Source organism: Kutzneria sp. 744 (genome assembly GCF_000568255.1).
Lineage (GTDB): Bacteria > Actinomycetota > Actinomycetes > Mycobacteriales > Pseudonocardiaceae > Kutzneria.
The window spans coordinates 9,207,372-9,263,572 of record NZ_KK037166.1 but is presented as its reverse complement, the minus strand read 5'-3'; the positions used below and the strand labels follow the sequence as shown (position 1 = coordinate 9,263,572).

Here is a 56,201-nt window from a genome sequence, read left to right as displayed (position 1 = left end):
GTCGAACGGAACACGGCCCGCCGTCGTATTGTGAATCAGGCGAACCTGCTCAACACCATTCTCATCCGATTCAACGATAACATCATCGATTCCCAGGTCGGCGAGCCTCAACAGAGCCAACGCTCGCTGCCGATCCGAACCACCGAGTTCATCGTCTGAAAACAAGCTCGGCTGCAAGCCTTCCTGAAACCAGTACTCAGTCAAGAGCGCCGGGCGACGTCGAACACGAACCCGGCGCCCGTCCATGTACAGCATGGGATTCCCTCGCAGCTTGCGCGAGTACCGAGTCCTCGGACTCAGAACTGAAATTTCAATGATCTTACGAGCGAAATCGGAGACAACACGCGCATCGAATCGCCGCGCCGCCGATAGGGCCAGCGTACGCTCGGTCAGCAGCTCACGAGTACCCGACAGACCTCCCAGTCCACGCTGAAACTTGAGCTCACTTCCCTCTCGCTCAAAAACACGGCGACGCTTCTTCTCCGGATAGTGAAAAAGGCCTTCGTACTGAACAGATTTCCGGTCAAGAATCAGGCTGTACTCGAACCTCACACCCTCGACCATGTACTCAATTGCAAACTCGCTCGCCTCGCCGGGCCAGGCACCGAAGGCAAACGGCTCAACCGGGATCACATCTTCCCACGTTTGCAGTGAATACTGCACCGCCTGCTGCAGCCACGCAACGGCGGCGATGAGGTTCGACTTGCCGGACGCGTTCGGCCCGTAGATGGCCGCCACCGGCAGCAGGCTCTCGCCGAGCATCGACTGCTCGCGGGCCGCGGGCCGATCCTGGTCGACGGCGACCATCGTCAGCTCCACCGGAGCCGCGATTGAGCGGAAGTTCGACACCTCAAACCGGATCAGCACGAGGCAGATGCTACCCCCTGGGGCGTCAACAGGCCTTGAATTCCGTCAAGAGTCGACGAAAATGACGTTCTGTCGACAGTCAGGGTGCAAGCAGCCCGAGCACGTCCTCGACCGGCAGGTCGGTGCGGTCCTTAGCGGGTTCCCAGCGGCGCATGGTGTCGGCGGAGCCGAGGGCCAGGCCGTCGGGGAGGCCTGCGGCGCGGAGGGAGGCGGCGACTTCGAGCATCTCGGGGGCCCAGCGCCAGCCGCGGGCGGCGACGGAGGGGTAGGAGTCGGTCTGGAGCAGGGGGCGGGCCTGGAGGCGGGCGGCCTCGGCCAGCAGCTCGGCGCCGACGCCGTGGGCGGCGGCCAGGGCGTGGGAGACGGCGGCGAGGGCCCAGGTGGTCTTCTGGTACGAGGCGTAGGCGATCTTCAGGGCGGAGGCGACGCCGACCTCGCCGTCCAGCACGACGACGTCCAGGGCGGTGCCGGCGAACAGCTCGGGCACGCCGCCGGAGGAGCCGGAGAGGTACAGGCGGGTGGAGCCCGAAGCGGAGGGCGGGCCGCCGATGATGCCGCCGTCGACGAAACGGGCCGACGGCAGCAGCTGGGCGATGCGCTGCGAACGCTCGGGGGCGATGGCGTTGGCCTCGACGTAGACGCCGGTGAAGCCGGCGGCGGACAGTGCGACGTCCTCGGCGAAGGCGGGTGGGCAGATGGAGAGGACGACGTCGGACTCCGCCAGGGCGGCGTCGACTGAAGGCCGCTCGATGAGCCCGGCGTCGACGGCGCGGCGACGGGTGGCGTCGGAGCGGCCGGCGCCGACCCAGAGCACGGTGGCCCCGGCGGACACGGCCTGCCGGCCGACGGCGGCGCCCATCGCGCCGGGGTGGAGCAAGGTGACGACGGTCATCCGCCAGTTCTACCGCCCCCGCAGCTCCAGGGCGATGTCGATGAGCTGGTCCTCCTGGCCGCCGACCAGGCGCCGCTCGCCGGCCCGGACCAGGATCTCGGGGCCGGAGACGCCGTAGCGCTCGGCCTGGCGGTAGGCGTGGCGCAGGAAGCTGGAGTAGACGCCGGCGTAGCCCATGAGCAGGGCCATGCGGTCGAGCAGGCATTCCTGGTCCATGACGGGGGCGACGACGTCCTCGGCGGCGTCGAGCATCTTGAAGAAGTCGATGCCGGTGTCGATGCCGAGCTTGTCGCAGACGCCGACGAAGGCCTCGACGGGGGTGTTGCCGGCGCCGGCGCCGAAGCGGCGGGCGCTGCCGTCGATCTGACGGGCGCCGGCGCGGTAGGCGATGACGGAGTTGGCGACGCCGAGGCCGAGGTTCTCGTGGCCGTGGAAGCCGACCTGGGCGTCGGAGCCGAGCTCGGCGACCAGGGCCGAGACCCGGTCGCCGACCTGGTCCATGATCAGGGCGCCGGCGGAGTCGACGACGTACACGCACTGGCAGCCGGCGTCGGCCATGATCCTGGCCTGCCGCGCCAACACTTCCGGCGGCTGGGAGTGGGACATCATCAGGAACCCCACGGTCTCCAGCCCACGGTCGCGGGCCAGGCCGAAGTGCTGCACGGAGATGTCGGCCTCGGTGCAGTGGGTGGCGATGCGGCAGATCTGGGCGCCGTTGTCGGCGGACACCAGGATGTCGTCCTTGACGCCCACGCCGGGCAGCATCAGGAAGGCGATGCGAGCGCGTTTGGCCGTGGCGACGGCGGTCTTGATCAGCTCCTGCTCGGGGGTGTGGCTGAAGCCGTAGATGAACGAGGAGCCGCCGAGCCCGTCGCCATGGGTGACCTCGATGACGGGCACGCCGGCATCGTCCAGCGCCCCAACGACGTTGCGCACATCGTCGACGGTGAACTGGTGCCGCTTGGCGTGTGAGCCGTCCCGCAGCGAGGTGTCGGTGACACGGACGTCCATCGCTCAGCCCTTCGCCAGTTGCTCGCCGACGCGCGTCGCGGCGGCGGTCATGATGTCCAGATTCCCGGAGTACGGCGGGAGAAAGTCGCCGGCCCCCTCGACCTCGATGAACACGCACACGCGCGCCATGCCGCCGGTGGCCGGCGAGGGCGGGTCGAACTGGGGCTCGTCCAGCAGCCGGTAGCCGGGCACGTAGCCGGCGACCTCGGCCACCATGTCCCGAATGGACACTGCCACCAGCTCGGTGTCGGCATCCTCGGGAATGGCGCAGAAGATGGTGTCCCGCATGACCATCGGCGGATCGGCCGGATTGAGCACGATGATCGCCTTGCCCTTCTGGGCGCCGCCGATCACCTCGATGCCGTGGCTGGTGGTCCGGGTGAACTCGTCGATGTTGGCCCGGGTGCCGGGACCGGCCGACCGTGAGGACACGGTGGCGACGATTTCCGCGTAGCTGACCGGAACCGCCCGCGACACGGCCTTGACAATGGGTATTGTCGCCTGCCCGCCGCAGGTGATCAGGTTGACGTTGGGGGCGTCGAGGTGCTCACCGAGATTGACCGGTGGCACGACGTAAGGCCCGATCGCCGCCGGCGTGAGGTCGATCGCCTTGATACCGGCCTCTTCGTAGCGCGGGGCGTTGGCCCGGTGCACGGCGGCGGAGGTGGCCTCGAACACGAGATCCGGCCGCACGTCCTGAGCCAACAACCAGTCCACACCGTCGACGGAGGTCTGCAAGCCGTGTTCCCGCGCCTGGGACAGGCCTTCGCTCGACGGGTCGATGCCGACCATCCACAGTGGATCGATCAGATCGGACCGGAGCAGCTTGTGCATCAGGTCGGTGCCGATGTTGCCGGAGCCGACGATCGCGGCCGTCGCCGTCATGACAAGCCCTCCCCAGAGGTGATCGATGCGAAGTTCAGGGAAACCCGGCCGAGGCCGGTGAAGTCGGCCTGGAACCGGTCACCGGGACGGACGTCGATGGCACGGGTGCACGAGCCGGGCAGCACGATGTTGCCGGCCCGCAGCCGGACGCCGAAGTCGGCGACCTTGCGGGCCAGCCAGGCGACGGCGGTGACAGGATTGCCGAGCACGGCGTCGGATCGGCCCTCGGCGACCACTTCTCCGTTGCGCCGCAACGTGGCCTCGATCTTGCGGATGTCCAGGGCCCCCGGCGGCACCCGGGCCGCGCCGAGCACGAAGCCGGCGGAGGAGGCGTTGTCGGCGATGGTGTCGGCCAGCCCGATCTTCCAGTCGGCGATCCGGCTGTCGATCAGCTCGATCGCCGGGGCCAGCGCGGAAGTCGCCCGCAGCACGTCGTCCTCGGTGCAGCCCTCGCCCGGAAGGTCGTCGCCCAGCACAAAACCGACCTCGACCTCGACCCGCGGCTGGCAGTACCGCAGCGGCACGGACTGCCCCTCGTCCAGCGCCATGTCGTCGAGCAGATGCCCGTAGTCGGGCTCGTCGACGCCCATCATCTGCTGCATGACCAGCGACGACAGGCCGACCTTGTGCCCGAGCACAGGCCGCTCGCGGCGGCGGATGTTGAGCAGCTGGATCTCGTACGCGTCGACCACGTCGATGTCCGGCCACAGGGCGGTCAGCGGCGGGATCGGGGCCCGGTCCCGCTCCGCGGCGGACAGCCGGGCGGCCGCTTCGGCACGCTGGTCAGCGCTGAGCACCGGACCTCCTCACCGCGGCGACGTGCCGGCCGGCCCGTCGGCCCGAGTAGACGCAGTCGGCCAGGGACAGGCCGCTGACGTACGAGTTGGAGCAGATGCCGACGGCGGTGCGGCCGGCGGCGTACAGACCGGAAATGGCGGTGCCGTCGGAGGAAAGCACCTCGCCGGTGTGCTCGTCGACGACGAGGCCGCCGAGCGTGAGCATCGGGCAGGGGTAGCCGACACTGCGCTTGATCGAGACGTCGATGAGCGAGAACGGGGCCTGGCCGTCGAAATCCTTGATGGTGACGCCGGTTCGGCGGGACAGCTCGTCAAGCGAAGGCGCGGTCGTTCGGGCCCGGCCGAACAGGTAGCGGGTCTGCAACCGCTGGAACCACGTGGTCTGCGAGGGGATCTGGCGCTTGGCCTCGTCGAGCGTGGGCCCGTCGACCAGCAGCCAGCCCTTGCCCCCGTGCTGGGTGATCATCGCGTGCCCGACGGCGGCGCCGTAGCGGTGGAGGTCGCAGATCTCGTCCCCCTGCGCGTTGATCAGCTTGCCCTCCATCAACGCGCTCGGCGGCGTCACGAACCGCCAGGCCGACACGTGATCGAGCTTCGCCGTGGCGGCCCCGAGATCGGCGCCCAGGCGGATGCCGCTGCCGTCGTCGCCCAGGGTGCCGAGCGGGAGCCCACGCCGGTATGCGGGCGCGTGTTCCTTCATCATCACGGGATTGGCGACGAACCCGCCGGCGCAGAGGATCACGCCGTCGCGGGCATCGATGGTGGTCTCGACGCCGTGCCGGCTCTCGATGCGGCGGATGGACCGGTGCAGACGGCGACGCAGCGACGGCACGTACAGGCCGGGCTTGGCGGCGAGCTTGCCCAGGAACCGGTGCAGGCGGGCCGGAAACCCGGTCAGCTGCCGGCACATCACGCCGGTGACACGGCCGTTCGGGTCGGTGATCAGCCGTTGGGCGGTGGTGCGCCGCATGATCCGCACACCCCGGTCGATCGCCGCCTGCTCAAGCCGTTGGAACAGCAGCTTTCCCGAGGTGCCGTGGCCGGCGGTGCGATGTCCGCGCGGGGCCGGGTTGTCGTACAGCGTCTCGCTGCCGGAGTAGTAGAGGTAGTGCCGGTCCGTCGGGTACGACGTCTTGTACGGGCAGACGCTCGACGCGAACGGCACGCCTCGCTCCTCCAGCCACGCCAGCATGTCCGGGCTGCCGTCGCAGAAGGCCCGCAGCGTCTGCGGCGTGACGGCGTCGCCGACCTCGTGCCGGAGGTAGTCGTACATGGCGTCGGCGGTGTCGGCGATGCCGGCCTCGGCCTGCTGGGCGGTGCCGCCGCCGGCGTAGACCACGCCGCCGGACAGCGCGGTCGCCCCGCCGCCGTCGAACCGGTCGAGCACGAGCACATCCGCCCCGGCCTCGGCGGCCTCGATCGCGGCGCACGCGCCGGCCGCCCCGAACCCGATCACCACGACCCCCGCGAGCACCCGACCTCCCGAGTAGAACGTGTTTCAGTTTCTACGCCTCCAACCATAGCGTTCCAGGCGTTTGTTGTCTATAACCTGTTCTACATGCCAGAGTTCGACACCGTTGTCGTCGGCAGCGGGGCCGCCGGCATGACGGCCGCGCTGACCGCCGCCCGCCGCGGCCTGAGCACGGTCGTGCTGGAGAAGGCCGACCGGTTCGGCGGCTCGACCGCCCGCTCCGGCGGCGGCATCTGGATCCCCAACAACGAGGTCCTCGCCCGGGCCGGCGTCCACGACAGCGACGAGGACGCCCGCGCCTACCTGGCGTCGATCGTCGGCGCCGACGTGTCGGCCGAGCGGCAGCGGGCCTATCTCGACCATGGACCACGGATGTTGTCGTTCGTGCTGGCCAACAGCCCGCTGCGGCTGCGCTGGGTCGCCGGCTACAGCGACTACTACCCCGAGCGGCCCGGCGGACGGCCACGAGGCCGGTCGGTGGAGCCGCGCCCGTTCGACGCCAACCTGCTCGGCGACGACCGTCGGCTGCTGGCCAAGCCGTACGTGCCGAGTCCGCTGCCGATCACCGCCGCCGACTACAAGTGGCTCACGCTGATCGCCCGCAACGTGCGCGGACCGGCGCGGGCGGCCCGGGTCGGCGTCCGCGGGATCATCGGCCGACTGCGCGGACAGCGGTTGTTGACGATGGGGCAAGCGCTTGCGGCCGGGCTGCGGGTCGGCCTGAGTCGGGCCGGCGTGGAGGTCCACCTCGACACGCCGCTGGTTTCCCTGCTGACGGAGGGCGATCGTGTCGTCGGCGTGGTCACGCCCACCGGCGAGTACCGAGCCCGGTACGGCGTGCTGATCGCCTCCGGCGGGTTCGAGCGCAACGAGGCGATGCGGTCGAAGTGGCAGGACATCGGCATCGACTGGACGGTCGGCGCGCCCAGCAACGAGGGCGACGGCATCCTGGCCGGCCAGGAGCTCGGGGCCGACGTCGCCCTGATGGACGACGCATGGTGGGGTCCGTCGATCCCGCTCAGCGGCGGCCCGTACTTCTGCCTGTCGGAGCGGACCCTGCCCGGCTGCATCCTGGTCAACGGCGAGGGAAGGCGCTTCGTCAACGAGGCCGCACCGTACGTCGACGCCGTGCATGCCATGCGGGACACGGGAAGCGTGCCGGCCTGGCTGATCGCCGACCAGCGCTACCGTGACCGCTACATCTTCGCCGGCGTGCCGCCGCGACGGCCGTTGCCCGGCCGCTGGCATAAGTGCGGGGCCGTGCACAAGGCACAGACGTTGGCGGAGCTGGCTTCGGCCATCGGCGCGCCGGCTGAGGCCTTGCAGGACACGGTCTCCACGTTCAACGGCTACGCCAGAACCGGCAAGGACCAGGACTTCGGGCGGGGTGACAGCGCCTACGACCACTACTACGGGGATCCTCGCGTGCGCCCCAATCCCAGCCTCGCCGAGCTGGTCAAGCCGCCGTTCTACGCGGTGCGGATCGTGCCCGGCGACCTCGGCACCAAGGGCGGCCTGTGCACCGATGTCGACGGCCGCGTGCTGCGCCCGGACGGCACGGCCATCCCCGGCCTGTACGCCGCCGGCAACGCCAGCGCGTCGGTGATGGGCCACACCTACGCCGGCCCCGGGGCGACCATCGGCCCCGCGATGACCTTCGGTTACCTTGCGGCGCTGGCGATGTCCGCGGTGAAGGAGCAGCCCGGTGTCCATTGATCCCGAGATCGCCGTCGGCGCCTCCCTCGGCGTACGCGAGTTCGAGTGGGCGGCGTCGGACGTGATCCTTTACCACCTGGCCTTGGGCGCCACCGAGCTGAAGTACGCCTTCGAGCCCCAGCTCACCGTGCTGCCGACGTTCGGGATCGTCGCGCCGACGTTCCACGTGACCGAGCCGCCGGCGGTGGTGTTCCCCGGCATCGACATCGACCTGGCCGACACCCTGCACGGCTCGCAGCAGATCACCGTGCACGCCCCGCTGCCCACCAGCGGCAAAGCCCGGGCCACCGGCCGGATCGCCGACGTGTACGACAAGGGCTCCGCCGCCGTGATCGTCACCGAGTACGAGGTCGCCGATCTCGACGGCACTCCGCTCTACACCATGCGCTCGGAGATCTTCGCCCGCGGCCACGGCGGCTTCGGCGGCAACCGCGGCCCGTCGGCCAGGTCCACCCTTCCCGACGGCCCGCCCGATGCCGTCCTGGTCACGCAAACGCTTCCGCAGCAGGCATTGTGGTACCAGCTGTGCGGCGACCGGAACCCGCTGCACGTCGATCCGGAGTTCGCCGCCCGGGCCGGCTTCCCGCGCCCGATCCTGCACGGCCTGTGCACCTACGGCATGGTGTACAAGTCCATTGTGGACCATCTCGGCTCGGCTGTGCCGGAGTTCCAGGCCCGCTTCGCCGGTGTGGTCCTCCCCGGCGACACACTCAGTACAAGGCTGTGGAACGACAGGTTCGAGACCTCCGTGGCGGACCGTCCCGTGCTCACGGGGGGCTACAACATCGCTTAGCGTGCGCCTGTCTCGTGCATTCCGAACACGAAATCCGCGGTGTCCGACCGATCGGGACGTGTTGTCGCCCGTTCCGAACGATTCCCTCGGCGGCCTCCGCATCGCACTCCGCCGGCTGGTACCCGTGAAAGCGGACCAAGCCGTTGGAGGAGCAGATGCGTGGGCAGGACGTCGTGGCGGAGCAAGCCACCTGGGATCTGTTGACCGGTCCTACCTTCTGGGACTTCTGGCTGGGGCTGGCGGTCGGGTTGTGCCACGTGTCGTCGGTGCCGCATCTGGCCGCCGCCTTCGGCTCCACGGGCGAGTTCGGGTCGGATCCCAATCGCCGCAGCAAGCAGGCGCTGCGGATGCTGCTCACCGTCGCCCGCCTGGGCACCGAGCACCCGACGACGCGAGCCGCGCTGAGCCGGATGAACCAGGGTCACCGCCATGTCCGGCTCTCCCGGGACGACGTCGGCTACGGGCTGGCGGTGGTGGCCGAGTTCCCCATGTGGTGGGCCGAGAACTTCGGCCGCCGCCCGTGGTCGGACCGGGAGGTCGCGGCCACTGTTGTCTTCTACACCCGGCTGGGCCATCACATGGGCCTGCGCGGTCTTCCCGGCGATCGGGCCGGGCTGCAACGCCTGATCGTGGATTACGAGCGCGAGCACCAGGCCTTCTCGACGGTCGGCGCGCGACTCGTCGGCGCTCAGCTGGCCGACGTGATCGGCGGCAACGGCGTGCTGCGGGCGCTGGGCCGCGCCGGCCTGGCCGCCGCCCTCGACGACAGCACCCGTGTCGCCGTCGGCCTGCCGTCGCTGGGCCCGACAACATCTGTTGTCGGACGTGGCGCACTCCGCCTGCTCAGCCGGGTCATGTCTCGCCGCAGGCCGAACCTGCCGGCCCTCGACGTCCCGCGCGAGGTCGCTATCGCAGTGCCGTGAGCAGCACGGACAGGTCGTCCCCGTGCCTGGCCTTGGCGTGGCCGGGACGTGGGTCCAGCGGCTGCCGGAACACCTCGACCGGCACCGACTCCAGGCCGAGGCGTAGCGCGACGCGCGACCATGGCCGTGGGGAGGTGGACCGGCATCACCGGTCCCGCGTCAGGACAAGGCCGCTGGTGGGGACGCCGGTGCCGGCGGTGACAACGACGTTCTCCACGCCGCGGACCTGGTTCACGGAGCTGCCCCGGATCTGGCGGACCGCCTCGGCGATGCCGTTCATGCCGTGAATGTACGCCTCGCCGAGCTGGCCGCCGTGGGGATTGAGGGGCAGGGTGCCGGTGAGCCCGATCCGGCCGTCGGCGATGAACTCCTTGGCCTCGCCGCGACCGCAGAAACCCAGCTCCTCCAACTGGATCAGCACGTACGGCGTGAAGTGGTCGTACAGCACGGCGACGTCGATCTCGTCGGGCCCGAAGCCGGCCTGGCGCCATAGCTGCCGCCCGACCAGGCCCATCTCCGGCAGCCGGGCGATATCGTCCCGGTAGTAGCTGCTCATCACGTACTGGTCGGAGGAACTTCCTTGCGCCGAGGCGGAAACGACGGCGGCGGGTTGGGCAAGGTCGCGTGCTCGCGCCACGGACGTGACGACGATGGCGACGGCCCCGTCGCTCTCCTGGCAGCAGTCGAGCAGGTGCAGCGGCTCGGTGATCCACCGCGAGGACTGGTGATCGGCCAAGGTGATCGGCCGGCCGTGGAACCACGCATTAGGGTTGGTGGCGGCGTGTTCGCGCATCGTCACGGCGACGCGGCCGAAATCCTCGCTGGTGGCGCCGAATTCGTGCATGTAGCGCCGGGCGACCATCGCCACGGTCGAGGCGGGAGTGCCCAGGCCCATGGGGTAGGACCAGCTGTTGTCCACTCCGGACGATGTCGGCATGGTGGCCGCGGCGGTGGCGAACTGGCCGAACCGGTGGCCGGAGCGCTCGTTGAAGGCCCGGTAGCACACCACGACCTCGGCGGTTCCGGTCGCGACGGCCATCGCCGCCTGCTGCACGGTCGCGCAGGCCGCGCCGCCGCCGTAGTTGATGCGGCTGAAAAACGTCAGCTCGGGGACGCCGAGTTCCCGCGCCACGGCGATCTCGGCGTTGCTGTCCATGGTGAAGGACACCAGCCCGTCCACATCGGACGGCTTGAGCCCGGCATCGGCCAGCGCCGCCGTCACGGCCTCCACGGCCAGCCGGAGCTCGCTGCGGCCGGAGTCCTTGGAGAACTCCGTCGCCCCGATGCCGGCGATCGCGGCGGTCATGGCAGCACCACCTTGACCGTGCCGGTGACGTGGTCGCCGAGGCTGTTGCGGCCGACGACCCGCACGGTCGCCTCGGATCCCTCCCGCGCGGTGATCTCCCCGCTCAGGGTCAGCGTTTCCCCGGCGTAACAAGGAACTCCGAGCTTGATCGACACGTTGCGGACGAAGGCGTCCGGGCCCGCCCAGTCGGTGACGAACCGCTGCACCAGGCCGGTGGTGGTGAGGATGTTGAGGAAGATGTCCTTCGATCCCCGCTGCACGGCCTTGTCCCGGTCGTGGTGCACGTCCTGGAAGTCCCGCGTCGCCAACGCCGTGCTGATCACGAACGTCGGCGTGACGTCGATGGCGAGTTCCGGCAGTGTTGGCCATCCTCCTGGCGGGGTCATCGAACCTCCCACGCCGGCAGGGCGAACTCGCCCGAGGGCACGAACCGCACCCGCACCGGCAGCCCGACCTTGACCTGCTCCGGGTCGACGTCCAGCAGCTCGCCGAGCATACGAACGCCCTCCTCCAACTCGACCAGGGCGATCACGAACGGCGTCTGCTTGCCGGGCACCTGCGGATGGTGGTGCACGACGTAGCTGTACACCTCGCCCAGCCCGCTGGAGACGATGTGCGTGGGGTCAAGTGCGTTGCAGCGCGGGCACATCGGGCCCGGCGGATGCCTCAGAGCACCACAGGCCGCGCATTTCTGGATCCTCAGCTCGCCCAGTTTGGTGCCGTCCCAGAAGAACGCCGTGTCGCGGCTGACCATCGGCGGCACGGAGGCCTGCGTCGCCGGCTTCGGCTTGAACTTCAGGACCCGGAACATCATCTCGCCCACCGGCTCGTCGCCGGACCACCAGGTGCTACGCGTCGTGACGAACCAGCCCTCGCCCAGCGCCGTCTGCTTCGGGCCGACGACCTCTTCCAGCCGGCTCGTCACCGCCAGTCGCTCCCCCGGCTTCAGGTGCCGGTGGTAGGTCTGCTCGCTGTTGGTGGCCACCACGGAGGTGTAGCCGGTGGCGTCGAGGATCTCCACCATCCCGCCCAGCGGGTCGTCCTCGCTGCGCTCCGGGTGCAGGCCGCCCATGGTCCACACCTGGATCATCGCCGGCGGCGCGACTGCCGGGTAGGCGGGGTTGCGGTCCCCCAGCGCCTCGGTCCAGTTGTTGATCATCGGCTCGTTGACGGGATCCCGGGCCGGCCGTGGTGTGCACTCGCCGGCCGCGCGGAGTCTGTCGGCCACGGCGGTGATGCGGTCGGCGGCGGATGTCTCTGCGCTTGACCCACTCGTGGCGCTCATCGTGGCACCCTCGGCAGGCCCAGTCCGGCGGTGGCGATCAGTTCCCGCTGCACCTCGTCCACGCCGCCTCCGAAGGTCAGCACCAGGTTGCGTTTGGCCTGCACGTCCAGCCAGCGCACCAGTTCCGCGGTGTCCCGGTCGGCCGGGTCGCCGTGCCGGCCGACGATCTCCTCCAGCTCGGCGGTGATCGTCTGGGTGCGGCCGGAGGCGAAGACCTTGGTCGCCGAGGCGTCGGCCACGCGGTCCAGGCCGGTGGATGCCGAGCCGGCGACCTGCCAGTTCAGCAGCTCATTGACCCGAACGGTGGCTCTGACCCGGGCCAGCGTGGTGGCAACGTCCACATGGGACAGCAGGTCGTGCTTGGCCGCCCACTCGTGCACGCGGTCGTGCAGCGCGGCCATCCGGCCGGCCGGGCCCAGCATGACGCGCTCGTGGTTGAGCTGGGTGGTGATCAGGCGCCAGCCGGCGTTCTCGGTGCCGACGAGCCGGGTCAAAGGAACGCGGACATCGTTGTAGTAGCTGGCGTTCACGTGGTGCGCGCCGTCGCAGGTGATGATCGGCGTCCACGAGTAGCCGGGATCGGTGGTGTCGACGATCAGGATGGAGATGCCCTTGTGCTTGGGGGCGTCCGGATCGGTGCGGCAGGCCAGCCAGATGAAGTCGGCGTCGTGGGCGCCGGTGGTGAAGATCTTCTGCCCGTTGACGACGTAGTGGTCGCCGTCGCGAACCGCCTTGGTCCGCAGCGAGGCCAGATCGGTGCCGGCGGCGGGCTCCGTGTAGCCGATGGCGAAGTGCAGGTCCCCGGACAGTATTCGGGGCAGGAAATAGGACTTCTGCTCGTCGGTGCCGAACGACTGCAGCGTGGGGCCGACGGTCTGCAGCGTCACGTACGGCAGCGGCACATCGGCCCGCGCGGCCTCGTTGACGAAGATCTGCTGCTCGATCTCGCCGAAGCCGTGGCCGCCGTACTCGACCGGCCAGCCGACGCCGAGCCAGCCGTCACGGCCCATGCGCTTGACCACCTCGCGGTAGATCTCGCCGTGCCGGGCGGTCAGCATGGTGTCGCGTTCGGACGGTGTGAGCAGCCCGGAGAAGTAGGCGCGCAGCTCGTCGCGGAGTTTGCGTTGCGCGGCGGTCAGTTCGATGTGCACAGCGCCTCCAGACGATGCCGTGCGCCGCCGATCGAGCGCACCAGGTCCTTGGCGAGCGAGTAGTAGCGGTGCAGCGGGTACGTGACGTCGAGGCCGAGGCCGCCGTGCAGGTGGTGGCAGGTTCTGATGGCCGGCAACAACTCCTCGGCCAGCCAGTGCGCCGCTATGTCCACATCGGACTCGGCGTCCAGTCCCTCGGCCAGCCGCCAGCACGCCGACCAGGTGGCCAGGTGCAGGGTTCGGGCCGAGATGTAGATGTCGGCGATCTGCTGCGCGACGGCCTGGAAGGCAGCCAGCGGCCGGCCGAACTGCTCGCGGGTGGCGACGTGTTTCCTGGTGAGCTCCAGCGCCGCCGCGAGCAGGCCGTCGGCCGTGGCGCAGGCCCCGGCCAGGGCCAGCCGGTGCAGGTCGGCCAGCCCGTCGAAGGTCCGCTCGTAGGGCGCGTCCACCAGATGCAGGCTGAACTCGGGGAAACCGCTGGAAGTGGGGGCGGGATTTAGCGTGACACCGGGCGAAGCCGGGTCGACGAGTGCGACGGCGGAACCCTCGTCGGTCGACACGGGCACGAGGATCCGGTGCGCCCCGACGGCGTCCGGCACCCCGATCTTCACCCCGTTGATCACGCCGCCAGCGGCCCGCGTGCGCGGCCGTGACGTCATGGGGTCGGACGGTTCGTGCAACGCGGCGGTGACGCGGGCGCCGTCCGGCACCTCGATGCCGTGCCGGGCCAGCGGCAGCACGCCGAGCGCGAGCCCGGGCAGCGACGTCGCCGCCCGGCCGGCCTCGGTCAGCACCACCATCGCGCTGAGCACGTCCATGTCGGCGGTGACCAGCGTGGGCCAGGCGGCGGAAGGGGCGTCGCGGAACACCTCGGCCGCCACCTCGCGAAGGGTGATCCGCGTGTCGTCGAGCGTGAAGTCCACCCGCACCCCCTAAACTGGAACGTGTTCTAGTTCTAGCGCAAGGTCACGCCCTGGGCAAGCCCAGCAAGCGCTCTCCCGCCAGCGTGAGCAGCACCTGCTCGGTGCCGCCGGCGATGCTCAGGCACCGCGTGAGCAGGAACTCGCGGCTGTGCCCGCCGGTGATGGCGCCCAGCGGCCCGTCGAGATCCAGTGCCGTCTCGGCCACGTTCTGCCGGTGCCGGACCCCGACCAGCTTGCGCACGCTGGAGGCCGCGCCCGGGTCGAGATCAGCCAGCCGCTGCAGCGTCGCGCGCAGCTCCAGCAGCGACAGGGCCAGCCCGTCGGCGACCAGCGCTCCCACCCGTTCGCTCGGCTCGGCAGCGGCCAGAACACGTTCCACTTCCTCGCCGATGGACGAGCCGCCGCTCATCGCCACCCGCTCGTTGGCCAGGGTGGTGCGGGCCAGCTTCCAGCCGCCGTCGACCGCGCCGACCACGTGCTCGTCGGGCACGACCACGCCGTCCAGGAAGACCTCGTTGAACACGGCGTCCCCGGTGATCTCCCGCAGCGGCCGGATGTCGATGCCGGGCGTGCGCATGTCGACCAGGAAGTACGTGATGCCACGATGTTTGGGCACGTCGGGGTTGGTGCGGGCGAGACAGATCGCCCAGTCGGCCTCGCGGGCCAGCGAGGTCCACACCTTCTGCCCGGTGATCTTCCAGCCGCCGTCGACCCGCTCGGCCTTGGTGCGCAGCGAGGCCAGGTCGGAGCCCGCGCCGGGCTCGCTGAACAGCTGGCACCAGGTGATCTCGCCGCGCAGCGTCGGGCCGGCGAACCGCTCGCGCTGCGCCTCGGCGCCGTGGGCCAGGATCGTCGGCACCGCCCACCAGCCGATGACCAGGTCGGGCCGCTGCACGCCGGCCTTGTCGAGCTCCTCGTCGATGATCAGCTGCTCGGTCGGGCCGGCGTCGAGGCCGAACGGCCGCGGCCAGTGCGGGGCCAGCAAGCCGCTGTCCGCCAGCTGTTTGCGCTGGTCATCGGCATCGACGACGGTCTGGACGAGGCTGCGGATCTCGGTGCGGTCGGCGTCGATCGTCACGCCGAGAGTGCGGCGGCCGCCGGCCTTGGCCAGTTCGGCGACGCGGCGACGCCAGCGTGCGGTGCCGCCCAGCAGCTGCCGGGTGGAGACCGCGCGGCGAAGGTAGCGGTGGGCGTCGTGCTCCCAGGTGAAGCCGATGCCGCCGAGCACCTGAATGCAGTCCTTGGCGTTCTCCACCGCGGCGTCGATGGCGATCGCGGCGGCCGTCGCGGCGGCCAGCGGGAACTCGCCAGGTTCCTGGTCGTAGGCGCGGGCGGCGTCCCAGGCCACCGCGGCGGCCCGTTCGGACCGGCACAGCATCTCGACGCAGAGGTGTTTGACCGCCTGGAAAGCGCCGATGGGCTGGCCGAACTGGGTGCGCACCTTGGCGTAGTCGACCGCCGTGCGCAGGCACCAGTCGGCGATGCCGGCGGCCTCGGCGGCGGCCAGCGTGGCCAGGATGTCGTCCACCGGCAACGGTCCCAGCCGCTGATCGTCAGCGATCGGGCCTACCTGCGGAAACCCGAGTCCCCGGCCCAGATCCACCGGGTCGGCCGGGTCGACCACGGCATCGACCAGCGCCCACTCGTCACCGTCCCGGACCAGCATGGACCCGGACTCACCGAGGGCCAGCGGTCCACAGTGGACGGCGACGGCGACGCTGCCGTCGGCGATGCCGGGCAGCAGCTTGGCGGCCAGCGGATGGTCGGGGACCCTGGCCAGGGCGATCGCGGCGGTCAGCGTGGGCAGGACGGGACCGGGTGCCAGCAGCTCGGCCGCCGCCTCGACGGCCACGGCCAGGTCGGCGACCGGGTTGCCGAGGCCGCCGACGGCCTCGGGCAGGGCCAGTCCGAACAGCCCGAGCGTGGCCAGGTCGGACCACGCCGGGCCGGCCCGGAGCACGGCCTCGCGCAGCTGTCGTCCACTGTCATCGATGACCATCGACATCGGCCGATAATAGAACGTGTTTCAGTTGCCCGGACTGCTCCAGCCGGGCGACGGGCGTCCGAGTGAGGTTCCCGGCCAGGCCCTACCGGTGTGACGTGCGCATAACGTGAAAATGAAACACGTTCCGATCGTGTAAGTTGACCCTGACAACGACCACAGCAGGGGGCTTGGATGGCTGCGACGCCACGCCAGATCGCCGAGGAGGAACTCGGCTCGTCGGCCCAGCGGGACCGGCGGCGGCGGATCATCGACGCGACGATCGCGCTGGCCTCCAAGGGCGGCTTCGAGGCCGTCCAGATGCGGGCCGTGGCCGAGCGGGCCGACGTCGCGCTGGGCACGCTGTACCGGTACTTCCCGTCCAAGATCCACCTGTTGGTGTCGGGCCTCGGCGCGCAGCTGGACCGCGCGCTGGACCGCATGCAGCGCGCGCCGATCCCGGGCGAGACCCGCGGCGAGCGCATGCTCTACGTGCTGAGCCGGATCACCCGCAACATGCAGCGGGATCCGCACCTGGCCGAGGCCATGACCCGCGCGTTCATGTTCGCCGACACCTCCGCCGCGGCCGAGGTGGACTTGGTGGCGCGGCAGATCGAGGAGCTGTTCACGCTCGCGCTGGGCAAGGAGGAGCCGTCCGAGGAGGACAAGGCCATCGCCCGCGTGATCGGCGACGTGTGGCTGTCCAACCTCGTGGCCTGGGTGACCCGGCGGGCCTCGGCCACCGACGTCACCAACCGGCTCGAACTGACGGTGCGGCTGCTCATGCGGGACTAGTTCCGCTATCTGGCACAATCGCGGTACCTGTGCCGGAATGAGGTACTCGGATGTCCACCGCCCTGACCGCGCTGCACGTGCTGGACGAGGTCTCCAAGCGCCAGCCGGTCGGCGTCACCGCCATCGCCGACCACCTGGCGCTGCCCAAGAGCTCGGCCCAGCGGGCGCTCAAGGCCCTGGAGGCCGCCGGCTGGATCCGTCAGGCCGGTGGCCGGAGCAAAGGCTGGGTGCTGACCACCAAGGCCATCGACGTCGCCCAGCGTGTCACCGCCGACGTCGGCCTGCGCGACGCCGCCCGCGACGCGCTCATCGAACTACGCGACGCCACCGGCGAATCCGCGCACCTCACCGTGCGCGAGGGCCGTGACGTCGTGATCATCGACGTCGTCGAGACCGTGAACGCCACGCGCATCTACATCCCCCTCGGCACCCGCTCTCCCTTGCACGCCACCGCGACCGGCAAGGTGTTGCTGGCGTACATGGACGAGCCGCAGCGGGCCAAGATCCTCGCCGCCGGCCTGACCCAGCTGACCGGCACCACCGTCACCGACGTCGATCAGCTGGAGGCCGAGTTCCGTCGGATCCGCGTGGACGGACACTGCTCGGTGGTCCGCGGCGAACTACGGGACGACATCGGATCCTTTGCCGCGCCGGTGTTCTCCCGGGCGGGGGTGATCCTCGGGGCGGTGAGCGTTTTCGTGCCGATGTACCGGGTTCCCGATGACGGCACGGAGATCTGCCGGCACCTCAAGGCCGCGGCGACCGCGATCTCGGCCCGGCTCTAGCCGTTGCCGCCGTCGATCGTGAGCACGGTTCCGTTGGTGTAGGCCGACAACGGGGACACCAGGAACGCGGCGGCGTTGGCGATCTCCGCCGGGCTGGCCGACCGGCCGAACGGCAGCTCGCTGGTCAGCTCCAGCCAGCGCTCGGCGTCGCCCAGCTCCGTGGCCGCGCGGGTCCGGAGCAGCACCTCCTGGCGTTCGGTCAGCGTGCCGCCGGGATTGATGCCCACGAGGCGAACCCCGTCCCGCCAGGAGTTCTTGGCCGCGGCCTTGGTGAACGCCACCAGCGCCGAGTTGCCGACGGCGCCGGCGAGGTAGCCGGCCGGCAGGATTTCGCTGGCCACGCCGATGATGTTGAGGATCACGCCGTGGCCGGAGCGGGCCAGTGCCGGATACAGGCCCTGGCTGAGGAAGAGGAACCCGTACACCTTGAGGTCCCAGGCCTCGCGCCAGACGCCCTCGTGCACGTCGAGCAGGCCGCCGCCCGGGATCGCGCCGGCGTTGTTGACCAGGATGTCCACATCCTGCGCGTGCTGCACCACCGCTTGGCGGCCCTCGGGGGTGGACAGGTCGGCGGTGATCACCTCGACCTTGACGCCGTACCGGTCGCGCAGGGCCTGGGCGTGCGGCGGCGAGGTCCTGGACACCAGCACCAGGTTGACGCCCTCGGCCGCGAGCACGTCGGCGATCGCCGCCCCGATGCCCTTGCTCGCGCCCGTCACGACCGCGCGCCGTCCGGCCAGCTGTAGGTCCATGGTTGCCGCTCCTTTGTGCCGCTATCCGGCACAAACCGAGAACTCGTGCCGCTATGAGATCCAACCTAGGGTCTTGTTCGCGGCTCGTCAAACAAAGACAGATTTCCCCGCGCGGCAGGAGATCCGGGTCGGGGAACCAGCTAGCGTCGACGGGGTGACCCGCACCCTGCTCCGCGACGCCGCCCACCTCGACGTCAGCACGGGCGAGATCCGACGCGGGGACGTGTTCCTGGACGGCGAGCGCATCGCCGCCGGCCTCGACGACGTGGACGAGACGGTCGACTGCCGGGGATCCCTGCTGGTGCCCGGCTTCATCGACTGCCACACCCACGTCGCCCTCACGACCGCGCTGTCCGGCGACTCCATCGACCTGCCCCGCTCCACCCGGCAGCTGTCGGCCGTCCCCGTCCTGCGCACCCTGCTGAACCTCGGCATCACCACCGTCCGCGACGCCTGGGGCGCCGATGCCGGCCTGCGGCACGCCGTCGAGGCCGGCTGGATCGACGGGCCGCAGCTGCTGATCTCGCTGCGTCAGGTCGGCACCACCGGCGGCATCGGCGACCACTGGACCCCGTCCACCGGCCCGCTCGACCTGCTCGGCGATCCGTCGATGCCCGACCCCGTGTTCGACGGTCCCGACGACGCCCGGGCCGCCGTCCGCCGGATGGTCCGGGCCGGCGCGGACTGGATCAAGGCCGCGATCACCGGCTCCATCGCCGCCGGCACCGGCGTGCACGACGTGCAGTTCACCCCCGACGAGATGCGGGCCCTGGTCGAGGAAGGCTCCGCCCGCGGCCGGGACGTCATGGTCCACGCCCATGGCGCCCGCGGCGCGGAACTCGCCGCCCGCTGCGGCGCCCGCAGCATCGAGCACGGCGTCTACCTGGACGAAGCCGCCGTCACGGCGATGGCCGCCAACGACACCTTTTACGTGCCAACGCTTTCCTGCTCCGGCATCCCCGAACACCTCCGCTCCGTCCGGCTGGCGCTCGACGCCGGCGTGCCGATCGCCATGGGCACCGACAACCCCGTCACCCCGCACGCGGACGCGCTGCGGGAGCTCTCCCTGCTCTCCGACGCCGGCCTCGGCCCCGTCGGCGCGATCCGGGCCGCAACCCTCGACGCCGCCCGCCTACTCCGCCTCGACCACGACCGCGGCGAGATCGCCGTCGGAAAACGGGCCGACGTCGTCCTGCTCGACGACGAGGACGTCAACGTCAAGGCCCGGGTCAAAGCCGTGTGGCGCAACGGAAAGAGGCACCTCTGACGGGCAGGCTGACGGTCAGGCCAGTATGCGACGGGCCACGTCGGCGACGGCGGCGCGGAGGCCGGACAGGTCGTGGTCGAGGAGGAGGCCGTCACGCTTGACGACGCGGCCGTCGACCAGGACGGTGCGCACGTCGGAGACGCCGGCGGTGGCCACGATGCCGCCGGCGACGAGGTCCGGCGGGAGGTGGCCGAAGCCGTCCACCAGCACGATGTCGGCGCGCTTGCCGACCTGGAGCGAACCGACGACGTCGCCGAGGCCGATGGCCCGGGCGCCGTCGGAGCTGGCGGCGCGGAGCAGCGGACCGGCGGCCAAGGGGAGGCCGCGAAGGCGTTCCAACCACAGCGCGGCGCGCATCTGCTCGAACATGTCGGCGGAGGAGTTGATCACGACGTCGACGCCGAGGGCGGGCGCGCCGCCGGCCGAGAGAAAGCGGCCGAAGACTGGCGCGCCGTGGCCCATCATCGACTCCACGGGCGGCGTGGCAGTCAAGCCGCAGCCGGCGTCGACGAGCATCCGCAGCTCGTCGTCGGTCGCGGCGTTGCCGTGCACGAAGTGCAGATCGGGCCCCAGCAACCCCGCGTCGGCCAGCCGGGCGACCGCGCCGGCCTCGGTGATGTGCATGGTGGTGACCATGCCCAGCGACCGGGCGACCGCGATGTCCCGGGCATTGTCCTCAAGGGACAGCATCGGCCCGAACGAAGCGACCGCCCCGGTGACGAGCCCGGCCGCGGCGTAGCGCTGGGCCTCCAAAGACGAAACCCCGTGCACGGCCCGAATCCCGGACGCGAGCAACGCCTCCGCCTCGGCCTCGACCGCGCTGCCGTGGCCCCAGTCCAGCACGGTGGTCACGCCGGCGTTCAGCGCCTCGACTGCACCGAGCAACACGGCGGCCCGGACCTCCGCCGGCGATAGAACCAGCCGGGGCAGCACCTCGGCCATGAACACCCCCAGCGACAGGTCGGCCCCGCTGCCCCGCATCGGCGCCTGCACGAGGTGCCGATGGGTGTCCACGAAGCCCGGCAGCACGACCAGGCCATCGGCGTCGATCGCCTCCGGGGCCGAGAACGAGCCGATCCCCGCGATAACCCCGTCCGAGACCAGCACATCGGCCACACCGACACCGGGCACGTGCCCGCCCTTGATCACCAGCATCGCCAACTCCTCACTAGAAAGCTTTACATAAAGCTATAGCGAAAGCTTTCTACCCGCAAGCTAGCCTGGACGCCATGCGGGACTTGGTCGACGGCATCCTCGACGCCTGGCGCGGACAGCTGCCGGAGATCGCGGGCATCGAGCTGGAGCTGTCCAAGCGCGCGGCCCGGCTGCACACGCTGCTGTCCGAGGCGGCCGGCGGCCAGCTGGCCCGGTTCGGCCTGACCAAGGCCGAGTACGACGTGCTGGCGGTGCTGCGCTCCAGCGGCCAACCGCACCGGCTGCGCCCGACCGACCTGACGGCCCGGCTGCTGCTGTCCTCCGGCGGCACCAGCAACGTGCTGCGACGGCTGGTGGCCGAGGGCCTGGTAACCCGCGAGGCCGACCCGGACGACGCCCGCAGCAGCTGGGTGCAGCTCACCCCGACCGGCGTGGACACCGCCGACGCCGCCGTGCTGGCCAGCACCGAGGCCCAGCGCAGGCTGCTGGCCACCGTGCCGGCGGACACCGCCCGCGCCGCCGCCGACGTGCTGCGCGAGGTCCTGGTGGCGCTCGGCGACAGACCCGTCTGACCGGCACCCCGAATCCACCCGACCACGACGACAGGGCACGATCAACTCATCATGACGCTCACCGATCAGCTGCCCGGCGACAACGACCCGGACGCGCTCTACGAGGCCTTTTCCGCCTGGGCCGACGGGCAGGGCCTGTCGCTCTACCCGCACCAGCAGGAGGCGCTGATCGAGGTCGTCTCCGGCTCGAACGTCATCCTGAGCACGCCGACCGGCTCGGGCAAGAGCCTGGTGGCGGCGGGGGCCCACTTCGCGGCGCTGGCAGGAGGGATCAGGACGTTCTACACGGCGCCGATCAAGGCGCTGGTGTCGGAGAAGTTCTTCGCGCTGTGCGACACGTTCGGCGCGGACAAGGTGGGCATGCTCACCGGCGACGCCAGCGTGAACGAGACGGCGCCGATCATCTGCTGCACGGCGGAGATCCTGGCCAACATCGCCCTGCGCGACGGCGCGGACGCCGATGTGGGCCAGGTCGTGATGGACGAGTTCCACTTCTACTCGGAGCCGGACCGCGGCTGGGCCTGGCAGGTGCCGCTGCTGGAGCTGCCGAAGGCGCAGTTCGTGCTGATGTCGGCCACGCTGGGCGATGTCACGAGGTTCGAGAAGGACCTCACCCGCCGCACCGGGCGCAGCACGGCGGTGGTCAAGAACGCGGAACGTCCGGTGCCGCTGCACTTCAGCTTCGTGCTGACGCCGTTGCAGGAGACGCTGGAGGAGCTGCTCCAGACCAAGCAGGCGCCGGTCTACGTCGTGCACTTCACGCAGGCGTCGGCGATCGAACGCGCGCAGGCGCTGATGAGCATCAACGTCTCGACGCGGGCCGAGAAGGACGCGATCGCCGAGCTGATCGGACGGTTCCGGTTCAGCTCGGGCTTCGGCAAGACGCTGTCCCGGCTGGTCCGGCACGGCATCGGCGTGCACCACGCGGGCATGCTGCCCAAGTACCGGCGGCTGGTGGAGCGGCTGGCCCAGGCCGGCCTGCTGAAGATCATCTGCGGCACGGACACCCTCGGCGTCGGCATCAACGTGCCGATCCGCACGGTGCTGTTCACCGCGCTGTCCAAGTACGACGGCGTGCGCACCCGGCACCTCAAGGCCCGCGAGTTCCACCAGATCGCCGGCCGGGCCGGCCGCGCCGGCTACGACACCGTGGGCATGGTCGTGGTGCAGGCTCCCGAGCACGTCGTGGAGAACGAGAAGGCGCTGGCCAAGGCGGGCGACGACCCCAAGAAGCGGCGCAAGGTGGTGCGCAAGAAGCCGCCGGAGGGCTTCGTGTCCTGGGGCGAGGCGACCTTCACCCGGCTGGTCGAGGCCGAGCCCGAGCCGCTGACCTCCAGCTTCCAGGTCAGCCACTCGATGCTGCTCAACGTGATCGGCCGGCCGGGCGACGCGTTCAAGGCCATGCGGCACCTGCTGGAGGACAACCACGAGGAGCGCCGCTCGCAGATCCGGCTGATCCGGCGGGCCATCGCGATGTACAAGGGTCTGCTGGCGGCCGGCGTGGTGGAGAAGCTGGACGAGCCGGACGAGCTGGGCCGCACCATCCGGGTCACCGTCGACCTCCAGCTGAACTTCGCGCTCAACCAGCCGCTGTCACCGCTGGCCCTGGCCGCGGTGGACCTGCTGGACCGCGAGTCGCCGACGTACGCGCTGGACACGGTGTCGATCATCGAGGCGACGCTGGACGACCCGAGGCAGGTGCTGTCGGCGCAGCAGTTCAAGGCGCGCGGCGACGCCGTGAACGCGATGAAGGCCGAGGGCATCGAGTACGACGAGCGGATGGCGCTGCTGGAGGAGGTCACCTACCCGAAGCCGCTGGAGGAGCTGCTCAACGCCGCGTACGACGCGTACCGGCGCGGCCACCCGTGGGTGCTCGACCACCACCTCTCACCCAAGGCCGTGGTCCGCGACATGTTCGAGCGGGCCATGACCTTCACCGAGTACATCGGCTTCTACCAGCTGGCCCGGTCCGAGGGCCTGGTGCTGCGGTACCTGGCCGACGCGTTCAAGGCGCTGCGCCAGACCGTGCCGGACGAGGCCAAGACCGAGGAGCTCACCGACCTGGTGGAGTGGCTGGGCGAGCTGGTCCGGCAGGTCGACTCCAGCCTGATCGACGAGTGGGAGAAGCTGGCCAACCCCACCGACGAGCAGGTCGAGCAGCCCCTGGACGAGCGGCCACCGGCCGTCACCACCAACGAGCGGGCGTTCCGGGTGCTGGTGCGCAACGCCCTGTTCCGCCGGGTCGAGCTGGCCGCGCTGCGGCGCTACGACCTGCTGGGCGAGATGGACGCCGAGTACGGCTGGGACACGATCGCCTGGCGGGACGCGATGGAGCCGTACTTCGAGGAGTACGACCGGCTCGGCACCGGGCCCAACGCCCGCGGCCCGCAGTTGCTGCAGATCGAGCAGGAACCCGAGCGCTGGCTGGTCCGGCAGGTGTTCGACGATCCGGCCGGCGACCACGACTGGGGCATCAGCGCCGAGGTGGACCTGCACGGGTCGGACGAGTCCGGCACGGCGGCGATCACTGTGACCGATGTCGGCCCTCTGACGACGGCCTGACCGCCGACCTCCGACATCGGCCCAGCGACGCACTCAACCCTGACGACTGCCGATAACTCAGCCATCCACCTGAAGGAGGCTCCGGCCCCCACCCGACGGGTCGGAACCTCCTTCAGGGCGCTCCCGACCGGCCCTCCCCGGCCAGTCAGGAGATCGCGGCGTCGACCCGGCGCTCGATGAGCTCAAGCACCCTGTCCGGGTCGAGCCCCGGTTGGATGGCGGCCAAAGCCTTGACCGCCTCCAGGGCGGCGGTGGCCATCGCCTCGGCCCGGCCGGCCCGCACGCTCGACCGCACGAGCCACTCCGGGAAGGAGTAGGTCTCGTGGCTGGTCGGGTCGCTCGGGTCGTGCTCCGGGTTGACCAGGCGCCAGCCGTTCAGCGCGCTGATCATCGTGGCCGGCAGGGCCTGGAGGGACTCGTCGAGCCCCTTGACCGCGTCCGCCACGTCCTGCGATGCCATCCGTCGCCCTTTCTCCCCTTTTTTGTGCCCAGTCCCCCCGGGCATCGTCATGGTGCTGCCTCACACGTGGTCACGACATCCGGGAAACCCCGTACATCCACAACTACGGATGTAGACTCAGTATTTGATATCCTGAATATGTGACACCCGAAACAGTCGAACCGGGCATGGTGTTGGCCCGGCTGGCGCGCCTGGCCGAGCGGGCGCTGCTGCGCGTGGAGCTGACGCTGCCCCAGTACCGGATGCTGTCGGTGCTGGCCTCGGCCACCGCGTCGTCGGCGTCACGGGTGGCGTGGATGCTGTCGGTCAAGCCGGCCACCGTCACCGCGGTGATGGACGGGCTGGTCGGCGGCGGCTACGTCCGGCGCGAGCCGGATCCGACCGATCGTCGCAAGGTCACGCACACGATCACCCACGGCGGCCGGCAGCTGCTGGCCGCCGGCAACACCGAGATCCGGCGCAGCCTGGACCGACTGTCCGAACACCTCGAACCGGCGCACGCCGAGCAGGCGATGGCCGGACTGTTGCTGTGGACCGAAGCGTTGACCAAGGCAAGGCAAGCCGAATGGGCCGCCCGCGAGGGCGCGCAAAGGGGGGAATGCAGGTGAGCAAGACCTATCCGCCGCCGACGGCCGCGATCGACCCCGATCCGGGCCGGTCCTGGCTGCGGCGGGCATGGCCGCTGGTGCGTGCGCACCGTCTGATGTTCGGCACGGCGCTGGCCTCGTCGGCGCTGAGCCTGCTGGTGTCGGTGCAGGTGCCGAGCCTGATCCAGAACGCGCTGGACAACTCGATCACCACCCACAAGGTGCCGCTGGCCGACTACATGTGGTGGCTGGTCGGGCTGACCGCGGTGATGCTGGTGGCCGGCTTCCTCGCCCGCCAGCTGCTGTTCCGCACCGCGTACAAGATCGAGTACGACCTGCGCAACCTGATGTACGAGCACCTGACCGGGCTGTCGTTCCCGTTCTACGACCGGTCCCAGACCGGGCAGCTGATCTCCCGGGCCAACTCCGACATCCGGTCGGTGCAGATGTACCTGGCGTTCGCGCCGTTCATGCTGGTGCAGTGCGGGATCGCGGTGGTGGCCTTCGGCTACATGCTGGCGATCAGCGTGCCGCTGGCGATCCTGGCCATGCTGCCGATGCCGCTGGTGTTCGTGACCTCGCGGCAGATGCAGCGGTCCATGTTCCCGGTGTCGTGGCTGATCCAGGCCCGGCTGGCCGACGTGGCGACCGTGGTCGACGAGAACGTCAACGGCGTGCGCGTGGTGAAGTCGTTCGCGGCCGAACGGCGCCAGCTGTCGCTGCTGCAGAAGGCGGCGATCAAGGTGCGCTGGGCCTACGTGAAGGACACCGACCTGCGGGCCCGGTGGACGCCGGCGGCGCAGAACCTGCCGCGGGTCGGCATGGCGATCGTGTTGCTGTACGGCGGTTACCTGGCCATCCAGGGCGGTCTCGGCGTGGGCGCCATCCTGGCCTTCAACTCCTACCTGTTCATGCTGCAGATCCCGTTCACCATGATCGGCATGCTGATCATGATGGGTCAGCGGGCGTCGGCCTCGGCCAAGCGGCTGTACGAGGTGCTGGACGAGAAGCCGGAGATCGTGGACGCGCCGGACGCCGTCGAGCTGGCCGGTGTTCGCGGTGACGTCGAGTTCTCCGGCGTCCGCTTCGGTTACGGCGACGGCCCGGATGTGCTGGACAACTTCTCGCTGCGGCTCAACAGCGGCGAAACCGTGGCCCTCGTCGGCCGGACCGGCAGCGGAAAGTCCACTGTGGCCCGACTGCTGCCGCGCTTCTACGACGTGCGCGAGGGTTCCGTCACCGTGGACGGGCACGACGTGCGCTCGGTGACCCTGCACAGCCTGCGGGACACCGTCGGCATCGTGCTGGACGAGCCGTTCCTGTTCTCCGTCTCGGTGCGGGACAACATCGCCTACGGACGGCCCGACGCCGACATCACCGACATCGAGCGGGTGGCGCGGCTGGCCGGGGCGCACGAGTTCATCACGGAGTTGTCCGAGGGCTACGACACCGTGATCGGCGAGCGCGGCTACACCCTGTCCGGCGGGCAGCGGCAGCGCATCGCCATCGCCCGCACGCTGCTGGTGAATCCGCCGGTCCTGGTGCTCGACGACGCCACCAGCGCCATCGACGTCCAGGTGGAGCAGGAGATCCACGCCGGGCTGCGCACGCTGTTCGCCGGGCGGACCACGTTGATCATCGCGCACCGGCTGTCCACGATCAGTCTGGCCGACCGCGTGGTGCTGCTGGACGGCGGGGAGATCGTCGCCGACGGCACCCACGCCGAGCTGTTGGAGAGCACGCCGTTGTACGCGGAAGTGTTGGCACAGGCCAATGTCGAAGAACTGGGGGGTGTGGCGCGATGACGTTTCCCGGAGGTGGAGGCGGCGGCATGTTCGGCGCCGCCCGTGGTGGCGCGGCCGCGGCCGGGCTGCCGTTCGCCGGTGTGCCGCAGGAGATGCAGGCCGGCGTCAACAAGCTGCTGGCCGAAGAGCCGGAGCATCCGCAGCCCGAGGCCGTCTTCGACCACGGGCGGCCCGACCCGGACGGCGCGAAGTTGAGCCTGCGGCGGCTGGTCCGGCCGTACCTGGGCATGACGCTGGTGGCCGGTGTGCTGGTGGTCGTCGAGGCGCTGACCCTGCAGGCCGGCCCGAAGCTGACGCAGATCGGCATCGACAGCGGCATCATCGCCAAGAACTACAGCGTCCTGGTGATGGTCGCCGCCGTGTACCTGGCCAGCCTGCTGGTCACCGGCTTCGCCCAGGCGGCCCGGGTGAAGGTCACCGGGCGGATCGCCGCGTGGGTCATGAACGACCTGCGGGTGCGGGTCTTCACCCAGCTGCAACGGCTTTCGCTGGACTTCTACACCGGCGAGAAGGCCGGCGTGATCATGACCCGGATGACCAGCGACATCGAGAACCTCCAGCAGCTGCTGCAGGACGGTCTCGTGCAGTTCGCCATCCAGGGCCTGACCATGGTCGCCGTCACGGTGGTGCTGTTCACCTTCGACGTGCGGCTGGCACTGATCACCGTGGTGCTGGTGGTGCCGATCCTGACGGCGATGTCCCTGTGGTTCCACCGGGCGTCCAGCAAGGGGTACGTCAAGGTCCGCGACAACATCGCCAACGTGCTGGCCGACCTTTCCGAGAGCCTGCAGGGTGTTCGCATCGTGACCGCGCACAACCGCCAGCGGCACAACATCGAGCACCACCGCCAGGTCACCGGCAAGTACTACGACACCAACGTCCAGACCGGCCGCATCAACTCGTGGTACGGGCCGGGCACCCAGGTCGTCGGCGTGGCCGGGCAGCTCGCGCTGCTGGCCATCGGCGCCGGCATGGTCGCCGACGGCGAGCTCACCATCGGCGAGCTGGTGGCCTTCCTGCTGTACCTCGGGGCGTTCTTCCAGCCCATCCAGCAGCTGGTGCAGCTGTACAACATGTACCAGCAGGGGCAGTCGTCCATCACCAAGCTGAAGTCGTTGCTGGGCCAGGCGCCGGCCGTCGTCGAGTCGCCGACGGCGGTGGATCTGCCGCCGGTCGAGGGCGAGATCACCTTCGACGACGTGACCTTCGGCTACCTGCCGGACCGCCCGGTGATCTCGGGGGTGTCCCTGGACATCCGGGCCGGCGAGACGGTGGCCTTCGTCGGTCCCACCGGCGCCGGCAAGTCGACCCTGGCCAAGCTGGTCACCCGGTTCTACGACCCCACGGCCGGCCGGGTGCTCATCGACGGCCACGACCTGCGTGACCTGCACATCGAGTCGTTACGCCGTCAGCTCGGCGTTGTCCCCCAGGAGCCCTTCCTGTTCGCCGGGCCGCTGCGTGACAACATCCGTTTCGCCGCGCCCGAGGCTTCCGACGACCAGGTCTGGGACGCGCTGCGGGCCGTCGGCCTGGTCGAGGTCGTCGAGCGCATGCCCCAGGGCCTGGACACCGTCGTCCAGGAGCGCGGCCAGTCCCTGTCCTCCGGCGAGCGCCAGCTCGTCGCCCTGGCCCGGGCTTTCCTGGCCCAGCCCCGGGTTCTGGTCCTCGACGAGGCGACGTCCAATTTGGACCTCCAGTCGGAGACCAAGATCGAGGACGCCCTGGACGTGCTGCTGGAGCGGCGGACCGCGATCCTCATCGCCCACCGCCTGTCCACCGCGATGAAGGCCGACCGCATCGTCGTGGTCGACGACGGCCGCATCGTGGAGATCGGCTCGCACGACCAGCTGGTCGCCGCCGGCGGCAAGTACACCCAGATGTACGCCACCTGGACCAGCCAGGCCGCCGAGGTGCACTGAGGATTCGGTGGTGGGTCGGCCGGCTCGGCTGACCCACCACCGGGTTCAGCGGGTGGTGCCGGTGCTGCCGTAGGTGAGCGTGGCGCCGGTGTGGCTGCTCGTGGTCGAGCCCTCGGCGCGGAAGCTGTACGCGCCGCTGAGACCGGTGAGCTTGGGGGTCCAGCAGCGGGTCTGGTTCGGAAGCACGATGCCGTTGCCGCCCGCGCTCTCGCAGCCGACGAATTCCGGCAGCCCGTCACGGTCGCGTTCCATGACGGCATCGCCGTAGGTGCTGGCGTTGAGCGGCTGGTTGAGCAGCAGGAAGCCCCAGAACTTGTAATCGCTGTCCCGGCACAACTGGATCTCGCCGACGGAAACGCCGTTGTCGGCGACCACCTTGGCGTGATCCACGCGCACGCCGTAGGTATTGCCGAATTGGCAGTTCGGCGCGGATTGCGTGGCCGCGTCGGCCGAGGCCGGCAACACAACGGCCGCGGCGATCACCACGGCCGCACTCGTGGCGACCTTGACGATTGTGTTCTTCATTTCTCCCCCGCGGCCGAAGATCAGTAGCTGAAGGACACGATCGCGTGCGCGGAACAGATGTCGGTGGTGAGGCTGATGTCCTCACACACCTTGATATCGGCCCGGGCCTGCGTGGCGCCGGCGTGCAGCCGCGTCGACAGCGGGCCGCCGACCGGCTTGAAGCGAGAGTTCCGGCTGCTCTGCACGGACTTGTCCGGCACCCAGTCCCACTGACCGGTGTGGTCCTTCTCCCAGAAGGAGAAGTCCACCTGCACGTAGATGGCGTTGCCGTCGTTGAGCATGTCGACCCAGTTGGCGCCGACCGTCGCGTACACGCCGCCATTGTCGGCGAAGTCGCCGTATCCGGCGCCGACCTTGCCGCCGTGGTCGTAGACGTAGATGGTCCCCCGGTGCTGGGTGGCGGCATTGGCGACCGGCGCCGCCACCGACACCAATCCCACCGCGGCGGCACACGCCAGCGCGATCTTCAGAATCCGAGACATAAGACGGTTTCCTCCCCGAGATACAACACCCGTTTGCCGGAACGGCACGACAGTAAACCGGCCACACCGGCCCGTCAACTGGCGTGAAGCAGACTGGGCGGGCCCAGTTCACGACAGTTGCCGCAGGTAGGATGCCGCCCATGGCAGAGGACATCGCCAGGGGCCCGCTGGCGACGAAGGTGAACCACCTGTTCACGGCGGTCCGCCAAGCGGGGGGCGACGAGTACACCTTCGACGAGGTGGCCGAGGCGATCCGGGCTCAGGGCGGCCCGACCATCTCGGCGACCTACCTGTGGCAGCTGCGCAAGGGCCTGCGCGACAACCCGACCAAGCGTCACCTGGAGGCCATCGCCAGCTTCTTCGGCGTGCCGCCGGCGTACTTCTTCGACGACGAGGCGGCCGACCGCATCAACGCGGAGCTGGCCCTGCTCAGCGCGCTGCGCGACGCCCCGGTGCGCAACATCGCCCTGCGGGCGCGGGGACTGTCGGCCAAGAGCCTCGAGGCGATCAGCGACATGGTGGACCGGGTCCGCGAGCTGGAGGGCCTGCCCGATCCCCTCGCCGACACGGACCGATGATCGGCAGCGGGCGGAAGCTGCGGCACGGCTGCGCCGCCCTGCTCCGTGACCTGGACCTGCCGGCCACCTTCGACGTGCCGACGCTGTGCGCCGAACTGAGCAAGCGCCGTGGGCGGCCGATCATCCGGCTGCCGCTGCCGAATCTGCATGACGTGTGCGGGCTGTGGATCGCCACCGATGCCACGGATCTCATTGCGTACGAACAGAACACGAGCGCCCCGCACCAGCAGCACATCGTGCTGCACGAGATCGGGCACATGCTGTGCGACCACTTCCCGACCACGGTCGACCCCGTGGAGCAGGCCCGGCTGCTCATGCCCAACCTCGACCCGAACCTGATCCGCCGCGTGCTGGGCCGCACCGGCTACTCCAGCGTCGAGGAGCGGGAGGCGGAGGTGCTGGCCTCGCTGCTGAGCCAGCGGACCCTCCCGGCCCGGCCCGAGGACTCCGCCGCCGACCGGCTGCGTTCCGCCCTGGAGAACGACGGTGGATGAGCTGGTGCGCCGCTACGGCCCGGCGCTGCTGGCCTGGGGGCTGCTGCTGTGGTTGCGGCCGAGCCGGAAGCCCGGCCGCCGGCTCGTGCGGGTCTGCGTGCTCGGCCTGGCCGTCTCGCAGACGGCCCTCACCCCGGTCGTCGCCGACTTCACCCCGACCGTGGGCCTGCCCTATGCCGAACGGCTCGTGGGCCACCTCGCACTGCTGCTCGCGGTGTGGGCCGGCGCGCAGATTCTGTTGCGGCTGAACGGAAAGGACGTGCGGGCACACACAGCGTGGGCAATCTTCGCCGGGGCCGCGATGGTCGTGCTGTTCGTGCTCACGCCGGACCTGTATCCGCAGTCGCCGTGGGTGATGGAGTACTCCCTCGCCTACGCCGCCGCGCTGCTGCCCGAGTTCGCCGTCATCGCCTGGCTGTGTCTGCGGGACGTCCGCCAGGCGCCGGACCGGGTCATGCGGCTCGGTCTCGGGCTGATCGCCGTCGGCATCGCCGCGGCGGCCGCGTACATGATCAGCAAGTCCCTGGTCGCGATCTCCTCCCGGGCCCCGATCGACTTCGCCGTCGGCCGCGGCTATCCGCTGAGCAAGGCCCTGCCGACCGCCGCCCACCTGCTGGTGCTGGCCGGGGTCGCGGCGCCGGCCGTCGCCGGGTGGCTGCGCCGCTACCGCAGCTACCGTCGGCTGGGCCCGCTGTGGCGCGACCTCTACCGGGCCGAGCCGGCCATCGCGCTGGAGCCGCCGGGCCTGCCCACCCTGTTCCCCACCCAGTTGCAGCTGTACCGGCGGGTGATCGAGATCCGGGACGGCCTGCTGGCCATCCGCCCGTACCAGCCGGCCGACGGCCGCGACGAGGCCGCCGCGATCGCCGCCGCCCTGCGGGCCCACCGCGACGGCGAGCCGCCACGCACGGCCGCGGTCACCGTCGACGGCGGCCACGACCTGGGCAGCGACACCGAATACCTCTGCCGGCTGGCCGACAGGTACCGTCGGATCGCCCGGACTTGATCAGCTGAGCTGGAACAGCTCGTACTGGCCGAGCGCCTCGAAGCCCATCCGGTCGTAAACCGGCAGCCCGAGCTCGGTGGCCTGCAAGGTGCCGATGCCGCGGCGGCGGTACGGCTCGGCGGTGTGACGGCGTAGATGCCGGCCACGCCAGGCCCATCTTCTGCGCGCCGTGCGAAACAAGCCGGTCGGCCGAATCGCCCGGGCCGATCCACCACATCCACGGCACATCACCCAGCGAATCCGAAACCCGGGTCAGTGTGACGTCAAAGGGCTCGTCCCCACGACAGCACATGATGCTGTTAAGAAAAGAATGAGCCAGCGCGCTCCGACAATGGGAGACATCGGCATCCACTCGTTCCACATCACCCTACCCCAGCCGGTACTCCCGTGAATTGGCCAGGTGTGATTCAAGGTCGCCGAAAGGCGGCACTCGTTCCTCCAGCCCCAGGGTGAGCGGATTGCCGGCGGCGCGTCCGTCGCCAAGGTCGATGTACGGGCGATAGAGCCAGCCCGTGAAGGTCTCCTCGATATCATCGCCTGGCGTGATGGGTCCATCCCCTCGTCCGGCAGCGCACGAGGGATGACCGCCCCGTGCACCTGATTTTGACCGCCGCTAGAAAGCCTTCCGCGCGGGTCGGTTCGGGTTGAGCGAGCGGAACATCTCCATCGAATTCCTCCCATTCCGAAAAACGCGGCACGGCATGACGGAAACCGGGGCCGCGAACCGCGGTGAGCAATTCCCAGTCTCGACGGGCGGCGAGTCCTCGGTCAACCGGCAGACGGGCGATGAGCGTTTCGGACCACGCCGGCCGGATATGCGCGGCCGCGCCCCGCCGGGTGGCTAGGGTGTCCGGCGTGACGAACATGTCCCGCTGGTCGGACGAGAACGGCGGCCTGGACTACGGGCTCCTGGTGCTGCGCCTGATGCTGGCGGTCGCGATGGGGGCGCACGGGCTGATGCAGGTGTTCGGCCTGTTCGGCGGCCCGGGCATGGCCGCGTTCACCGCGCAGCTGCAGGGCTTCGGCTTCAGCCGCAACCTGGAGTTCCTGACCTGGCTGACCGGTGTCACCGAGGTCGCCGGGTCGGTGCTGATGGTGATCGGCCTGTTCACGCCGCTGGCCGCGGCCGGGCTGCTCGGCGTGGGCATCAGCGCGGTGCGGGCCAAGTGGGCCGGCGGTTTCGGCCCGGGCGTCGGCTTCGAGCTGGAGATCACCCTGACGGCGATCGCCTTCGCGCTGCTGCTGACCGGCCCCGGCTGGTACGCCCTGGACCGGCACACGGCGTGGCGGCGCAAGCCCCTGGGCTTCGCGATCGGGGGCATCATTCTGGCCGTGGGCGGGGCTGTGGCGGTGGGGTCGCTCTTCTGACGCCGGGGCCCGACAGAATAGGGCCATGGATGATCAGCTGGTGGAGCTGGCCGAAGCGCACGGGGTGGCCACCTGGTACGAGGGCAGCGAGCGGCGCCGGGTCGACGTGTCGGCCGACGTGGTGGTGTCGGTGCTGGGCAAGCTCGGCGTCGACGCGGCCACCCCCGAGGCCGTCCGGACGGCGTTGGCCCAGGTCAGCCGGGACGAGCTGCCCCCGACCATCGTCCTGCGCGAGGGCGAGACGAAGGGCCTCCCTGATGCGGGGAAGGACTCCTTCACTGCGTCCAACGAGGGTAAGGCGTCCTTCCCTGCATCAGGCCGGGCCACGATTCGCACCGAGGACGGGCGGACCCTCGACATCGGGCAGGAGATCCCCGGGGATCTGCCGCTGGGGTGGCACACACTGATCGCCGGGGACCGGGAGATCACGCTGGTGGTGGTCCCGAAGAGCCTGCCGGAGCCGCCGAGGACGTGGGGCTGGATGCTCCAGCTGTACTCGATGCACTCCCGCGACTCCTGGGGCTCGGGCGATCTCGCCGACCTCAAGGACTTCGTCACCTGGTCCAAGGACACGGGCGCGGGGGTGGTGCTGCTGAACCCGATGCACGCGGTGGCCCCGGTGCACCCGATCCAGCCCTCCCCCTACTCCCCCAGCAGCCGCCGCCACACGAACCCCGTCTACCTCCGCGTCACGGCCACGAAGGAGTACCTGGAGGCGGATGACGCAACCAAGGCGGCCGTCGATGCGTTGAAGCCGGACGAAGAGCAGGAGTTGATCGACTACGACCGGCTCTGGGACGCGAAGATCGCGGCGCTGGAGCTGATCAAGCCGCAGGAGCACCGGCAAGGGGACGACTTCGCCGTCTACTGCGCGCTGGCCGAGCAGCACGGCGCGGACTACCGGGAATGGCCGGCGGAGCTGAGGCACCCGGACGGCCCGGCGGTGCTGGAACAGGCCGACCCGGCCCGGATTTCCTTCCACGCCTGGCTGCAGGAGCTGTGCGACCAGCAGCTGGTGCAGGCCCGGCAGGCGGCGGAGGGCATGGCGGTCGGCATCGTGCACGACCTGCCGGTGGGGGTGGATCCGGGCGGCGCGGACGCCTGGGCGCTGCAAGACGTGCTGGCCCCGGGCGTGACGGTCGGGGCGCCGCCGGACGCCTTCAACCAGCAGGGGCAGAACTGGTCGCTGCCGCCCTGGCACCCGAGGAAGCTGGCCGAGGCGGGCTACAAGCCGTACCGGGACCTGCTCCAAGCGGTCTTCCGGCACTCGCAGGGCCTGCGCATCGACCACATCGCCGGTCTGTGGCGGCTGTGGTGGATCCCGGGCGGCGACGCCCGCAAGGGCACGTACGTCCGCTACGACGCCGACGCCATGACCGGCATCCTCGCGCTGGAGGCGCACCGCGCCGGCGCGGCCGTGATCGGCGAGGACCTCGGCACGGTCGAACCCGTCGTCACGGAAACCTTGCACGCCAACAACATGCTGTCCTCGGCGGTGCTGTGGTTCGAACGGGACGACACCGGAGCCATGCTGCCCCAGGCGAGCTGGCCGGAGCGGGCGGCGGCCAGCATCAGCACCCACGACCTGCCGACGGCGGCGGGATTCCTGCGCAGCGAGCACGTCCGCGTGCGGGCCGAGCTCAAGGTCCTCGCCGGCGACGTCGAGGCGGAGTACGCCAACGCCGCCAAGGAGCGCCGAGAGCTGCGGGAACTGCTGGGCATCGACGAGTCCGCCGCCGAGGAGGACGTGATCGTCGCGATGCACGCCTTCCTGGCCGGCACGCCGTGCCGGCTGGTCCTGGCCTCCCCCTACGACGTGATCGGCGAGACCCGCCAGCCCAACCTGCCGGGCACGGTCGACGAGTACCCCAACTGGCGCATCCCGTTCCCGACCCCGCTGGCTTCGTTCATGGCTGATCCCCGCGTGTCACGGGCGGTGAGCACGATGTCCGGACGATGACCGCACATCTGCCCAAAGATCCCCCATGTCATTGCCAGCGACCAGGACGGCTTCCTACCATGCGCAAATAACACAACGTAATCACGGGCGCAGCCGGACCGCCCCGCCGAGACGAGAGGGGCAAGCATGTCTGTTGCCCGACAAGCGGAAGAGCGGTCCGGGGCGGCGCGCCGCCCGCCTTTGCGGTGGTTTCTGACCGAGCCGGCGCGGGGCGCGATGACCTTCGCCTCGCTGCCGTTCGCGGTGCCGCTGCTGTCCCGCGCGCCCCGCGGCGACGGCCACGGCGTGCTGCTGTTGCCTGGTCTGCTGGCCGACGACGTCAGCAACCAGGCGCTGCGCTCGTACCTGGCGACCCTCGGCTACACCACGCGCGGCTGGGGTCTCGGCCGCAACATCGGGCCGACCGACGAGGTGCTCGACGGCATGCCGCTGCGGCTTCAGGAGCTGGCCGCCGGGACGGGCGGCCCGGTGTCGCTGATCGGCTGGAGCCTCGGCGGCATCTACGCCCGGGAGCTGGCCCGGGACCATCCGGACCTGGTCCGGCAGGTGATCACCCTGGGCAGCCCGTTCGCCCTGGTCGACCCCCGGCAGAGCCGGGCCGAGTACGCCTTCCGCCGCCGGTCCCGCCGGCACGCCAGCTCGGACCGGGTGCCCAGCCGGGACCGGCTCGGGCAACCGATCCCCGTGCCGTCGACCGCGATCTACTCGAAGGCGGACGGCATCGTGCACTGGCGGACCTGCATGCAGACGCCGGCGACGGACCGGGAGAACATCGAGGTCACGTGCGCCCACCTGGGCTTCGGCGTCGATCCGGCCACGCTGTGGGCGATCGCCGACCGGCTGGCCCAGCCGGCCGACACCTGGCGGCCGTTCCAGCCGCGCGGCTGGGCCCGCGCGTTCTACCCGGTGGCCCGATGACCGGCCCGGCGCCGTGGGCGTTCGCCGAGCCGTGGGGCGGGCGGGGCTGGGTCACCGACATCGACGGCCCGGTGCACTGGATCGACTTCGGCGGCGAGGGCGACGCTCCGCCGATCGTGTTCGTGCACGGCCTCGGCGGCTCGCACCTGAACTGGTCCCTGGTCGGCCGGGCGCTGGCTCAGGGCAGGCGAGCCGTCGCCCTCGACCTGCGGGGCTTCGGGCTCACACCGGGCTTCCCGCGCAGCACGACGATCCGGGCCAACGTGCGCCTGGTCAACCGGTTCATCGCCACGGTCGTCAAGGAGCCGGCGGTGCTCGTCGGCAACTCGATGGGCGGCGTGATCTCCGTGCTCCAGACCCACAACAACCCGGACAGCGTCGCCGGTCTCGTGCTGGTCGACCCGGCCCTGCCGCCCACCTCGACCCGCCCGGACCTGCGGGTGGCCGCCATGTTCATGACCTACATGACGCCCGGCGTCGGCGAGCTGTACATGCGGTTCGCGCAGTCGCGGATGTCGTCACGGCAGCTGGTGCAGCGGATGAACGACCTCTGCTTCGGCGATCCGAGCCGGGCCGACGCCAAGATGCTGGACGCCTCGGTGGCCATGACCGAGGAGCGCCGCCGGATCCCGGGCAAGGAGCAGTCCTTCCTCAACGCCAGCCGCTCGCTGATGCGGTTCCTGGCCCGGGGCGACCGCTACCGGGACATCCTGAAGGGCCTGCAAGCCCCGGTCCTGCTGATCAGCGGCGACGTCGACCGGCTGGTGCCGATCGCGTTGGCCCGTCAGGTCGCGGCGGCCAATCCGGCCTGGGACAGCGTTTTCCTGACCGGCGTCGGCCACACGCCCCAACTGGAAACCCCCGGCGCGGTGGTCGATGCCGTGACGGACTGGCTCGCCCGCACCCCAACCATCGCCGGAAAGTGAAGGGTGTCATGCAGCAACTCACCGGACTCGACGCCGCGTTCCTCGCCCTGGAGACGACCAACTCCACCGGCCACGTCGGCGGGGTCTGCCTGCTCGATCCGAGCGACGCGCCGCGGCCTCTGGACCTGGCCCTGCTGACCGAGGTGCTGGGCCAGCGGCTGCCGCTGGTGCCGGTGATGCGCCGCAAGCTGCTGGAGGTGCCGCTCGGGCTGGACCAGCCGTACTGGGTGGACGATCCCGAGTTCGACATCGAGTACCACATCCGGGAGGTGGCGCTGCCGAGTCCGGGCTCGCAGGCCCAGCTCACCGAGCAGCTGGCCCGGCTGCACGCCCGCCCGCTGGACCGGCGCCGCCCGCTGTGGGAGACCTACCTGATCACCGGGCTGGCCGACGGGCTGGTCGCGGTCTACACCAAGGTGCACCACGCGGCGATCGACGGCGTGTCCGGCGCCGAGCTGCTCACCGTGCTGCTGGACCTGAAGCCGGACTATAATCAATGAGGCAACATTCTGTAAGGTACATCAGTAGGGGACAACCCAAGTTGATAGTATTTCTCATTGGGTTGTATAAATATCAGCGCGCACGTTGTGCCAAAGTAGAAGTACAATCGCTACCGCACAGGCTGCCCCCGGCCGCCGGGCCCGCTGTCGCTGATGGCCCGGGCCGCCGCGCGGCTGGCCTGGCGGCCGGTGCAACGGTGCAGCTGGCCGGCGAGTTCGTGAAGAAGGTGCCGACGCTGGCCCCGCTGGTCAGCCCGCTCGTCGGCGGCCTGCTGGGGCTGAACAGCGGCGACGGCAGCGTTATCCCGACCACCCTGGGCCGGGCGCCGGCCACCCCGTTCAACAAGAAGATCACCCCGCACCGCCGCGTGGCGTTCCGCAGCGTCAGCCTGGCCGATGTCAAGACGGTGAAGAACGCCTTCGGCACTTCCGTCAACGACGTGGTGATGGCCATGTGCGCGGGCGCCCTGCGGCACTGGCTGGCCGATCACAACGCGCTGCCGGCGAGCCCGCTCAACGCCATGATCCCGGTGTCGGTGCGGGACGAGACGGCCAAGGGCGCGATGGGCAACCGGGTGTCGGCGATGCTGGCCGTGCTGCCGACGAACCTGGAGGACCCGGAGCAGCGGCTGTCCGTGGTGCACGAGGCGACGAAGATCGCCAAGGCGCAGCAGGCGACGATTCCGCAGGGCCTGGTCGACGACATCTCCGACTTCGCGCCGCCGGCGCTGGCCGCGCGGGCGGCCCGGGTCGTGTTCGCCACCGGCATGATGCACCGCATGCCGCCGTTCAACATCTGCATCTCCAACGTGCCCGGGCCGAACGTGCCGGTGTACATGGCCGGGGCGCGGATGCTGGCCCAGTACCCGCTGTCGGTGATCCTGGACGGGCAGGGCCTCAACATCACCCTGGTGGGCTACCTGGGCCAGCTGCACTTCGGCCTGGTCGCCTGCCGCGAGCTGGTGCCGGACATCGACACCCTGGCCGGGTACCTGATCGACGAGCTGGACCTGCTGCTCAAGGCGGCCGGCTGACACGATCGGACGACGTTGACAGGGCGGGTAGCGTGAGCCCGTAGAAAGGCTTTTCTATCACGCGGAGGTGGCGCTGTGGCGCGGAGGACCGTCGGGGTGGCCATGAACGGGGTGACCGGGCGGATGGGCTACAACCAGCATCTGCTCCGCTCCGTGCTGGCCATTCGGGACCAAGGCGGCCTGACCACCAGCGACGGCACGGTGATCTGGCCGGAGCCGGTCCTCATCGGACGCGACGAGGACCGGATCCGGGCGCTCGCCGAGCGCCACGGCATCGACCGCTGGACCACCGACGTGGCCAAGGCGCTGGCCGAGCCGGACGTGGAGGTCTACTTCGACGCCTCGGTCACCTCCGCCCGCAAGGAGGGCGTGCTGGCGGCGATCGCCGCCGGCAAGCACATCTACTGCGAGAAGCCGACCGCCGAGTCCCTGGACGACGCCCTCCTACTGGCCCGCACGGCGGCCGAGGCCGGCGTGAAAACCGGTGTGGTGCAGGACAAGCTGTTCCTGCCCGGGCTGCGCAAGCTCAAGCGGCTGGTGGACGGCGGCTTCTTCGGGCGGATCCTGTCGGTGCGCGGCGAGTTCGGCTACTGGGTGTTCGAGGGCGACTGGCAGCCGGCGCAGCGCCCGTCCTGGAACTACCGGGCCGACCAGGGCGGCGGCATCGTGCTCGACATGTTCTGCCACTGGCAGTACGTGTTGCGCGAGATCTTCGGCCCGGTCCGCAGCGTGCAAGCGCTTACCGCGACCCACATCCCGCAGCGCGTGGACGAGCGGGGCAACGCCTACGAGGCCACCGCCGACGACGCCGCGTACGGGATCTTCCAGCTGGACAACGGAATCGTGGCGCAGATCAACTCCTCCTGGGCCACCCGCGTCAACCGGGACGAGCTCGTCGAGTTCCATGTGGACGGCACCGAGGGCAGCGCCGTCGCCGGCCTGCGGCACTGCCGCGTGCAGCACCGTTCGATCACGCCGAAGGCGGTCTGGAACCCCGATCTCCCCTCCCCCGTGGACTTTCGCGCGCAGTGGCAGGAAGTCCCGGACAACACCGAGTTCGACAACGGCTTCAAGGAGCAGTGGGAACTGTTCCTCCGCCACGTGGTGCTGGACGAGCCGTGGCACTGGGACCTGTTGGCCGGCGCGCGGGGCGTGCAACTGGCGGAGCTGGGCCTTCGGTCCGCCGCCGAGGGCCGTCGCATCGACGTCCCGGAGCTGACGCTGTGAACAGCCGGGTCATCTTCGCCGCCGCGCACGTCGTCGCCGATCCCGACGACAACACCAAAGTGGACTGGGACGCCACACTGGCCTTCCGCCGCCATCTCTGGCGGCTGGGGCTGGGCGTGGCCGAGGCGATGGACACGGCACAGCGGGGCATGGGCCTGAACTGGGCGACCGCGGCCGAGCTGATCCGGCGCAGCGCCGCGGACGCCGCCGCCGAAGGCGGCCTGATCGCCTGCGGCGCCGGCACCGACCAGCTGACCGCACCACCGTCCACTCTGGACGAAGTGATCGCCGCGTACACCGAACAGCTGTCGGTGGTGGAAGCCGCTGGGGCGCAACCGATCGTGATGGCCAGCCGGCAGCTCACCGCGCTGGCCCGGGATGCCGACGACTACCACGAGGTGTACGGCTGGCTGCTGGGCCAGTTGTCGGACAAGGCGATCCTGCACTGGCTGGGCCCGATGTTCGATCCGGCGCTGGCCGGCTACTGGGGCAGCGAGGACCTGGACAAGGCCACCGAGACGTTCCTGTCGGTGATCGAGGCCAACGCCGAGCGCATCGACGGCGTGAAGATCTCCTTGCTGGACGCCGAACGCGAGATCCAGCTGCGGCGACGGCTGCCTCAGGGCGTGCGCTGCTACACCGGCGACGACTTCAACTACCCCCGGCTGATCGCCGGCGACGAGCACGGCCACAGCGACGCCCTTCTCGGCATCTTCGACCCGCTGGCCATGGTGGCCGAGCGGGCGATGGGCCGGCTGGACGACGGCGACACCGAGGGCTTCCTGGCCCGGCTGGAGCCCACGGTTCCGTTGGCCCGCCACGTGTTCGAGACGCCGACCCGGTTCTACAAGACGGGCGTGGTGTTCCTGGCCTGGCTCGGCGGCCACCAGGACCACTTCAGCATGATCGGCGGCCTGGAGACGGCACGGTCGCGCGAACATCTGGTGCGCTGCTACGAACTGGCCGCCGAGCTGGACCTGTTCGCCGACCCGGAGTTGGCCGCGAGCCGGGTGGCGCTGCTATGACCCTCGCCCGGCTCAGCATCAACAGCGAGACGATCAAGCAGTGGTCGTTGGAGGAGCTGGTCGCCGGCTGCGTCGACGCCGGCGTGCCGGGCATCGCCCCCTGGCGCGAGCCGGTGGAGGCTTATGGCCTTCACAAAGCGGCGAGGTTGATACGGGAGGCCGGGCTCAAGGTCACCAGCCTGTGTCGGGGCGGCTTCTACACCGTCGCGGAGCCCGCGCAGCGCGTGAAAGCGCTGGACGACAACCGCCGGGCGATCGACGAGGCAGCTGAACTGAACAGCCCAGTACTGGTCCTCGTCTCCGGCGGGCTGCCGGACAAGGACCTCAAGGGCGCGCGGGCCCGGGTGGCCGACGCGCTGGCCGAGCTGGCGCCGTACGCCGGGGAACGCAAGGTCACGCTGGCCATCGAGCCGCTGCACCCGATGTTCTGCTCCGACCGCTGCGTCGTCTCCACCCTGGGCCAGGCCATCGACCTGGTGTTGCCGTTCCCCCGGGAGCAGGTCGGCGTGGTCGTGGACACCTACCACTGCTGGTGGGAGCCCGACCTGGACGAGCAGATCCGCCGGGCCGGCGCGGCCGGCCGCATCGCGCTGTTCCAGGTCGCGGACTGGATCACCCCGCTGCCCGAGGGCGTGCTGCTGGGCCGCGGCCAACTCGGCGACGGCCACGTCCCGCTGCGGGAGATCCGCGAGAAAGTGGACGCCACCGGCCACGACGGCCCGGTCGAGGTCGAGATATTCAACGCCGCCATGCGGGAACGCAACGGGGCCGAGGTGCTTGCCGAGGTCGTTCAGCGATACCGTGATCACCTGGTCTGAACAGGACGAAACCGGGGGTCCGCATGCCCGTCACGCTGGTCGAGGTCGCCGCCCGCGCGGGCGTGTCGCCGGCCACGGTGTCCCGCGTGCTCAACGGCAACTACCCGGTCGCGGAGAGCACGCGGCAGCGGGTCGAGAAAGCCGTGCGCGAGCTGGACTACGTGGTCAACGCGCACGCTCGGGCCCTGCTGCACGCCACCAGCGGCATCGTCGGCGTGGTCCTCAACGACGCCTCCGACCCGTTCTTCGCCGGCATCGCCCGTGGCATCCAGGGCGCGGCGGCGGAGACCAGCCGGCTGTCGGTGATCTGCAACTCCGAGGGCGACGCCGAGCAGGAATTCGCGTTCCTGGACCTGCTGCGCGGGCACCGGGCCGACGCGGTGATCCTGGTCGGCGCGGCGCCCGAGGACGAGGAGTACCGGGCGGCCGCGACCACGCGGGCCAAGGGCATGCTCACCACCGGGACGCGCATGGTGCTGTGCGGGCGGCCCTCCCCCGGTGAGGACGCGCCCGGCCACGTGGTGGAGATCGACAACGAGGGCGGGTCGGCGGCGATCACCCGGCACCTGGTCGAGCTGGGCCACCGGCGCATCGCCTACGTCACCGGCCCGGACGGCCGCACCACCACGACCGCCCGGCTGGCCGGCTTCCGCCGGGCGCTGGCCGACTTCGGCGTCGAGGCGGACGAGAACCTGGTGGTGCACGGCGACTTCAGCCGGCAGGCCGGCCGCGAGGCGGTGGAGCGGCTGCTGGCCGCCGGCCGCGATTTCACGGCCGTGCTGGCGGCCAACGACCTTGTCGCGGCGGGGGCCGTGAGCGCGCTGCGGGCGGCCGGGCGGAGCGTGCCGGACGACGTGTCCGTTGCCGGCTACGACAACCTGCCGACCGCCGTCGACGTGTGGCCGAACCTGACGACGGTGCACGTGCCGCTGGAGGAGATCGGCCGCAAGGCCATCGAGCTGGCGTTCGGCCCGGCCGACCCGCAGACAGTGGTCACGATTCCAACAGCTGTGGTGGTTCGAGATTCGACGGCCGCCCCAGCAGCAGGCTGAACACGACCAGCAGCACGACCACCACCGCCGTGGCCGGCACCGCCCACGGTGTCAGCGGCGTGAGCAGGATCAGTGCCGCCGCCCCCAGGTGCACGGCGTCCAGCACGTACTCCTTGCGCGGCCGGACCTGGAGCGCCCAGGCGCTCAGCACGTAGACGGCCACCGGCACGGCGATGGCCCAGCCGATGTGGTCGTGGGCCTCCACCGCCTCCTCCAGCCCGGCGCCGACCGCCGCGGCCGAGGCGAAGACCAGGTAGTGGCTGTAGCCCCAGATGAGCGACGTGCGCAGCGACGTCAGCAGGTAGGAGGCGGGCCGGTCGAAGTACAGCCACCACATGCCGAACACGATCAGCAGCCCGCTCGCGGCCAGCACGGCCAGGTCGGCGATGCCGGTGCCCGAGTCCAGCGCCGCCTGTGTGGCCGCGGTCGCGGCCAGCACCGACTCGCCCAGCACGATCAGCGTGAACAGGCTGTACCGCTCGGTGATGTGGTGCGGGTGCCAGGTGGTCGGCGTGGTGTGCTCGGCCCAGATCGGGACGGCCATCTCCAGCAGGGCGAACACCACGAACACCCACACCGGCAGCAGCGGCAGGGTCAGCCACAGCAGCTGGAGCACGAAGATGCCGACGGCGTAGCGCAGCGCGGTCCGACGACGTCCGGGGTCGGACTTGGCCGCGCGCAGCCACTGGCTGACCATGGCCAGCCGCATCACCACGTAGCCGGCGATGACGATCCGCCAGTCGTTCTCGAACGCCCGCTGCACGCCGGCCGCCATGATCAGCACGCCGGTGATCTGCACCAGCGTGGTGGCCCGGTAGACGCCGTCGTCGGTGTCGTAGGCGGTGGCGAACCAGGTGAAGTTCATCCACGCCCACCAGATGGCGTAGAAGATCATCGCGTAGTGCAGCACCCCGGTGCCCGGGTGGTCGCTGCCCAGCGCGTGGTGCAGCTGCGCCGCCGCCTGCGAGACGGCGACGACGAAACAGAGGTCGAAGAACAACTCCAGCGGGGTCGACACCCGGTGCACCTCGTGCATGCCGCGGGCCCGCATCGGCCGGTACCACGTAGTCACGCCGCATACTCTCACTCACCACCGGTCGGTCCCGCTCGCTGACCCACCGAATGGTGGTTTCCTGCCCTTGTCACCGGCTCTACCGGCTGCACTTCCACCACCGACTCGTCACCATGATTGGCCCCGGCGGTCCAGGTCGGCGCAGCCTCCACGCTGGGGCGACAGCCGGCACATCGTAGTCCTGGCCCGGCGGACCCGCAGCGCCTGAGGCAAGTCCGGGCAGACCTGGCCGCCTGACCGGTCTTCCGGACCCGTGACCGGGTTAGCGTCAGGTGTATGTCGGTGCTGTGGGGAATCTCGTTCGACGCGACCCCGATCTCCGGACTCGTGGTCGAGTTCGTGAAGACGGCATCGGTGTTCCGCGACCGCGGCCACCGCGTGCACCTCGATCTGGGCTACGACATCAAGGCCGACAAGAACGCCTTCTTCCGGCCCTACCGGGAAGAGTCCTCGGCGCTGCCGGACTGGGTGCGGCTCGACCGGCCGGATCTGGCGGGAATCGAGGGATACCACGGGGAATTCGTCGCCGACGTGCTGCGCGAGGTGGTCGGCGCCGGCCGTTCCGAGCTACTGCCCAGGGTCGAGGCGCTGGCCGTGGCGGTGGCGGACCGGATCGTGGCGGCCTGGCGGCGGGCCGGCGTGACGTTCGTGGTGGTGGAGAACGGCACCCTGCCGGAGAACATCACCTACACCAAGGCCTTGTACCAGGCGATCGAGCGCTACGGGCGGGAAGAGGGCCTGGGGCGCTTCGTGCTCTGGCGTGACCACGACCTGATGTGGCAGAGCGAGCCCGGCACCGGGAAGTACGGCCGGGACCCGTATCCGCACGCCGTGCCGCCGGTCGACTCGCCGCACATCCAGTACGTGGCCCTGCACGACGAGGCCAGGCGGAAAACGCTCTCCTGGGCGCCCGGGCTGCACGACATCGCGGTGCTGCCCAACACCTTCGACCACTCGCCGACCCGGCCCGACCCCGGTTTTCGGCCGCACTTCGGCATTCCCGCCGGCGCCCCGCTGATCGCCCGCTGCACCCGGGTGATCCCGCAGAAACGCATCGACCGCGACCTGCACCTGATCGCGCGGCTGCCGGGCGTGTATCTGTTCGTGGCCGGCGATCCCCTGGAGGATCCCACCGAGCACGCGAAGCTGAGACGGCTGGCCGCCGATCTCGGCGTGGCCGACCGGGTGGTGTTCGGCGGCCGGCTGGCCCCGCGCGAGGTGCGGACCGGGCGAGCCTACTCGATCCGGGACCTGTTGGCCGAGGCCACCCTGGCCTCGTTCCTCACCTCGTACGACTACGAGAGCTACGGCAACCCGATCGGCGAGGCCATCGCCTCCGGGGTGCCCTACCTGACCAGCGACTACGAGCTGTACCACACGGTGTACGGGCATCTCGGCTGCCGGGCCCCGATGCTGACCGCCGACCTGCCGGACCAGTCCTTTGTGGACAGCGTCGCCGAACTGCTGCTGGACGAAGGGAAGCGTGCCCGCATGGCGGAACACAACCACCGGATCGGTCGCGAGCACTTCGACCGGGACCGGACCGAGCAGCTGGTCGACGACATGCTGGCCACCCGGGCCCGGCTGGCCGTGGTGCTGCCCGTGTTCAACGAGGCGCACAACCTGCCGGCCGTGCTGGACAGTCTCCTCGCCCAGGAACTGGACCAGGAGCTGTACGAGATCGTGTTGGTGGACAACAACTCCACCGACGACACGGTGGCCATCGCCCGAGCCTTCGCCGCCGCCCACCCGGAGCTGAAGATCCACCTGCTCGACGAGGCCGAGCAGGGCGTGGCCTGCGCCCGCAAGGCCGGCATGGACTTCGCGGCCAAGCGCCTCGGCCGCGCCGCCGGCACCCGCTACTACCTGGTGTCGGCCGACGCCGACTGCCGGGTGGACCGGCGCTGGCTGCCCGAGTTGTTCCGCACCATGGAGTCCAACAAGGCGGCCATCGGCGTCTGCGACTACTACTACAACCCCGAGCACTTCACCGCGCGACCGCGGCTGTGGGACGCGATCCAGCGCACCCTGCGCTGCCGAGCCGTGACCTTCGCGCTGTTCGGCGGTTTCCCCGACGGCAAGGGCTTCGCCGTGGACCGGGACGTCTACGAGAAGGTCGGCGGCATCGAGATCTTCTACCAGCTGCACAACGGCCGCTTCGTCAACCACCTGTCCGACGACTGGGATTTCGGCATCCGGGTCCGCGGCTCGGGCGAGGACATCGTGTACGCGCCGACCTCGCGCGTGGAGATCAACCCGCGCCGGGTCGACCATGCCATCGACGAGGTGATCACCGGCCGGGCCTACGGCAACGACGGCATCATCGTCATGCGGGACATCCGGCCCGAGCGGGCCAGCCGCCGCGACGTCGACCTGACCGAGGCGGAAGCCCAGCAGGCGTGGGAGTTCTCCATCAAGGACTTCACGCCCAAGAACACCATCCTGCCGCTGCTGCTGACACCGTCCCTTCTGGACTCGGCCGACGTGATCGAGTTCTTCGGCGCCGACCTGGCCCAGCGGCTGCACGAGCGCATCGAGGAGATCGCCGACGAGATGCGGGTCGTCGACTTCACCCCCATCCACGTCTACAAGACGCCTTCGTACCGGCTGTACTTCGAGTTCGCCGACGAGATCTTCGCCCGACTGCGGGCAGGAGTCGGCGAGGACATCGGCCACCCGCCGCCGTTGCCGGCCTGCTTCGACGAGGTGCCGCCGGACCGGTTCCGGGAGTTCGTGCGCTACTACTGCGAGGACCGCGAATCCGGCGAGGCCCACAACCATTTCGGCAACGGCGGGGTGTTCTGATGCTGGACGCGTTGTTGGAGAAGGAGAACGCCCATCTGCTGGAGTACGTGACGCAGGATCCCTTCGGCGCGCACGTGTTTCCCGGCGACACCCCCGACTACTCCCCCGAGGCCTTCCTGGCCGACCTGGACCTCCAGCTGCGGGACACCGCCCCGATCCACCTCTGGTCGTACATCCCGACCTGCGCCTACCGCTGCCGGTTCTGCCAGTACCCGGTCGTGCTGGTCAAGGGCGATCCGAGCAAGCTGACCCAGTGGGCCGACTGGAACATGCGGGAAGCCCTGCTGTGGCTGGACAAGGTGCCTGCGCTGGCGTCGGCGCCGATCGGCGAGTTCAACGTCTTCGGCGGCACGCCGTCGCTGCTGCCGCCGTCGGATATCGCCCGGCTGCTGAACTTCTACCGTTCGCACTTCAACTTCGGCCCGGACACCACGGTTCGGTTCGAGGGCGATCCCAGCACGTTCACGGTGGAGAAGCTGGAGTTGTTGGCGTCCTTGGGATGCACCAAGCTGTCCTGCGGCGTGCAGTCGTTCGACGACCCGGTGCTGAAGCTGTGCGGCCGCGAGCACACGTCCCAGATGTGCGTCGACTTCATCCGCCAGGCGCAGCGGGTCGGGTTCGAGCGGATCAGCATCGACCTGATGTACGGCCTGCTCGACCAGACCGTCGACAGCGTCCGCCGCGATCTCGACGTGGTGCTGGAGACCGGCGTGAACTCGGTGGTGTGCACCAAGTTGCACCTCAAGTCGTACGCCGAGACGCGGACCGGTGTCGCCGGCGAGAAGCCCGCGGCCTGGCAGGTCGACAGCTACCGGGCGCGCCTGGAGAAGGACGGCCACTTCTGGCCGACGCTGGACGAGCAGTACGAGATGCGGGCCTTGCTGACCGAGGGCCTGCGCGCCGCCGGCTACGTCGAGCATCCCACGATGTACTTCGCGTCCGGCGGAATCGGCCCGGAGAAGTGGAAGTCCATCATGGTCGACCAGGACCGCCAGGACGCCGAGGTGGCCATCGGCCTCGGCGGCAGCTCCAGCTGCCGGCGCTCCGAGGCGATCACCGACGTCAACTGGCAGACCTACGCCGCCGCCGTCGAGGCCGGCCGGGTCCCCCTCGGCTCGGCCACCGCCTTCTCCCCCGAGGGCCAGGAGACCCGGGCCATCAAGATGGCGCTGACGTCCTTGCAGCCGCTGCGGGATTCCCTGCACCGCAACCGTTTTGGCCGCTCCCTGTTCGACGAGCCGTGGGCCGGCCGGTTCCGTTCCCTTGCCGATCGCGGCTTCGCCCGGCTCACGGAGGACGCCGTGACGCTGACTCCGGTCGGGGAAACCCTGGTGGAGGCCATCATCAACACGGAGTTCTGAGCCGTCAGGACTTGAGCAGCGACTGCCGCGCCGACTCCGCCAGCCAGGCCTGGGCGCGGTCGAAGTCCCAGCCGCGGTGGCCGACCATCGTGTACCAGCCGGGGCGGCCCAGGTAGAACCACAGCACGTCCAGCGCGCCGTCCCGGTCGAGCTTGAGGGCGTCCAGCTCGATGAGCCGGTCGACCACCTCGGCCAGGGCGGCCAGATAGGACGCTTCGGCCTCGGCCAGCACCGCCTCGGCGCACGGCTCGCCCAGGTTTCCGCTGGTCAGGGACCAGACGAGGTCCCAGTGGCGCTCGTGCGAGTCCCGGGTGCCGGCGGCCAGCAGGCCGATGACCTCGTGCGGGTCGTCCGTGGCCAGGACGCCGGCCAGAGTCCGTTCGACGGCCGGATCGGTGACCGCAGGCTCCAGCACCGCCCGCAGGATCGCCGCCTTGCCGCCGGTGCTGCCGTACACCGTCGGCACGGCCACGCCTGCCGCCGAGGCGATGTCGGCGACGGTCACCTTGTCGTAGCCCTCGGACACGAACAGCCGGCCCGCGGCGTCGAGGATCGCCGCGCGCGTGGCCTCCGCGGCGTCCCGGCGCCGGGGCGAGTGGTAGGTGCGCATCGCCCTCGATGGTACATCGGCCATAGATATGTATATTGACAATAGGACCCTATGTTCAACGGAGGCTCGGCGATGAAAATCGGCTTCGACCTGCCGCATGTCGGCATCCACGCGCACCGCCCCGACGGCATCGCCCTGTTCGCCCGTGAGGTCGAGCGGCTGGGGGCGGACAGCCTGTGGGTCGGCGACCGCCTGTTCGCCGCGGTCGACCCGCAGGTCAACTACCCCGGCGTCGACGGCATCCCGACCGAGTTCCGGTCCAGCCTCGACCCGTTCGCGGTGCTCTCCATCGCCGCCGCGGCCACCACCCGGCCGCTGCTGGGCACCAGCGTGCTCATCGCCCCCTGGTACGCGCCGCCGCTGCTGGCCCGGTCGCTGGCCTCCATCGACCAGTTCAGCGGCGGGCGGCTGATCGCCGGCCTCGGCATCGGCTGGGCGCCCGAGGAGTACAGCGCCGTCGGCGTGTCGATGAGCGAGCGCGGGGCCCGGCTCGACGAGAGCCTCGACTCGCTGGAGGCGTACTGGACGACCAACCCCGTCGAGCACAAGGGCCGGTTCTCCAGCACGCCCCCGAGCTGGGTCGACGTCAAGCCCGCGCACCGGATTCCCGTCTACCTGCCGGCCTTCTCCTCCGCCGGCATCGCCCGGGCGGCCCGCCGGGCCGACGGCATCCTGCCCGCGACCGCGCCGGGCTTCTTCGACCCGGCCATGATCACCGGCTTACTGGGACAGGTGCGGGCCGGGGCCGAGCAGGCCGGCCGGAATCCCGCGGACATCGACGTCATCCTGCGGGTCAACACCAAAGCCGGCGAGTCCGTCGAGAGCATCGTCGACGTGCTGGTGCGGGCCCGCGACGAGGCCGGCGTCGAGCACGCGTTCGTGGACCTGACCTTCCGCGACCGGGCCGACAGCGTCGAACACGCCATCGAGCTGGCCGGACAGATCCTGGAGCAGGCCAGGTGACCCCGTTCGAGGGCAAGGCCGCGCGAGCAAGGCCCCTGAAAATCTAGGCCGTGACGGCGGCGCGGACGCCCAGCGTCACCAGAACCACGGCGGTGACGCGTTTCGCCCAGCGGCGGAACACATCCGTGCTCGGCAGCTTGCCCACCACGAACGCCCACATGGACAGCCAGACCAGGGCCAACAAGGCGTGCGCGGTGACCAGGACGTAGATCTGCACGGCCAGATTGTCCTGCGGTGTGACGAATTGCGGCACGAGCGTGAGGTAGATGGCCGCGGCCTTGGGGTTGAGGACGTTGGCCAGCACGGCCCGCATGTAGGTCGGCTCGGTGCGAGGCCGGGTCTTCGGTGCCCGTCCGGCGAACCAGGTCCACAGGCCGAGGCCGATCAGGTAGACCGCCCCGACCACGCGGACCACCGCGAAGGCTTCGCTGGACTGCATCACGATCGCCGACAGGCCCAGCACGGCCAGCGTGGCGTGCACGTACAAACCGGTGATGGTGCCGCCGATCACCGGCAGCGCCCGGCGCCGGCCGCCCTGGATCAGCAGGGCGACACTGGCGCCGGGCGTGGCCGTGATCGGGAAGACGGCGGCCAGGAACCCGGCGACGGCGTAGGGCTCGATCATGCGACCCGGAAGTGCGTGGTGATCCGGTCGTCCTCGACGACGTGGAACGCGACGCCGGGCGGCTGGGCCCAGTTGTCCAGCGAGCCGCCCTCCCAGGCCATGCGCAGCGCGAACGTCACCGCCGGCGCGACGATCAGCGGCTTGCCGGCGAACGTTGTGGCGCAGGCGGTGTGGGCATGGCCGGCCAGGACCGCGATCACCTGCGGACGGTCCCGCACCAGCGCCGCCAGGCGGTCCGGCTCGTGCAGCAGGATGCCGTCGATGAACGGCTCGTGCATCGGGGCCGGCGGATGGTGCAGCGCGATCAGGGTCGGCATCTCGTCCCGCAGGTGATCGCGGATCCAGCCGACCGTCTCGTCGTCGAGGAAGCCGTGCCCCCGCCCCGGCACCGTGCCGTCGACCATCAGGATGTCGACGCCGCCGACCGTGTGCCGGCGGTTGATCGGACCGCCCGTCGGCTCCTCGCCCAGCAGCGCCTTGCGGTACGGGCCGCGGACGTCGTGGTTGCCCGGGCACAGCAGCACCGGCACCGGGACCGTGGCGAACAGCTGCGCCACCTCTTCGTACTCCGCCTCGGCGCCGTGATCGGCGAGGTCGCCAGTCACCAGCAGCGCGTCCACCGGCCGTTGCAGGCCGTCGAGGTAGTCCACCACCCGCCGCGCCCGGGCCGTCGCCCGCGCGGACCCGTCCAGATGCAGGTCGCTGATCTGCGCCAACAACACCATTCTGCTCCCCCCCTAACGGAAGCGACGGCGCCTTCCGTTAGATCACGCTAGGGTTTCGACGAACGGGCGGTCAAGCAAAAGGCCCACGCTCAGCGCCGGTCGCGGGACATCAGGGTGGTGAGGGCGTCGTCGACGCTGACCCACAGCTCTTCCACGCCCGGCGGCACCAGGTCGTAGGTGTGGTCCAGGAACTCGGCCAGGTCCTCCGCGTAGGCCTCGAACATGGCCATGCCGGCCGGCGAGCTCACGACCAGCGACACCAGCTCGATGTGATCGTCGGCCGGGCCCACCCGGACATCGCCCTCGCCCACGTCGGTGAGCAGGCCGTCCGCGAGCAGGTCCCGGGAGAAGCACCACTCCACCGTGCCCGACGGGCCGCAGCGGAACCCCGCCGTCACCGCGTACGGATCGCGGGTGTCGTAGCCGAGCTCGACCTCGACCCGGACCGGCCACCCTCGTGGCACGAGCAACTCCAGCATCACCGTCGCGCGGAGCGTCGCATGGTCGTTGTGCAAGGTCTTCCACTCCTCGGACTGCCGTGGCAACCGTAGGACTATGCCCCCACCCCGCCCCGCCGCGCAGCCGCTGTTCCGAGGTGCGGAACATTTCCGACTCTCGGCGCGCAGACAGCGGCCCTTGATCGCCGCTACGCTGCGGCGCATGACCGCTTCCTCCCTGCCGGAGACGGATCCTGTCGCCGCGCGACGCCCCCAGTACCTCGCCGACATCGCCGCCGGGCTCGACCGCTTCTTCGAGCCCCGCCGCAGCGACTGCCCCTGGTGCTCGTCGGCCCGCCTCACCACGCGGCTGCGCACCGTGGACCTGTTGCAGCACAAGCCCGGCCGGTTCGAGCTGTCCCAATGCGCCGACTGCCACCACATCTTCCAGAACCCCCGGCTCAGCCTCGCCGGCCTCGAGTTCTACTACCGTGACTGCTACGACGGTCTCGGCGAACAGCAGATGGCCGCCATGTTCGAAGGCAACACCACCGGCCTTCAGGACCGCGCCGCGCTGCTCACCAAGCACCACGCCCCCAAGCGTTGGCTCGACGTCGGCACCGGCCACGGCCACTTCTGCAAGGCCGCCTCGGAAGTGTTGCCCGACACCGAGTTCCACGGCCTCGACATGAGCGCCGGCGTCGAGCTCGCACAGGAGAAGGGCTGGATCACCCGCGCCTTCCGCGGCAACTTCCCCGAGATGACCGCCGAGCTCGCCGGCAACTACGACGCGCTCAGCATGTTCCACTATCTGGAGCACACCCTCGACCCCCGCGCTGAGCTGTCCGCCGCAGCCGCCGTTCTGCCGCCCGGCGGCCACCTCGTGATCGAACTCCCCGACCCCGAGAGCCGTTGGGGCCGCCTGCTCGGCCGCTACTGGATGCCCTGGTTGCAGCCCCAGCACCTCAACCTCATGCCCATCGCCAACCTGCGTGCAGCGGCCGAGGAAGTCGGCTTCACGGTCGTGGAGGAGCAGCGGGCCGAGCCGCACGGGTCCATGGACATGATCGCCGCCGTCATGCTGTGGGCCAACTGGGTCGTCGGCGGCAACAACGTGCCCTGGCAGCCCAAGCCACCCAGCCGGCTCCATCGCCTGGCCCGCAAGGCCAGCATGGTCGTGTCGGTGCCGTTGATGGTGCTGGCGTTGGTGGGCGACAAGGTCTTTGCGCCATGGGGGCGTAAGCACGGGTGGTCGAATGCGTACCGGGTGCTGTTGGTGCGGTCGTAGGGGCTGGTTGGTTGGTTGGTAGTTGGTTAGTTGGTTGGTTGGCGGCCGTGGTGGTGCGTTGGGTGTCCGCACCGCGCGGTTGCCGGTCGGTTGGTTGCCAGGTATGGCGGCGAGGCGACCGCCGTTGCCTGGTGATCGGTGGCCTGGCCGCACTGTCGGAGCTGCTGGCTGCCCACAGGTTGTCAGCGGTAGAGCCATGTCGGCGCGGTGGGCGTCCGCACCGCGATACACGGCCCTCGGTTTGCAGGCCCTATCCGGCGCTGACTTCTGAGTCGTGGTGGTGCGTCGGGTGTCCGCACCGCGCAGTCGCCGTCTCCGCCCACTCTCTCTTCAGCATACGGTGCTGAAGTGGAAGGGGCGCGAGGTGGGTGGGCGGGCGGATTGCGTTGCGCGACACCGGGTGGGTGGGTGCGCGCGTTTACTGATGGCTTGGGACGGGTCGAAGGGTGGGGGGTTCGATCATGGAGAGGGAAGCGTTGCAAAAGGGGTCGGAAAGCGCTTTCCAGCGAGGGAGATTTGGGCCGCCACGATCGTGTATAGGTTGACGCGTAACGGAAATCGATCAATTCGGAGGGGTAGAATAGGGGCATGTCAGCGAATCCTGAATTCCCTGCCGACACCGAAGGGTGGCAGCACGGCGAACTGGAGCTGTGGCAAGCAGGCGAAGAAGCCGAAACCCTGTACCGGGCGACCTACATCCAGCAGCTGGAGCGCATCTGGGAGGTGTGGGACCGATCAGTGAAGTCGAAAGAGGACCGGACCTCCATCGTGTCGACAATGGTGGTCCGCTGGCGGCTCACGATCAGGGAAGCCCGTGAACGGCTTCGGTACGCGGAGTTGTTCCACAGCCAGGCGATCCGCGAAGCAGGCCGCGCTGGGGTGTTGGACCGGCAGCATCTGAAGATCATCCACGAGACGCTGCGGATAGCGCCGGCGGTCGAGCGGAACCGGGTTGAGGCATCACTGTTGGAGAACGTCCAGTTCGACGAGGGCGAGTTCAAGAACATCGCGCAGCGGATCCTGTTCCACCTCGACCAGGACGGCAAAGCGCCGGACGACCGGGAGTTGCGGGCACCGAAGCGGGAGTTCCGTTTCGAACGCAAGCTGGACGGCAGCATGGTGTTCTGGGGAAGGCTCGACCAGGAGTACGGGGCGAAGATCGCGGCGATGCTCAGCGCGCTGGCCAAGCCGACCTTCGGCAAGGATCCCCGCACGACAGCGGAGCGGCAGGGGGATGCGTTCGCGGAGATCATCGAGCTGGCCTCCCGTAGTGAGGGCCTGCCGGAGCAGGGCGGTGAGCGGCCGCACCTGACGTTGTCGATGTCGTTCCAGGATTTCATGGACAACACGGGTGTGGCGAAGGTCGAGGGTGGCGGCGTGATGAGCGCGGCGGAGGCACGGCGGATCGCCTGTGACAGCACGGTGATGCGCCTGGTGCTGGGGGCCGGTAAGGAGATCCTGAATGTGGGGCGGCAGCAGCGCACGGCCCCGAAGGGGATCCGGAAGGCACTGATCGAGCGGGACGGCACCTGCGCGTTCCCCGGCTGCGCGACGGAACCGGCGCGGTGTCACGCCCACCACGTAGTCGAATGGGCCAATGGAGGACCGACCAGCCTGGAGAACATGGTGTTGCTGTGCGGGGCACACCACCGATTGATCCACCACAGCCGGTGGACGGTGAAGATGGTCGATCAGCGGCCGGTGTTCTCTGACGGGCTGGAGGACGCGGGCTGAGGTCTGCGCCTTCGCCGATCTCCCCTCGGGCCGACCGCAATACCGGATCCGAGCCCCGCACCCGCACAGCCTGGCTCCGGGCCCTGTACCCGCTCGGCCTGGATCCAGGCCCCGCGCCCGTACGGGCCCGTACCCGCACGGCCTGGCACGCCAGACACGGCCCGGCGGCGACCGCATCCGTGGCAGCGCTACCCGGACAGCGGCAAGAGGGCCGGCGCACCCGGCCATCGCATAGCCGCAACCGCCGAAGCGACGCCAGAGAGCAGCGGCTGGCCGCGTGGCCTCTCACGGCTGGCTGAGGCGCGGGGGCTGGTCGAGGAGGCCGGTGCGGACGGCGTGGAGGGCGGCCTGGGTGCGGTCCTGAGACGCCGAGCTTGGAGAGGATGGCGCTGACGTGGGTCTTGACGGTCTTCTCGGACAGGACGAGGGAACGGGCGATCTCGCGGTTGGAGCGGCCACGGGCGAGCTCGGAGAGGACCTCGCGCTCGCGGGCGGTGAGGTGGATGCCCTGGGGAATGGGAATCGCCGGCGGCGAGGAGGCGGGCGACGTCGGGGTGGAGCAGGACATGGCCGGCGTGGACGGCGCGGATGGCGGCGGCGAGGGCGGGAGGGTCGACGTCCTTGAAGACGTAACCGGCGGCGCCGGCGCGGACGGCGGGGAGCACGGCGACGGGGTCGGTGAAGCTGGTGATGACCAAGACCCGGGCGGGGCTGCCGGCGGAGCGAAGGCCATGCAGGGCCTCGACACCGCCGGAGCCGGGCATCTTGAGATCGAGCAGGACGACGTCGGGATGGAGCTCCAGGACGGCGTCCACACAGGACTGACCGTCGGCGGCCTCGCCGACGACGGTGATGTCCTCTTGGAGGTCCAGGAAAGTGCGCAAGCCCTGGCGCACAACGGGATGGTCGTCAACGACAAGCACCCTGATCGGATCAGCCACCGGTCGCCACCTCCACCCGGACGACGGTCCCGACGCCGGGAGTGGACGTCACGGTGAGACGGCCGCCGACGGAGCGAGCGCGTTCACGCATGGACGAGAGACCCAGCTTCCGGGCGGCCTGCTCGGAACGGGCGGCGTCGAAGCCGACACCGTCATCCCGCACCTGCAAGACGACCAAGCCGTCGCCGGCGGAGAGGTCGATCTCCACATGGGCGGGCTGGGCGTGCCGAAGGGCGTTGTGCAAAGCCTCCTGAGCGATGCGGTACAAGGCCTCACGGCGGGCGGAGGTCACCTTCGGCACGGGACAACCGACGAAGGCCACCTCGGCCTCGTGCACACGATTGAGCAACTCGGCCTGCTTACGCAAAGCGGCATCGAGGCCGTCGCCGGACAGGTCGACAGGGAGCAGACCGACGACAACGGCGCGGAGCTCATCGCTGACGTCGGCGGCCAAGCGGCGGACATTGTCGATCTCGACGACGGCCCGAGCGGGATCACGGTCGACCAGAGCAGCGGCGGCGTCGGCGGTGAGACGCAAAGAGAACAGCTTCTGGGTCACGGCATCGTGCAGCTCACGGGCGATCCGGTTGCGCTCGGCCACAATGGACAGTTCACGGCTGCGCTCGTACAAGCGGGCGTTGACGATGGCGATGGCGGCATGACCGGCCAACAACCGAAGCAGCTCCTCGTCCTCGGCGCTGAAGCCGCCGGGCGTGTTCTTGTTGGCCAGGAACAACTCGCCGAGGATCTCGTCGCCGTCGGTGATCGGCATGCCCACGAAGTCGGTGAGCACGGGATGGGCGGCCGGCCACCAGTCGAACTGAGGATGCTCACGGATATCGCTCAACCGCACGGGATTCGGGTCACGCAGCATGAGACCCAACAGGCCGTGCTGGCGCGGCACGGGGCCGATGGCCTTCCACTGCTCGTCGGTGAGGCCGTCGGCCAGGAACTCGGCGAACGAGCCGTTCTCGTCGGGCACGCCCAGAGCGGCGTAACGGGCGTCGAGCAGCCGGCGCGCGGAGGTCAAGATGGTCTGCAGCACCTCGCGCACCGAGCGCCGCGCG

The 56,201-nt window shown here is 70.1% G+C and carries 53 protein-coding genes and 2 pseudogenes (1 of these 55 only partly in view); 29 read left to right on the top strand and 26 right to left on the bottom strand.

The genetic code is table 11. From position 1 onward, the window contains the following. From KUTG_RS42340 to KUTG_RS42315, 6 genes are all read right to left on the bottom strand, one after another. On the bottom strand, positions 1-867 hold the 5' portion of the coding sequence (locus KUTG_RS42340; protein WP_043725173.1) for an AAA family ATPase. Its footprint begins 414 nt before the window's first position; the window shows 867 of its 1,281 coding nt (coding positions 1-867); the start codon lies at positions 865-867; its stop codon lies beyond the left edge, outside the window. Between the two features lie 79 nt (positions 868-946). Then, on the bottom strand, positions 947-1,759 hold the full coding sequence (locus KUTG_RS42335) for an NAD(P)-dependent oxidoreductase (RefSeq protein WP_043725172.1): 813 nt from the start codon (positions 1,757-1,759) through the stop codon (positions 947-949). A 9-nt stretch (positions 1,760-1,768) separates the two neighbouring features. After that, positions 1,769-2,770 (bottom strand): 4-hydroxy-2-oxovalerate aldolase, encoded by a 1,002-nt coding sequence (gene dmpG, locus KUTG_RS42330; RefSeq protein WP_043725170.1) that lies wholly within the window; start codon positions 2,768-2,770, stop codon positions 1,769-1,771. A 3-nt stretch (positions 2,771-2,773) separates the two neighbouring features. Beyond that, a complete protein-coding gene (locus tag KUTG_RS42325; protein ID WP_043725168.1) occupies positions 2,774-3,655 on the bottom strand; it encodes an acetaldehyde dehydrogenase (acetylating) in 882 nt (293 codons plus the stop codon). After that, entirely contained in the window at positions 3,652-4,452 is an 801-nt protein-coding gene (locus KUTG_RS42320; RefSeq protein ID WP_043725166.1) for a 2-keto-4-pentenoate hydratase, read from the bottom strand. Before KUTG_RS42320 ends, KUTG_RS42325 begins: the two co-directional genes overlap by 4 nt. Beyond that, positions 4,439-5,926: an FAD-binding protein gene (locus KUTG_RS42315; RefSeq protein WP_043725163.1), complete on the bottom strand. Its 1,488-nt coding sequence runs from the start codon at positions 5,924-5,926 to the stop codon at positions 4,439-4,441. The genes KUTG_RS42320 and KUTG_RS42315 overlap by 14 nt, the downstream gene beginning before the upstream one ends. An 84-nt stretch (positions 5,927-6,010) precedes the next feature. On the opposite strand from KUTG_RS42315, the gene kstD reads away from it, so the two are divergent. From kstD to KUTG_RS42300, 3 genes are all read left to right on the top strand, one after another. Then, a complete protein-coding gene (gene kstD / locus KUTG_RS42310) occupies positions 6,011-7,639 on the top strand; it encodes a 3-oxosteroid 1-dehydrogenase (protein ID WP_043725161.1) in 1,629 nt (542 codons plus the stop codon). After that, entirely contained in the window at positions 7,629-8,432 is an 804-nt protein-coding gene (locus KUTG_RS42305; protein ID WP_043725160.1) for a MaoC/PaaZ C-terminal domain-containing protein, read from the top strand. The genes kstD and KUTG_RS42305 overlap by 11 nt, the downstream gene beginning before the upstream one ends. 155 nt (positions 8,433-8,587) lie before the next feature. Continuing rightward, positions 8,588-9,355 carry a hypothetical protein gene (locus KUTG_RS42300; protein WP_157495179.1) on the top strand — a complete coding sequence of 256 codons (768 nt, stop codon included), beginning with the start codon at positions 8,588-8,590 and terminating at the stop codon, positions 9,353-9,355. A 145-nt stretch (positions 9,356-9,500) separates the two neighbouring features. Here the strand turns inward: KUTG_RS42300 and KUTG_RS42295 are convergent, their stop codons facing one another. From KUTG_RS42295 to KUTG_RS42270, 6 genes are read right to left on the bottom strand one after another with little or no spacing between them, the layout of a single operon-like run. After that, a complete protein-coding gene (locus KUTG_RS42295) occupies positions 9,501-10,661 on the bottom strand; it encodes a lipid-transfer protein (RefSeq protein ID WP_043725154.1) in 1,161 nt (386 codons plus the stop codon). After that, the gene (locus tag KUTG_RS42290) at positions 10,658-11,047 is read right to left on the bottom strand and encodes a MaoC family dehydratase (RefSeq protein ID WP_043725152.1); all 390 of its coding nucleotides are present in this window, start codon (positions 11,045-11,047) and stop codon (positions 10,658-10,660) included. Before KUTG_RS42290 ends, KUTG_RS42295 begins: the two co-directional genes overlap by 4 nt. Continuing rightward, positions 11,044-11,946, bottom strand: coding sequence for a Zn-ribbon domain-containing OB-fold protein (locus KUTG_RS42285; protein WP_052396054.1), 903 nt, complete (start codon positions 11,944-11,946; stop codon positions 11,044-11,046). Before KUTG_RS42285 ends, KUTG_RS42290 begins: the two co-directional genes overlap by 4 nt. Continuing rightward, positions 11,943-13,097: an acyl-CoA dehydrogenase family protein gene (locus KUTG_RS42280; RefSeq protein WP_043725151.1), complete on the bottom strand. Its 1,155-nt coding sequence runs from the start codon at positions 13,095-13,097 to the stop codon at positions 11,943-11,945. The genes KUTG_RS42285 and KUTG_RS42280 overlap by 4 nt, the downstream gene beginning before the upstream one ends. Further along, entirely contained in the window at positions 13,082-14,026 is a 945-nt protein-coding gene (locus KUTG_RS42275; protein ID WP_369794573.1) for an acyl-CoA dehydrogenase family protein, read from the bottom strand. The genes KUTG_RS42280 and KUTG_RS42275 overlap by 16 nt, the downstream gene beginning before the upstream one ends. A gap of 37 nt (positions 14,027-14,063) precedes the next feature. After that, on the bottom strand, positions 14,064-16,025 hold the full coding sequence (locus tag KUTG_RS42270; RefSeq protein WP_043725149.1) for an acyl-CoA dehydrogenase: 1,962 nt from the start codon (positions 16,023-16,025) through the stop codon (positions 14,064-14,066). Between the two features lie 171 nt (positions 16,026-16,196). Between KUTG_RS42270 and kstR the strand changes: the two genes are divergently transcribed. Together kstR and KUTG_RS42260 are read left to right on the top strand one after the other, a co-directional pair. Then, on the top strand, positions 16,197-16,796 hold the full coding sequence (gene kstR, locus KUTG_RS42265) for a cholesterol catabolism transcriptional regulator KstR (RefSeq protein ID WP_043725148.1): 600 nt from the start codon (positions 16,197-16,199) through the stop codon (positions 16,794-16,796). Positions 16,797-16,846: 50 nt separating this feature from the next. Further along, positions 16,847-17,581 (top strand): IclR family transcriptional regulator, encoded by a 735-nt coding sequence (locus tag KUTG_RS42260; RefSeq protein WP_043725145.1) that lies wholly within the window; start codon positions 16,847-16,849, stop codon positions 17,579-17,581. Here the strand turns inward: KUTG_RS42260 and KUTG_RS42255 are convergent. Further along, positions 17,578-18,333, bottom strand: coding sequence for a short-chain dehydrogenase/reductase (locus KUTG_RS42255; protein ID WP_043725144.1), 756 nt, complete (start codon positions 18,331-18,333; stop codon positions 17,578-17,580). The genes KUTG_RS42260 and KUTG_RS42255 overlap by 4 nt on opposite strands. Before the next feature lie 154 nt (positions 18,334-18,487). Here KUTG_RS42255 and KUTG_RS42250 point away from each other — a divergent pair, with 154 nt between their 5' ends. After that, positions 18,488-19,600: a metal-dependent hydrolase family protein gene (locus KUTG_RS42250; protein ID WP_043725142.1), complete on the top strand. Its 1,113-nt coding sequence runs from the start codon at positions 18,488-18,490 to the stop codon at positions 19,598-19,600. Between the two features lie 15 nt (positions 19,601-19,615). Here the strand turns inward: KUTG_RS42250 and KUTG_RS42245 are convergent, their stop codons facing one another. Beyond that, complete coding sequence (locus tag KUTG_RS42245; protein WP_043725140.1) at positions 19,616-20,755, bottom strand: amidohydrolase family protein; 1,140 nt, start codon at positions 20,753-20,755, stop codon at positions 19,616-19,618. 74 nt (positions 20,756-20,829) lie between these two features. Between KUTG_RS42245 and KUTG_RS42240 the strand changes: the two genes are divergently transcribed. Together KUTG_RS42240 and KUTG_RS42235 are read left to right on the top strand one after the other, a co-directional pair. Continuing rightward, positions 20,830-21,327, top strand: coding sequence for a MarR family winged helix-turn-helix transcriptional regulator (locus tag KUTG_RS42240; protein WP_043725139.1), 498 nt, complete (start codon positions 20,830-20,832; stop codon positions 21,325-21,327). A 51-nt stretch (positions 21,328-21,378) separates the two neighbouring features. Beyond that, positions 21,379-23,889 (top strand): DEAD/DEAH box helicase, encoded by a 2,511-nt coding sequence (locus KUTG_RS42235; RefSeq protein WP_043725129.1) that lies wholly within the window; start codon positions 21,379-21,381, stop codon positions 23,887-23,889. A 145-nt stretch (positions 23,890-24,034) separates the two neighbouring features. Here KUTG_RS42235 and KUTG_RS42230 read toward each other — a convergent pair whose 3' ends face one another. Further along, a complete protein-coding gene (locus tag KUTG_RS42230; protein ID WP_043725127.1) occupies positions 24,035-24,349 on the bottom strand; it encodes a hypothetical protein in 315 nt (104 codons plus the stop codon). A gap of 140 nt (positions 24,350-24,489) precedes the next feature. Between KUTG_RS42230 and KUTG_RS54640 the strand changes: the two genes are divergently transcribed. From KUTG_RS54640 to KUTG_RS42215, 3 genes are read left to right on the top strand one after another with little or no spacing between them, the layout of a single operon-like run. After that, the gene (locus tag KUTG_RS54640) at positions 24,490-24,957 is read left to right on the top strand and encodes a MarR family winged helix-turn-helix transcriptional regulator (RefSeq protein ID WP_157495178.1); all 468 of its coding nucleotides are present in this window, start codon (positions 24,490-24,492) and stop codon (positions 24,955-24,957) included. Next, on the top strand, positions 24,954-26,741 hold the full coding sequence (locus KUTG_RS42220; protein ID WP_043732543.1) for an ABC transporter ATP-binding protein: 1,788 nt from the start codon (positions 24,954-24,956) through the stop codon (positions 26,739-26,741). The genes KUTG_RS54640 and KUTG_RS42220 overlap by 4 nt, the downstream gene beginning before the upstream one ends. Then, complete coding sequence (locus tag KUTG_RS42215; RefSeq protein WP_043725124.1) at positions 26,738-28,660, top strand: ABC transporter ATP-binding protein; 1,923 nt, start codon at positions 26,738-26,740, stop codon at positions 28,658-28,660. Before KUTG_RS42220 ends, KUTG_RS42215 begins: the two co-directional genes overlap by 4 nt. A gap of 45 nt (positions 28,661-28,705) precedes the next feature. Here KUTG_RS42215 and KUTG_RS42210 read toward each other — a convergent pair whose 3' ends face one another. Together KUTG_RS42210 and KUTG_RS42205 are read right to left on the bottom strand one after the other, a co-directional pair. After that, positions 28,706-29,185, bottom strand: a complete 480-nt coding sequence (locus KUTG_RS42210; RefSeq protein ID WP_043725117.1) for a hypothetical protein — start codon at positions 29,183-29,185, stop codon at positions 28,706-28,708. Positions 29,186-29,205: 20 nt separating this feature from the next. Further along, positions 29,206-29,667 carry a hypothetical protein gene (locus KUTG_RS42205; RefSeq protein ID WP_157495177.1) on the bottom strand — a complete coding sequence of 154 codons (462 nt, stop codon included), beginning with the start codon at positions 29,665-29,667 and terminating at the stop codon, positions 29,206-29,208. Positions 29,668-29,807: 140 nt separating this feature from the next. Between KUTG_RS42205 and KUTG_RS42200 the strand changes: the two genes are divergently transcribed. The 3 genes from KUTG_RS42200 to KUTG_RS42190 are packed head-to-tail and all read left to right on the top strand — an operon-like array spanning position 29,808 to position 31,745. Continuing rightward, a complete protein-coding gene (locus KUTG_RS42200; RefSeq protein WP_043725113.1) occupies positions 29,808-30,245 on the top strand; it encodes a helix-turn-helix domain-containing protein in 438 nt (145 codons plus the stop codon). Then, on the top strand, positions 30,242-30,739 hold the full coding sequence (locus KUTG_RS42195; protein WP_043725111.1) for a hypothetical protein: 498 nt from the start codon (positions 30,242-30,244) through the stop codon (positions 30,737-30,739). The genes KUTG_RS42200 and KUTG_RS42195 overlap by 4 nt, the downstream gene beginning before the upstream one ends. Beyond that, positions 30,732-31,745, top strand: a complete 1,014-nt coding sequence (locus tag KUTG_RS42190) for an MAB_1171c family putative transporter (RefSeq protein WP_043725109.1) — start codon at positions 30,732-30,734, stop codon at positions 31,743-31,745. Before KUTG_RS42195 ends, KUTG_RS42190 begins: the two co-directional genes overlap by 8 nt. Here KUTG_RS42190 and KUTG_RS42185 read toward each other — a convergent pair whose 3' ends face one another. Beyond that, a complete protein-coding gene (locus KUTG_RS42185) occupies positions 31,746-31,925 on the bottom strand; it encodes a hypothetical protein (protein ID WP_043725107.1) in 180 nt (59 codons plus the stop codon). It abuts the gene before it with no gap. 684 nt (positions 31,926-32,609) lie between these two features. On the opposite strand from KUTG_RS42185, the gene KUTG_RS42180 reads away from it, so the two are divergent. The 10 genes from KUTG_RS42180 to KUTG_RS42135 all read left to right on the top strand — a co-directional run bounded on the left by KUTG_RS42180 (position 32,610) and on the right by KUTG_RS42135 (position 42,573). Further along, positions 32,610-33,113, top strand: a complete 504-nt coding sequence (locus KUTG_RS42180) for a DoxX family protein (RefSeq protein WP_232241538.1) — start codon at positions 32,610-32,612, stop codon at positions 33,111-33,113. 25 nt (positions 33,114-33,138) lie between these two features. Continuing rightward, positions 33,139-35,073: a 4-alpha-glucanotransferase gene (locus KUTG_RS42175; protein WP_043725105.1), complete on the top strand. Its 1,935-nt coding sequence runs from the start codon at positions 33,139-33,141 to the stop codon at positions 35,071-35,073. Between the two features lie 126 nt (positions 35,074-35,199). Further along, positions 35,200-35,991: an esterase/lipase family protein gene (locus KUTG_RS42170; RefSeq protein WP_052396051.1), complete on the top strand. Its 792-nt coding sequence runs from the start codon at positions 35,200-35,202 to the stop codon at positions 35,989-35,991. Further along, positions 35,988-36,917 carry an alpha/beta fold hydrolase gene (locus KUTG_RS42165; RefSeq protein ID WP_043725102.1) on the top strand — a complete coding sequence of 310 codons (930 nt, stop codon included), beginning with the start codon at positions 35,988-35,990 and terminating at the stop codon, positions 36,915-36,917. Before KUTG_RS42170 ends, KUTG_RS42165 begins: the two co-directional genes overlap by 4 nt. An 8-nt stretch (positions 36,918-36,925) precedes the next feature. Further along, the gene (locus KUTG_RS42160; RefSeq protein WP_157495176.1) at positions 36,926-37,417 is read left to right on the top strand and encodes a wax ester/triacylglycerol synthase domain-containing protein; all 492 of its coding nucleotides are present in this window, start codon (positions 36,926-36,928) and stop codon (positions 37,415-37,417) included. Beyond that, entirely contained in the window at positions 37,414-38,451 is a 1,038-nt protein-coding gene (locus KUTG_RS42155; RefSeq protein WP_084580426.1) for a WS/DGAT domain-containing protein, read from the top strand. Before KUTG_RS42160 ends, KUTG_RS42155 begins: the two co-directional genes overlap by 4 nt. Positions 38,452-38,526: 75 nt before the next feature. Next, positions 38,527-39,678, top strand: coding sequence for a Gfo/Idh/MocA family protein (locus KUTG_RS42150; protein WP_043725098.1), 1,152 nt, complete (start codon positions 38,527-38,529; stop codon positions 39,676-39,678). After that, positions 39,675-40,703 carry a dihydrodipicolinate synthase family protein gene (locus tag KUTG_RS42145; RefSeq protein ID WP_043725096.1) on the top strand — a complete coding sequence of 343 codons (1,029 nt, stop codon included), beginning with the start codon at positions 39,675-39,677 and terminating at the stop codon, positions 40,701-40,703. The genes KUTG_RS42150 and KUTG_RS42145 overlap by 4 nt, the downstream gene beginning before the upstream one ends. Further along, positions 40,700-41,521 carry a sugar phosphate isomerase/epimerase family protein gene (locus KUTG_RS42140; protein ID WP_043725095.1) on the top strand — a complete coding sequence of 274 codons (822 nt, stop codon included), beginning with the start codon at positions 40,700-40,702 and terminating at the stop codon, positions 41,519-41,521. Before KUTG_RS42145 ends, KUTG_RS42140 begins: the two co-directional genes overlap by 4 nt. Positions 41,522-41,544: 23 nt before the next feature. Next, entirely contained in the window at positions 41,545-42,573 is a 1,029-nt protein-coding gene (locus KUTG_RS42135) for a LacI family DNA-binding transcriptional regulator (RefSeq protein ID WP_043725092.1), read from the top strand. Here the strand turns inward: KUTG_RS42135 and KUTG_RS42130 are convergent. Next, positions 42,515-43,645, bottom strand: coding sequence for a low temperature requirement protein A (locus KUTG_RS42130; RefSeq protein ID WP_232241244.1), 1,131 nt, complete (start codon positions 43,643-43,645; stop codon positions 42,515-42,517). The two genes, KUTG_RS42135 and KUTG_RS42130, sit on opposite strands and share 59 nt — an antisense overlap. 276 nt (positions 43,646-43,921) lie before the next feature. On the opposite strand from KUTG_RS42130, the gene KUTG_RS42125 reads away from it, so the two are divergent. Both KUTG_RS42125 and KUTG_RS42120 read left to right on the top strand, forming a co-directional pair. Further along, entirely contained in the window at positions 43,922-46,450 is a 2,529-nt protein-coding gene (locus tag KUTG_RS42125; RefSeq protein ID WP_232241243.1) for a glycosyltransferase, read from the top strand. Next, positions 46,450-47,811: a radical SAM protein gene (locus tag KUTG_RS42120; RefSeq protein ID WP_043725090.1), complete on the top strand. Its 1,362-nt coding sequence runs from the start codon at positions 46,450-46,452 to the stop codon at positions 47,809-47,811. Before KUTG_RS42125 ends, KUTG_RS42120 begins: the two co-directional genes overlap by 1 nt. Positions 47,812-47,815: 4 nt before the next feature. On the opposite strand, the gene KUTG_RS42115 is transcribed toward KUTG_RS42120, so the two are convergent. Beyond that, complete coding sequence (locus KUTG_RS42115; protein ID WP_043725087.1) at positions 47,816-48,421, bottom strand: TetR/AcrR family transcriptional regulator; 606 nt, start codon at positions 48,419-48,421, stop codon at positions 47,816-47,818. A gap of 72 nt (positions 48,422-48,493) precedes the next feature. Here KUTG_RS42115 and KUTG_RS42110 point away from each other — a divergent pair, with 72 nt between their 5' ends. After that, a complete protein-coding gene (locus KUTG_RS42110; protein ID WP_043732525.1) occupies positions 48,494-49,384 on the top strand; it encodes a TIGR03619 family F420-dependent LLM class oxidoreductase in 891 nt (296 codons plus the stop codon). Between the two features lie 43 nt (positions 49,385-49,427). On the opposite strand, the gene KUTG_RS42105 is transcribed toward KUTG_RS42110, so the two are convergent. The 3 genes from KUTG_RS42105 to KUTG_RS42095 all read right to left on the bottom strand — a co-directional run bounded on the left by KUTG_RS42105 (position 49,428) and on the right by KUTG_RS42095 (position 51,249). Continuing rightward, a complete protein-coding gene (locus tag KUTG_RS42105) occupies positions 49,428-50,009 on the bottom strand; it encodes a LysE family translocator (RefSeq protein ID WP_043725086.1) in 582 nt (193 codons plus the stop codon). Further along, positions 50,006-50,734 (bottom strand): metallophosphoesterase, encoded by a 729-nt coding sequence (locus KUTG_RS42100; RefSeq protein ID WP_043725084.1) that lies wholly within the window; start codon positions 50,732-50,734, stop codon positions 50,006-50,008. Before KUTG_RS42100 ends, KUTG_RS42105 begins: the two co-directional genes overlap by 4 nt. Positions 50,735-50,823: 89 nt before the next feature. After that, positions 50,824-51,249, bottom strand: coding sequence for an SsgA family sporulation/cell division regulator (locus KUTG_RS42095; protein WP_043732522.1), 426 nt, complete (start codon positions 51,247-51,249; stop codon positions 50,824-50,826). 145 nt (positions 51,250-51,394) lie between these two features. Here KUTG_RS42095 and KUTG_RS42090 point away from each other — a divergent pair, with 145 nt between their 5' ends. Together KUTG_RS42090 and KUTG_RS42085 are read left to right on the top strand one after the other, a co-directional pair. Then, positions 51,395-52,459 carry a class I SAM-dependent methyltransferase gene (locus KUTG_RS42090; protein ID WP_043725083.1) on the top strand — a complete coding sequence of 355 codons (1,065 nt, stop codon included), beginning with the start codon at positions 51,395-51,397 and terminating at the stop codon, positions 52,457-52,459. 588 nt (positions 52,460-53,047) lie between these two features. Next, positions 53,048-54,193 carry an HNH endonuclease signature motif containing protein gene (locus KUTG_RS42085; protein WP_052396048.1) on the top strand — a complete coding sequence of 382 codons (1,146 nt, stop codon included), beginning with the start codon at positions 53,048-53,050 and terminating at the stop codon, positions 54,191-54,193. A 421-nt stretch (positions 54,194-54,614) separates the two neighbouring features. Here KUTG_RS42085 and KUTG_RS64575 read toward each other — a convergent pair. The 3 genes and pseudogenes from KUTG_RS64575 to KUTG_RS42075 form a co-directional block, all read right to left on the bottom strand. Next, a pseudogene (locus tag KUTG_RS64575) lies at positions 54,615-54,761 on the bottom strand (LuxR C-terminal-related transcriptional regulator); the annotation flags it as partial. Between the two features lie 76 nt (positions 54,762-54,837). Next, positions 54,838-55,089 (bottom strand): annotated as a pseudogene (locus KUTG_RS64570) (response regulator transcription factor); the annotation flags it as partial. 37 nt (positions 55,090-55,126) lie between these two features. Further along, a partial coding sequence (locus KUTG_RS42075; protein ID WP_052396047.1) for a GAF domain-containing sensor histidine kinase occupies positions 55,127-56,201 on the bottom strand: 1,075 nt, incomplete at its 5' end.

Coding starts and splice junctions, on each gene's coding strand:
- KUTG_RS42175 (WP_043725105.1), top strand. CDS start 33,139: ATGGATGATCAGCTGGTGGAGCTGGCCGAAGCGCACGGGGTGGCCACC.
- KUTG_RS42140 (WP_043725095.1), top strand. CDS start 40,700: ATGACCCTCGCCCGGCTCAGCATCAACAGCGAGACGATCAAGCAGTGG.
- kstD (WP_043725161.1), top strand. CDS start 6,011: ATGCCAGAGTTCGACACCGTTGTCGTCGGCAGCGGGGCCGCCGGCATG.
- KUTG_RS42335 (WP_043725172.1), bottom strand. CDS start 1,759: ATGACCGTCGTCACCTTGCTCCACCCCGGCGCGATGGGCGCCGCCGTC.
- dmpG (WP_043725170.1), bottom strand. CDS start 2,770: ATGGACGTCCGTGTCACCGACACCTCGCTGCGGGACGGCTCACACGCC.
- KUTG_RS42260 (WP_043725145.1), top strand. CDS start 16,847: ATGTCCACCGCCCTGACCGCGCTGCACGTGCTGGACGAGGTCTCCAAG.
- KUTG_RS42270 (WP_043725149.1), bottom strand. CDS start 16,025: ATGTCGATGGTCATCGATGACAGTGGACGACAGCTGCGCGAGGCCGTG.
- KUTG_RS42325 (WP_043725168.1), bottom strand. CDS start 3,655: ATGACGGCGACGGCCGCGATCGTCGGCTCCGGCAACATCGGCACCGAC.
- KUTG_RS42160 (WP_157495176.1), top strand. CDS start 36,926: ATGCAGCAACTCACCGGACTCGACGCCGCGTTCCTCGCCCTGGAGACG.
- KUTG_RS42200 (WP_043725113.1), top strand. CDS start 29,808: ATGGCAGAGGACATCGCCAGGGGCCCGCTGGCGACGAAGGTGAACCAC.
- KUTG_RS42230 (WP_043725127.1), bottom strand. CDS start 24,349: ATGGCATCGCAGGACGTGGCGGACGCGGTCAAGGGGCTCGACGAGTCC.
- KUTG_RS42245 (WP_043725140.1), bottom strand. CDS start 20,755: ATGCTGGTGATCAAGGGCGGGCACGTGCCCGGTGTCGGTGTGGCCGAT.
- KUTG_RS42240 (WP_043725139.1), top strand. CDS start 20,830: ATGCGGGACTTGGTCGACGGCATCCTCGACGCCTGGCGCGGACAGCTG.
- KUTG_RS42135 (WP_043725092.1), top strand. CDS start 41,545: ATGCCCGTCACGCTGGTCGAGGTCGCCGCCCGCGCGGGCGTGTCGCCG.
- KUTG_RS42105 (WP_043725086.1), bottom strand. CDS start 50,009: ATGATCGAGCCCTACGCCGTCGCCGGGTTCCTGGCCGCCGTCTTCCCG.
- kstR (WP_043725148.1), top strand. CDS start 16,197: ATGGCTGCGACGCCACGCCAGATCGCCGAGGAGGAACTCGGCTCGTCG.
- KUTG_RS42085 (WP_052396048.1), top strand. CDS start 53,048: ATGTCAGCGAATCCTGAATTCCCTGCCGACACCGAAGGGTGGCAGCAC.
- KUTG_RS42180 (WP_232241538.1), top strand. CDS start 32,610: ATGTCCCGCTGGTCGGACGAGAACGGCGGCCTGGACTACGGGCTCCTG.
- KUTG_RS42285 (WP_052396054.1), bottom strand. CDS start 11,946: ATGAGCGCCACGAGTGGGTCAAGCGCAGAGACATCCGCCGCCGACCGC.
- KUTG_RS42215 (WP_043725124.1), top strand. CDS start 26,738: ATGACGTTTCCCGGAGGTGGAGGCGGCGGCATGTTCGGCGCCGCCCGT.
- KUTG_RS42100 (WP_043725084.1), bottom strand. CDS start 50,734: ATGGTGTTGTTGGCGCAGATCAGCGACCTGCATCTGGACGGGTCCGCG.
- KUTG_RS42165 (WP_043725102.1), top strand. CDS start 35,988: ATGACCGGCCCGGCGCCGTGGGCGTTCGCCGAGCCGTGGGGCGGGCGG.
- KUTG_RS42195 (WP_043725111.1), top strand. CDS start 30,242: ATGATCGGCAGCGGGCGGAAGCTGCGGCACGGCTGCGCCGCCCTGCTC.
- KUTG_RS42155 (WP_084580426.1), top strand. CDS start 37,414: ATGAGGCAACATTCTGTAAGGTACATCAGTAGGGGACAACCCAAGTTG.
- KUTG_RS42110 (WP_043732525.1), top strand. CDS start 48,494: ATGAAAATCGGCTTCGACCTGCCGCATGTCGGCATCCACGCGCACCGC.
- KUTG_RS42120 (WP_043725090.1), top strand. CDS start 46,450: ATGCTGGACGCGTTGTTGGAGAAGGAGAACGCCCATCTGCTGGAGTAC.
- KUTG_RS42235 (WP_043725129.1), top strand. CDS start 21,379: ATGACGCTCACCGATCAGCTGCCCGGCGACAACGACCCGGACGCGCTC.
- KUTG_RS42295 (WP_043725154.1), bottom strand. CDS start 10,661: ATGACCGCCGCGATCGCCGGCATCGGGGCGACGGAGTTCTCCAAGGAC.
- KUTG_RS42125 (WP_232241243.1), top strand. CDS start 43,922: ATGTCGGTGCTGTGGGGAATCTCGTTCGACGCGACCCCGATCTCCGGA.
- KUTG_RS42210 (WP_043725117.1), bottom strand. CDS start 29,185: ATGAAGAACACAATCGTCAAGGTCGCCACGAGTGCGGCCGTGGTGATC.
- KUTG_RS42205 (WP_157495177.1), bottom strand. CDS start 29,667: ATGTCTCGGATTCTGAAGATCGCGCTGGCGTGTGCCGCCGCGGTGGGA.
- KUTG_RS42170 (WP_052396051.1), top strand. CDS start 35,200: ATGTCTGTTGCCCGACAAGCGGAAGAGCGGTCCGGGGCGGCGCGCCGC.
- KUTG_RS42290 (WP_043725152.1), bottom strand. CDS start 11,047: ATGACCCCGCCAGGAGGATGGCCAACACTGCCGGAACTCGCCATCGAC.
- KUTG_RS42300 (WP_157495179.1), top strand. CDS start 8,588: ATGCGTGGGCAGGACGTCGTGGCGGAGCAAGCCACCTGGGATCTGTTG.
- KUTG_RS42090 (WP_043725083.1), top strand. CDS start 51,395: ATGACCGCTTCCTCCCTGCCGGAGACGGATCCTGTCGCCGCGCGACGC.
- KUTG_RS42255 (WP_043725144.1), bottom strand. CDS start 18,333: ATGGACCTACAGCTGGCCGGACGGCGCGCGGTCGTGACGGGCGCGAGC.
- KUTG_RS42115 (WP_043725087.1), bottom strand. CDS start 48,421: ATGCGCACCTACCACTCGCCCCGGCGCCGGGACGCCGCGGAGGCCACG.